Below are 41,581 nucleotides of genomic sequence, written 5' to 3' on the forward strand. Positions count from 1 at the left end.
AAAATTAAACTACCAGTCACCGGTCGAATACCGGCAACTGGCAGTTTAAATTAAAGGTGTTTTGACCCTGTCTCATTTCTGGGGGTCAGTCCCATCTGAGGCGGTTTTTTTGCATTCATCTTTCTTATTCACATGGTTTCAATGTACGGTTAATTTTTTTAGCACGGTAAAATAATCCGAGTACAAAATTTTATTCGTTACTTGGTTGATTAAGTGTTTAATAAAGGCTCCCTCATCAAAATTCTCTTCATCCACTACGAATCTTCCTAATTCAATATGAACTTCTTCGTTCATACCAGATTCAATTTCTACGAGTTCCGAGAATATAAAGCCCCATCTTTTTTCTTCAAATAATGTTCCTTCTATTTGACTAATAGAGGAGGTCACCATTGAAGAAGGCACCGAGTAATTGTTTTTGATTCGAATCAGGGTTTCATCGTGGTTTGCTGAAAATACAATTTCTTCATATCCAATATCAAAATTCTTTTTAAACTCTACTTTATTCAATACGATCTCTCCTCCATAAACTTGATTGATAGTTCAAGTATGTATAAAGAAACTTGTATTTATACCTATTTGTGATAATAATGTCGTCCAAAGTAGTCTGGAAACCATCATTCTCGATTTAGTTGTAAAAATCACGAGTTTAGTTGTAATAGTAAAATTATGGAACCCTCAGTGTGGAGTGGCACCAACAGAAAAAGGGTTTGGGTAGATTCCAAAAGCATTAATCCACGAAAAAAAGACAGGATGGCAGAATCTGCATCTTGTCTTTTTTGATGAAACTTATATTTTCTTAATTTGAGGTGCTTAAGATTCCTTCGAATTATTTGGAGCTCTTAAGTTGTTCAAATGACGCTCTTGTTCTGCTAGGATTTCATCGTCTTCCGCATTGTCGCGTGTCACTTTTTGTGTGAGGATAGCTCCGACTGCTACTAAAATCATCACTGCAATGTAATATCCCTTTTCGTTTAGTTGTAAATTATCCGCGTTGTAAAGACCGATTGAGAACATGACCACTCCCGCAAAGAACGTGAAATATGCGAGCACAGTAAATGCTACGGTATTGCGTCTTCTGTATTTCGTTGGAAACATAATGGAGTCCCCCTCTTTTCTCATTTTTTACTTCTTAATATATGATACGAATGAAACTTCTAGGTGCACTGTCATAAAATATGATAATTTTACGGTTTCTCTAATATCTTATTAAATCCAGCCATAAAAAAAGCAGATGACCGGCTTTAGGCCGATTCTTCTGCGGTATTAATTATTATTTGAGACGCCGTTTTTATGAATGATTCGTAGATTAAAAAGTAAGTCAATGACATCAGGAAAAATTAAAGAAATGCAACGAGTTGAATTTGTTAAACAACATGATCATATTGGTGTATTCCTTGATATTGATTGAGTAATACATCTAACTCTTGACTGCATGCAACAACCAAAGGATGGATCAAACCAAATTGTTTTGCTTTTTTGTACATTTCTCGTTTTTTGCTGTTTATTTTCTTCAATGTTACGTTTTCCTTGCCCACTGTTTGCACCTTCATTATTCCCTTCCCCCATACCCATATGATTTTAATTGCACATGTTTTAGACAGTGAAGCAACATGTTAAACACAGGGACCACCCTTACAGAGTTTTTCAATGAAAAGACTGTTTTTTGATTCAATATGAAACTACATTTTCTATAACTCAAAAATTTAGATGTTAAAATCTAAATGCATCGCAAAATTTTCCAATAATTTTTATCGCAATTTTAATTACCATATATATTACATTTTTATTGTATAACACCATCACCAATAAATCAATATATGGTATGAACTTTATCTTTCGACACAATATGTTGTAATGTTAATTATTTTAAAGTATTTAACTGGGAAATTTAGTAAATAATAAATATTTCTTAAATCAATAATAGTGTGCTCACTTTTTAGACCTTCAGAAGTTTGATTAACATTTCCACCATGATAGAAGTTATTCAATTTATGTTAAACATTCCTGATTATTCGTAAGTGGAAAAGATGCATTAACTTTTTCTTGATACGAGAAAGCTTATTCACACAAAAAAGACATTCCCGAATAAGGAATGCCTTTACTATTTTTATTAAACTAATCGTGCGCCTCCATCGATATCGACAACAGATCCAGTTGTGAATACGTTTTTTTGCTAAATAAACGTAAGATTGCGCAATGTCTTCAGGTTTTGCAATGCGTTTAACAGGGAGTTGCTCCGCGATTCCATTGAACATGCCTCGACGTTGGTCTTCTGGCATACCAGCGTAAATCGGTGTATTTACAATGCCAGGCGATACAACGTTTACGCGCATTGGAGATAGCTCAATAGCAAGCCAGCGAACTAAACCATCCACCGCTGAGTTAATTGCTGCTAATGTAGATGCTCCTTGTGGTGACAGGTTTATCCCAGTAATAAAAAGTGAGATACATTCATTGGAAAGCTATTCTGCCAAAGTAATACTAAAAGTAACCTGGGTGCAATTAAATAGGGTCCTTTGCATGGGTAAGCTCCGGAGCAAATGGGTAAGTAACATTACACAAACACTAGAAACAATAGTTATATGTATTCCAAACTGCCAATTCATTGTATAAATAAGCAGGAGGCTGAGTGTTATGCTCCCTCTCCCAATACGGATAGGAAAATACTCAGTAATCCCCATAAACACAACTAGCAACAAAAGCATAACAGGATTAGAAGGCAATTCACTTAATAATAGTGAATTAATAACAACAACCAAACCAAGAAAAGTAATAAAATAGATATAAAAACTAGCAACTTTTTCTCTCATAGAAATAGAGTCTATCTTTTTCAAATCGGCCTCTTCCTCCATCTCAAAGAATGTATTATGACCATTATATAAAAAAACCGGCACTGGCAAAATGGAAAAAATCCCACTAGCCAATCACCGGCTGTTCGCCTGCTTAAGAAGCAAGAACATAATATTAGTATAAAGTTAGCTTTCTTATTTGCCAATTCATCGAACGTTGTAATTGTATGTACCTTTATTCTTAGATTGTATAGAACAAAAGATGTATATAAAGATCCAGCCGCGTCAATCTCGAAATAAGATTTGTCCTTTTCCATAACTAACTTGCCTCTCTAATAAAGGTGTTCCAAGTTCCGATAAATCAATTCCCATGCATGATGATTGTAACAAATTAATCCATTCGTGTTTCTACTATTATATAATCGTAGGGCTTCTTCTATATTCCTTCTCGGTTGTGAAGGGCGACCCATGTGTTTACCTCTTGATTTTGCCCTTTCTCTACCTTCAGATGTTCGTTCAACGATTAGTCTATTAAAACCCTCATTTTCACGACTTCAATTTAGTCGCATAACCAACTGACATAATGTTAAATAAAAAAATCGTCCGATTGAACGGACGATTTTTTCTTTGATTCTGCTAAGCCAACTTTTTTAAGTACCTTATTTAATTCAACGTCAGCCTCTTCAAATTTTGCACGTGCCTCATCTAATACAACTTCACCTTCAGCAGCTACTTTAATTCCAGCTTTAACAATTGCTTGTAATGTTATTTTATTATTACCTTTACTTACTTTTGATAATTTTACTGAAAATGTTCCTTTACTTGATACTTTAACTTTTGTCACTACTTTATTATTGATTTTTACAATAATAGTAGAGTTAGCTTCTGCAGTACCTTTAATTTGAACTTCTTTATTTTGGTGCTTTACGATCTAAAACTTTGACTTTTGTAATAGCACTTTGAATTCCATTTTTATCTATAGCATATACAGATAACTCTGTACCTGCTTTTAGTTGTTTAATCTTGATACTAAATTTCCCATTAGAATCAGCTTTTCCTGTTGCAATAACAACACTACCGATTTTTACAGTGATCGTTGCATTTGCTACAGTCGTTCCTGAAAGCTTTGTATCATTGTCATCGATTGGGTTAATAACTGGTCTATTTAGTGACCATTTTGCGTAAAGCGTTACATTACCTGTCACTTTATCTGTTGTAAAATTCCATGCTACTTGACCTGCAATATCACTGTCTGAAAGGAAGTGACTTGATTAACGAATATGAAAAGAGCCTACCATCTCGGTAGACTCATTTTGATTCAATCCATTTAGATATCCTCATCATTCTTATTTGATTTGGTCAAATGTCAAGTTTGTGATTTGAATTTTGAAAACACATATGGAGAACTAGGGAAAGATTTTATTCATGTCCATCACCTTATTCCACTTCACAAAATACAACAGAGCTATATTGTAGATCCGATAGAAGAATCGATGAGAGCCTTGAAATGCATGTGGTAGTAAAATTTTGTGGACTATTAAGGGTTTTTTTAATAATGCTCCTTTATTTTTTGTCTACAATGAAAAGCCAAGGGATTAACCCTTGACTTTTTCATTAGATTTAATGTTTTACAACCTTGAACGTTGCCGCTTGACTACTATTCCCTGCCTTATCCTTTGCAGTTACAGTAATTGTAGTTCCTTTTTTCTGTACTTTTATCTTAACTGAGTAGTTCCCTTTTGAATCAGTAGTTGCTGCGCCAAGAGATTTACTTCCTACTTTCACATTAACAGTTGAGTTCGCTTCAGCTTTTCCTGTTACCTTTCTATCGTTATCATCTACTTTATTAACCGTTGGCTTGCTTGGTGCAACAACATCTGAAACAGTTACTGTCACACTCGTACTCACATTTCCAGCGCTATCTTTAGCTGTGATTACTAACTTTGTGCCTGCTTTTTGAACAGCTATTTTTGTTGAGAAAGCTCCTTTAGATGTTGCTTTTGCAGTTCCTAGTACTGTCTTACCACTTTTAACTGTAACCGTAGATCCAGATTCTGCCTTTCCAGTTACTACTTTGTCGTTATTATCAATTTTATTTACAACTGGCTTGCTTGGTGCAACAACATCTGAAACAGTTACTGTCACACTTGTACTCACATTTCCAGCGCTATCTTTAGCTGTGATTACTAACTTTGTGCCTGCTTTTTGAACAGCTATTTTTGTTGAGAAAGCTCCTTTAGATGTTGCTTTTGCAGTTCCTAGTACTGTCTTACCACTTTTAACTGTAACCATAGATCCAGATTCTGCCTTACCAGTTACAACTGTATCATTATTATCAACCTTGTTGACACTCGGATTATTTGGTGCTGTACGATCTAAAACTTTGACTTTTGTAGTAGCACTTTGAATTCCATTTTTATCTATAGCATATACAGATAACTCTGTATTTGCTTTTAGTTGTTTAATCTTGATACTAAATTTCCCATTAGAATCAGCTTTTCCTGTTGCAATAACAACACTACCGATTTTTACAGTGATCGTTGCATTTGCTACAGTCGTTCCTGAAAGCTTTGTATCATTGTCATCGATTGGATTAATAACTGGTCTATTTAGTAACCATTTTGCGTAAAGCGTCACATTACCTGTCACTTTATCTGTTGCAAAATTCCATGCTACTTGACCTGCAGCATCTTTATACCAACCAGCAAATGTATAACCTTTTCTTGTAGGTGCTGTTGTTGGTTGTGCAATTGTCGTGTTATATTTTGCCGTTTTAGAATCTACTGCACTTCCACCCTGGCTATTGAATGATACTTCATACGAGTTGATACTCCATTTCGCATAAAGAACTGTGTTTTCTGTTACTTTATCTGTCGCAAAATTCCAAGCAGTTTGCCCTGCAGCATCCTTGAACCAACCAACGAATGTATAACCAGGTCTTGTTGGTGCTGTAGGCGCTGTGATTGTTGTATTATATTCTGCTGTCTTAGTCTGTACTAAGCCACCATCTTGACCATCAAAAATAACAGTGAATTTAGTAGGTGACCATTTTCCATAAATTGTTTTTGCAGAATAAATCGAGCTTGTGAAATCCCAAGGAATTGTATATGCTTCATCTGCGAACCAAGCTAAATCATAACCATAAACAGTCGGTGCTGTTATTCTACGTGCTACAATTTGGTCTTTTACTTCAAATGGAGCATTATCTTTCACTTCGAAATGCACATTATATCCATTCACTACTTTTTGGGTTACGGTTACATCTGCATAATCAGTTGCGCTAATATTGATAGTGAATTCTCCAGTTTTTGTGAAGACACTCTTATCCAATGTAATCGTATGTGCAGCCATATCTACTTTGAATTTCGTTCCATCTACAGTAACTGCACCAACCTTAATTCTCGAAATAGAATTTGCCCACTCAGAATCAATGAATTCAAGTGTAATATCGTTTCCAAGAGCGTTATCTGTAGTATCTGTTAGTACAAGAGAACCTACTAAAGCATATTTAGCATAAAGCGTAATTGGTTTTGTCACAATGCTTGCAAAATCATATGGTATTGTTAAATTTTGATCTGTATACCAACCGTAGAACTTATAGCCGACTTTTGTTGGATCGATCGGCTTCGTTGCACTTCGATCTACGATTTGAGACGGTACAGGATCTCCGCTATTTGATTCAAATGTTACTTTATATCCTATAACCTGATCCGTAACGATTGCATCCGCATAACCTTCAGAAACAATCATCACATTGACCTTTTGTCCTGCTGTAAATAAGTCATGGTTTAGCGTAATGGAGCTATTTGTAATCGTATAATCCTTATCTAAAACTAATTCTTTTGAACCAATCTTCACTTGTTTGATATTATTTTTCCATGTTCCATCATCCGTAAATGTTAAAGTAATATCACTACCTACAATGTTTCCAACTGTATCTTTCAAAACGGTTGGAGGAGTTTTAATCCAACCTAAATAGTAAGTTGCATTATCTGTTAATCTACCATTTTTTGAAAAATCAACAACCTTATCATTTGAGTTTTCACGGTCCAAATAGAGTTTTTCGCTTAGCGATAAAAGTCCATTTGTTACATGAGAACCAGCTGTTTCCATAATAGGTGAAGTAGCTTTACCATTGATTAATACATCAGCCAAGTATAAATCATTTGCATTCTTTAACGTTCCGCCGTTTAAGTCAATATGACGTCTATAACCCAGTTTAATATCCGGAATCTCAATCGTTTCACCAGTTGTTGCTGTGACTTTTAGCTTGTAACCATTAATTTGGCCATTCGATATACTTGGTGCTTCACTAAAAGCAAACTTTTCATTTGGATGTCCAGTGGCATAGCTTTCAGTTGCTGTCGTAAATGAAAGCGCTCCAATTCTATCGTTAGTTGACATTTCATATGTGCTTGGATCTAACGTATAAGTTGTAGGCTTATCTTCCGTTGTTCCATCACTCTTGATTTTATAATAAGTTGCATCGATTTTAGCAATTTTATCCTTACTTGTTAACCAAGGAATGGTAGTTGCATAATCTGGAATGTTGATTTTAAGATCTCCTTCACCAAGCACCCAACCAGTTCCGATAGCTCCACTTATACTGTCGAACTTGATACCATTAGGTTTCGTTACATCAACAGGTGAATAGCTTTGTGTAAAGATCATTTGCCATTTAGCATAGACGGTTTGATCTGCATTTAGAGTATCTCCTGGGTCCCACTGACTTGTACCTGCTGGATCGTTAAACCAACCGATTAATTTATAACCAGGTCTTGTTGTACTAGGATTGATAATATTTCCAACTGAATTACTTATTAACTCATCTCCGATTCTTGTTCTATCTGCTCTGTACCCAACCGCTACTGGGTAAACTGGAGCACCACCTTGACTATCAAAAGTAATGCCAAATCCAAGGGCCTGTGCGGCACTGCCGTTTGAACCTACACCTACTGCTTTAAGCGGGTAGATCGTATTATCTGCACCTGTTGAGTTGATTTCAAACTTATACAACTGAGGCAACCAGTTCGTTCCACTAGGATTTATTGCCGAAGTAGCACCAACAGGTGATGCATTCGTCTTAAATAAATCTGCCTTAAATGTAATTTGTCCTGGTACACTTATATCGTAATATTTGTTACCACTTCCATCTGTCAAATCAATAATATTACTTGGATTTGTCTTATCAAGGATCGTTACACCCGCTGGGTAGTGTAACGTCTTAACTACGATTTTATTAATCCCATTTCGCCAATTAGCATCATCTTCGAAGGGTAAGGTTAAATCTTTACCTACATGCGCTTTTTGCGGGTCGGTAACCAAAGGAATCGTAGGCGTCGGAATTTGTTCCGCCGAAACCGTAAAGCTAGTAGTTACATCTTGATAGTCAGCAGCCTTAACTGTAACTGTGTAATTAGCTGCCGTCGTGAATAAAGAACCAGGTAACGTAATTTTAGAAGGCATAGTCTGTGTTGCACCATATTGATCACGATACGTATACGCTTCTGAGATCTTTACTAAACTTGTTACGTCTGTTGTTCCGAGCATAACATTCGTAATCGCTTTTCTCCATACCACATCATCTACGAACACATCGCTAAATGGGGAGATGGAAATTGTCGCACCATTTTGTAAGTCTTGTAACTTAGGAATGTTCGTTTCAAACATTTTTTGTTTTGGACCTGCAAAATTTAGCTTTTGCATGACTTGTTGTAGTGTGTCTCCCGCATTTAACGTGATGGATCCGCCATATTGAGTCGTAATGGTCATATCTTGATCCACCGTCTTTTGGGCGGTTGGAACCGTTAACCCTGCATCAATCGCATTTTGATTTTGTTTACCAAAGTTTTTGAAAATGAAATAGAAGTCATTGTAATCAATTCCATAACCGGTAGATCCTGGTTTTATCCAATAAATATCAGCATTTCTGTTGCTGTTAAGGAATGCTGTTTTGTTAGCTAACGTATTAGCTGGATTACTAGGTGTATTTAGATTCTTATATTGATAATAGACATTGATTTCATCCGTTAAATCCTTCATGTCCATGACGTTATCTCCATTGACATCTCCACCTAAAAGAATCGGGAAAAGACCTGGGAGATCTTTTACTGTTCCTGATTGATATCCAAATTTATTTTGACCAATCACTGGTGTTTGCTCATATCCCTTGAAGTGACCTGGTACATTCGCTTCGACAGAATATGGTGAATTACTTACATCCATCGTCACGGCATAATACGGGTTGATAAAAGCATACGCCATTGTATTATTTGGAGTTGTAGGGCTATCTGTTGTAAATGTTTTACCCTTATCATCTTTAACAGTTACCTTCGCACCTGAATCCACTGTGAATTGAGGATAGTTATTGTTTACTGTGTTTTTTGCGAAAGCTTCTGCCGCCACACGACCTCTAAGCAGGGATGTTGACTGTCGCACATAAGGTGTATTCGTCGGAAACCATGTCACTTTGGTACCTTCACCTGAAAAGGTTAAATTTGCTTGTAATAACGGAAATTCAAATGGCCCAACAATTGGATCGATGTTTGTATAAGTGACATCCGCTTCAAAAATATTCATATCATGGTCAAGAGCACCCTCTGGACCAATGCCAGATATTGTCACATCAATGTTTTTACCGATTCGATAGACTGGATGAGTATACGGCTCACCTACAGTTAGAACCTTAGTAGGGTCAATCCCTTTGCTGATTAGATAGTTTTTATACTCATCTGTCAATCTAATATTGCTAAAAGCGTAAACACCCGCATCATTTAGAGTAATTTTACCGCCTGACATTCCTAATCCATTTTTCGTTGCGATTGTCGTTTTGAAAGGTTTATTCGCATCGATTACAACCTTTTCTTCGTTGCCTTGACCTGCATCAACACCTCCAGAAGATGTAAGTGTTAAATATGGGGTACCTTTTTTGATAAAATAATATTCCTGTTTAGTTATATCTGAATCACCTGTCCCAGAATAATCACTTGGATAAATCCAAAATGCGCTTCCGAATTTTGAAGTTAAGTCCTCAGGAGTAATTCCAAAATGGAAACGACCTTTTTCATCTGTATCAAAGAATACAGTTGGGAACATACTATCTTGGTAGCCAATAACCGTGTTCAATGCTTGATCTACAGGAACAGGTGTCCTACCATCTTTAGGACTTAGCACCGAAGTTTCACCATTATTTTTCATAACATCGATGTTAGAATCGTAGACTGAACCATAAAATCCTTTAATCTCTTGTCCAGGTGAGTAGCCTGTAGGGTCGATTTCATAGATTCCTGGCTTTGAGTCGCTGTCCATGTTGATGGTTGGCGGCGTACTGTCTACATAGACTGTTTCTTCTGCTGTGTAACGTTTTCCAGCTTCATCAGTCATAATCATTTCAAGGGAATATGCGCCCTCTTTAATCACTTCCGGCTTTTCTGCTATTCCGGATTGATCCAATGAGCCCTCATATGGCTTTGTAAATGGAAGATAAAATCCATTAAAAAGCGTAATATATGGTCCGTATTGGACACCTGGGGAAAGCCAACTTGCATTAGCTAATGTGTTAGCTAAGCCTAAATAATTTCCATTCTTATCTTTTAATACAATATAGAAGTTTTCCATTGCACTATTAATTGAGAAGCGATAGCCAGCTGCTCCACCTGGCATTGTCATTGCCTTATAATCAACTTTAAAAGTATCAATTCCTTTTTCCGCAACGGTAATAGTGAACGGAATACGATATGACTCCGATGAGTTCGCCGCATTTACCAGGTAAATATAACCCTCATAAGTACCCTCAATTGAGTTTGACGGAACCGTTATTTTTGCTGTTGCTTTAACTGTACTTCCACCGTCAACATTAATGGATGAAACTTTTGTACCACCGGTAGAAAAATCAATTTTGACATCATTTCCTGTGCCAGGACCTACTTTATTTGATCCAGCAAATTTTGTTGAAATAAATTGTGTACTTACATTAAATGTTTTACTGCTAGTTCCTTGATTAGTTACATTAAAGTCTTTTGATGAAATCACATCATAAGTGCCGTTCGTTGCGCCTTCTCCTCTACCTTTAAAGCCAAAGAACATACTTCCTGTAAGGTTATCAATTTGACTTAGCGTAGATGAATCTGAATCAACGGTATATGCTTTATCTAAAACTTGGATTTTTACATCCTCTTTTATCGCACGTGCAGGATCAACACGTCCAGCACCGACTTGGTATACGCTATAAGTCTTTGAATCTGTGTTAATATCCTTTGCTGTATTCATTAATGCCGACTTAACATCTGCCGGAGTATATTCTGGATTTGCAGCTAAAATCAATGCTGAAATACCTGCAACGTGAGGCGTTGCCATTGAAGTCCCGGACATTAATTCATAAGCATACTTATAATCTCTATTTTCTACACTTACTCCGTCTTGTGGCTCCCAAACGTCATATGGAACGGTAGACGAAATGTCAACACCAGGCGCCACAACATCTGGCTTGATTGTCCAATCTTTTACCGGTCCCGTTGAGCTAAAGTTTGCCAACTCGTCGCCTTTCTTTGCGATCGGCTCATCAAGTGTATCTGGGAACGTAATCGTTGCTGATTTAGGATCCTTGTAAATGGCATCAGAAAGAGCTTGTCCCTGCGCTTGAGTCAATGAAACAGAATAAACATTATCCATGCTAACGCCTAAGAAGCTTGTTATATAACCTTGGTTATCTGCATCGGCATTATTGTTCCAAATGATCATACCTGCTACGCCGGCTTTTTTAGCATTTGCCATTTTAGTCTGTAAAAACTCTCCACCACGTTTCACAAGAGCAATTTTACCAGACATATCTAAACCATTGTAATCTGCCGCACTACCTAAACCAACATCAACAATCGGATATGTTTGTCCTTTAAAGGCATCATCTGCTTGTGCGAAGGTTTTACCAAACAAACGAGCTTGATAGGAAGTTGCGCCGTTCTTTAAGGTCATCACTGGAATATCTCCAGGAATCGAACTTGCACCAACCGTTATCGCCAGTGCAGAAGTTCCTGGTGAGCCTACAGTAGCTGCACCTGGACCACTATTACCTGCTGCAACATCACACACAACACCAGCTAAGGTAGCATTGTTAATAGCTATACTGGTTGGATAAAGTGGATCATTAATCGTTGCACCAAGCGAAAGATTGATGACATCCATATCATCCTTAACTGCTTGATCAATACCGTTCAATACGGAGTCTGTTGTGCCACGTCCACCTGGTCCTAGTACACGATAACCATAAAGGTCCACATCTGGCGCTACACCATTTGCTGAATAAACGTCGTTATTATTTGTCGTATTTGCAGCTATAGTCCCTGAAACGTGAGATCCATGAGATGTAATATACTGTTTATAATCTGCAGGAGGTGGTCCAACAACTGGATTAGGATTCGCCTTAGCAGCTACCCAATCTTCATAATTTGTTTCCATTGGATCATGGTCATCCACATAAATGACATTTCCATTTGCATCGAATCCTGCATTATTGACTAAGTCATGTCCACCTTTATATACAGCCTTTAAATCAGGGTGGTTGTAGTCAATACCAGTATCCAATACACCGACCTTAACTTTTTGGCCTGCACGAGGACCTGATTTAATAATACCTGTATGACCCTCAGCTTGAAGTTTATCTAATCCTAATAAAGAAAGCCCTGTTGTAGGCTTGCCTACAGACTCACTTGTCTCTAAAGCTTTTGGAGTAGATCCTTCAGCAACCGTATATTCTACTTGAGACCAAACAGAAGCAACTTCTGGATTTTTGGCAATATTTTCAACTAATTTTGCAGGTAGTGATAAAGCTACTCCATTAAATGCTTCTGAATATTCTCGTGTAATACTCATAGCCGTTTTAACAGATTTCCCGCCAATTATTTGCGTTTTAGGCTGCGTATTCACAAAGCTTTTAAATTTAGCATGAGAATCTTTAACCTTTTTTTGTGCGTCGGAATATTCGCTTGCAAAAGCTTTACTATTTACAGTTGCTCCACCTTTAGCCAACGATTTCTTAATGATTTCTATCTTAGCTGGGTCTTCTTTAAATTGAACAATCACGTTAATATTTTTTGAACTACGTAAATCTTTTTGGTCCACATGGATTTTTTGAGCGTTATCTGCTCCAGTGAGCTTATTAATGTTTGCTTTTTGCTCAGGAGTAAGCCCGTCAAGAATACGGTTTACTTCTTTTGCATTAAAGGTTTCACTAGATGGACTTTGCTTATTTTGCTTCGATTCAGCATGTACATGTGTTAAAGCCTGAGGTAATGCAATGTTTAATAGCATTAAGCTTAACGCAAAGCACGAAAATACTTTCTTTGCTAGTCTCTTACTAAACTTTTTTCTGTACTTCATATTTCTCCTCCTAAAATAATGAAATCATTTGATAACACTGAAACCTATAGCTTTTCCTGTTTTTTACTGTCCTTAACAAGCACATCGATGGTTTCATTGGGCTATTCATCTTCATGATTACATGGATAGTTCTATCTAAATATTGCCAGAAAGGCGTTGTATTTGTTGCGGATGGTCTAGTTGTTTTCGCATAGGCAATTCCCTTTTCTGTCACCATGACAGCGAATGGAATTTGATAGGTTTCTGCCGGATTGTACGCATTGGTCACATGGATATATCCTTCATATCTGCCTTCCTCGGCGCTGGAAGGAATCGTGATTTCGGTTGCAGTTCCTGCGAAGTAGGCAGGTATTTGCCCGTCAACATTGTTGTACACAATCACTGCTTTAGCACCAGCGTTTTTGGCATTTTTAATTTTTTCATCAAAGGTAATTTCCCTGCGCTGAATCAACGCAAGTTTTCCGTTGAAAACATTCCTAGTAAAATCAGCTGCTTTACCAAGTCCTGCAAAGACAATTGGTAAAGTTTGTCCTTGCAAAATCTTCTAATCTATCAGAAAAATCTTTGCCTAAGAGCTGCATATTTTCAAACCTTTAATGGAAACGCTTCCAATTTCCCACGCTGAATCAACGCAAGTTTTCCGTTGAAATCTTTCCCAGCAAAATCAGCTGCTTTACCAAGTCCTGCAAGATAATTGGTAAAGTTTGTCCTTGCAAATCTTCTAATCTATCAGAAAAATCATTGCCTAGGAGCTGCATATTTTCAAACCTTTCAATGGAAACGCTTCCATTGATGTAGGAATCGACATGGAAACATCACTTGCCCCTACTGAAATGCCGAGAGCCGCTGTTCCCGGAGAACCGAGCGTTTTTTCGTTCGGTCCGGAGTTGCGCTGGCGCCTGTTCGAATTCCACGATTACTTTGACTAATTCCGGACTATTCGTATTAATATCCGGAGAAATCGTAAAGTTTGAATTGGTATCCAATTGCTCGATTCAGCTCAAACGAGCTTTGCGCCAAAACGTTATATGGAGCACCTTGAGATAATAACATACCAACAGATAACGTTCCTTTAAGAATCTAACTGATTTTTTTCCTCTACATACCGTATCCCCTTGTCTAATATATAATTGTTTTTTTCTCTCCTACTATTGTTTTTTACAAACAAGTCATTTAAAAAAGAATTCCTACGATTCCATCCCTCATCATCCCACATTTCTACTTTATTGAAAATTAAACCTAAGAAGTAACTTTTGTAGCAATTGGTTCTACACCTACATAAAACAAAAGCACTATTCCGATCATTATTATTAAAGTGGAATAATAAGGTACAGGACAGTTTGTTTTAACATTTTTATATCGATGCAGCACTTGAAACAGCTGATATTGCTTTAATGGCCGATGACTTAGAGAAGCTACCCTATACAGTAATAGCGCCCCTACTATAATAATCGCTGTTCCAATTAAGAAAAGCATCTTGTTTTCTTTTTGATTTTCCGGTTTCTCTTTTGTCTGTGAAGTCACTAAATCCATATGTATTTCAGTACGTTATCGAATTTTTGTTGAAGAATTTGAACCGGAATAAGTTTTGAAATTAAGAAGCGCTTTTTATTTGCTACTTACTTGCTGCAACCTTTTAACTGTAGCAAAAGAAAATGTTAGAGGACCTCTTGTTACATACATTTTAGAGACGGTATATTTGTAAAGACTGCATACACTTGAAACACCTTTTTACCTGATTGCAAAAGAATTGTTGGAGGATCGAAATGAAAAAACTCATCATTTTATTTACACTTTCGCTACTACTTGGTAGTTGTTCTAATTTACCGGCGAACGAAATCTCCATTAAACCAGCGCCTGTTGTGAACGCAATGGAAACTGATAATCCCAAAGAAAAAACAATCCCAATTGACGTGTCTTTAGAAAAACCAATTGTAACTAGTGTACAACTGGTAGCCATAGGCGATATTCTTATTCACCAACCTGTCTATTGGGACGCTGCGACTCCTCAAGGTGGGTATAATTTCTCTTCTATGTTTACGAAAGTGAAGCCCTTTATAGAAGAAGCTGATATTGCTGTCGCAAACCAAGAAACGATGATTGGTGGCGCAGAACTTGGCCTCTCCGGGTATCCGTTGTTTAACAGTCCTTACGAAATTGGTGATGCTTTGAAAGAAGCTGGGATTGACCTTGTCACGCTTGCCAATAACCACACTTTAGATCAAGGTGAAAAAGGTATCAGAAACGCCCTTGCTTATTGGGACCGCATTGGGATGGCTTATACAGGCGCATTCAAATCAAATGCAGATCGGGAGAATATTCGAACGGTTAATAAAAATGGAATTGGCTTTTCATTTTTATCCTATAGTTATGGAACAAACGGGTTACCCGTGCCTGAGGATAAAGAGTATTTAATCAACTTGATTAACTTGTCATTGATTAAACAAGATGTTGAAAAAGCTAAAGCCCTCTCAGATGTTGTGGTGGTTTCCATGCATTGGGGAAATGAGTACGAAAAAGAACCAAACCAAATGCAACTTGATTTAGCAAAAGAACTTTCAAATATGGGTGTCGATATCATCATTGGACATCATCCACATGTCCTACAGCCGATGGATTGGATTGAACGTGTTGATGGTTCGAGAACATTCGTTATGTATAGTTTAGGGAATTTTTTATCTGCCCAAGATGGACTAGAAAAAATGACAGGGGGTATTGGCGGAATAGAAATCACTAAAACAACGTCCTCTGGAAAATCTGTGATTTCGTTAAGTAATCCAAGTTTTATTCCTACTTATGCGTACAATAAAAACAAAAGAAATTTCAGTATTATTCCGATGGTTCAATTAAATGATTCTTATTTGTCTAATTATCTAAGCTACTATGAGAGCACACAAAATCATATGATGACCTTAATAAAAGAATAAGTGATTGTTTAATTTCATTTTAAAGAACGAAATGTATCGATAAAATTCTGTGGATTGCTGTGAATATTAAAAGGAAATACACCTTGATTGGTGTGGAGATATAAAATCCCAGCATCTGATGATGAGAAGGGTTTGTAGGACACATCCATCACTTGATGAAGAGTGAACACTGCTCGTGCAGTTTTAACGACTTCATGTGTAATGGTCAATTCATGGTGCGTAGCAATTTTTTGCATTTGATAATAGAAATCGATGGTTCGCTCCACTTCGGTGTAAATGATTGTTACTCGTTGTGTTTCTTTGGTCATCACGCATTCCCTCCTCTTCCCTCTAATGGTACAGGAGTTATCCAGTAGATTCAAAAAATACAGTGAACCTCCTCGGAAAGTGAGGAGGTTTTTTGTTTGGGTAAGGATTCTTTTTTATGCACATTCTATTTAAGAAGTCTTTGCTTTTGCTGCGCGCTTTCGTGGTACTGCCTTTTTCTTTTTCGTTTTATCAAGTGAAGCTTGGAGAGCTGACATTAAATCTGTCACATTCGAAGGAGCAGTAGATTGTTTTTCGGTCGCAGTAACTGTCTGTTTGCCGGTCTTTTTCTCTTCAATTAATTCCATTAATGCTGTTCGATAGTCATCCGTATATTTCTCGGGTTCAAACGTAGTTGTTAATTGGTCAACGAGCATTAAAGCCGTCTCTAACTCTTTTTGAACAACGGCTGGTTCACTTGGGATATTCGGTACATCCTTAGCACTGCGAACCTCATCTGGAAAATGAATTGTTTCCATAACAAGCAATTCTTCAAAAACGCGAACAACTGCCAACTGTTCTTTCGAACGAATCATAATTTTAGCCACGCCAATTTTACCAGATTCCATCAATGCTTTTCGCAAAAGGGAATACGCTTTTCCTCCACCACTATCAGGTGCCATAAAATAACTGCGTTCAAAGTAGATGGGATCAATCTCCTCCAATTTCACAAAGTCGATGATCTCAACTGCCTTATCTTCATTTTCTTTTTTCAACTTTTCCAGTTCTTCGTCATCCAACACTACGAACTTATTTTTCGAGTATTCATATGCTTTTACGATATCTTCACTCTGAACTTCTTTTTTGCATCCTGAACAAACCTTTTGATAATTAATAGGCGTGTTACATTCTTTGTGTAATTGTCGTAACTTGATATCTTTATTTTCAGTCGCTGTATGAAGTTTTACAGGAATATTTACGAGTCCAAAGCTTATGCTTCCTTTCCATACTGTATGCATTTGCTTACACCTACTCTTTCTTTTACTTACTATGCAATGTTTTGATCATTTTTATGTATTAGGAATGGGAATTAATCAAAAGCTACAACAAAAAGCGAGAGTAGGTAAACAATTGAAACCGATGCTTTTAACAGTGGCAACAGATATCCCTTTAGGCAAAAACTGGCTGTATGAAGCAAAGTATGATGGTTTTCGTTGCCTATTGGAGTGGGATGATAATGGCGCAATGCTGAAGAGTAGGAATGGCAATGACCTTAGTGAGCAGTTTCCTGAAATTATTGGTTTTTGCCTGGAACTTCATGATCGAATTCGTTCATTTTTACCCATAATTCTTGATGGAGAACTTGTTTATTTAATCAATAATGTTCAAAGTAATTTTTCAATCGTTCAACTAAGAGGACGAATGAGAACGCCAAGCGTTATTAAGCACCATGTCAAAGAATTCCCATGCCATTTTGTTGCATTTGATTTATTGAAAGCCAAAGGAGAAAGTCACAGCGATCTTTCTTTAACAAAACGTAAGCAAAAACTAAAAAAGATATTTCAAACAATGACTCTTCCTATTTCAATTGACTATGAAGACAATCGTAAACTTCAAGCAATTGATGTTTATCACAATAGCGAAGAAATATGGAATAAGGTCACGGTAAATAACGGGGAAGGCCTCATTGCTAAACAAAAAACAAGTCTCTGGCAAAGTGATAAAAGAACCCCTCATTGGCTAAAAATTAAAAACTGGCGATATGTAACTGTTGTCCTCACGAAATATGATAAAAGTAATGGCTTTTTCCATGGTGCCATTTACGTCCATGATGATCTCGTTGAAGTGGTGACTTTTCGTCACGGTCTTAAAGAGGATGAACTACAAACACTCGTCACCGTATTCCAATCAAATGGTTTGAAGACTGGCGAAAACATATGGGCGTTAGAACCATCCATTTGTGTCGAGATTGCTTGTATTGATTTCGACGGAAAACACTTAAGAGAACCTCGGTTCCATGCCTTTAACTTTGAAAAGGAACCAACCGATTGTCACTGGCAACACATGCAAAGGCAACTCTTTCCTGTCCCAGAAGCCATACAGATTACACATCCTGATAAGCCCATCTGGCCGGCAAGCTCTATTCAAAAAGACGATTATTTGCTTTATTTGCAGCATATCTCTCCGTATATGCTCCCATTTTTACGAGACCGTCTTCTAACGGTTATTCGTTTTCCACACGGAATGCTCGGTGAAAGTTTTTATCAAAAAAACGCGCCTGACTCAGTTCCTAATTTTGTAACCACTCAACAAGACGATGATATACGGTACATTATGTGTAATGATGTTGAAACCTTATTATGGTTCGGAAACCAACTTGCGCTTGAGTTCCATATTCCTTTTCAAACCATTCATACTCCTATGCCTACTGAAATCGTTTTTGACCTTGACCCTCCTTCAGTTCATGAGTTTTCTTTAGCGATTGAAGCAGCTTTGCGCATGAAAGCTATTTTCGATCAGTTTGGTCTTCAATCTTTTGTGAAAACTTCAGGTGGTAAAGGCATACAAGTTTATATTCCTTTACCAGTGAACGAATTTTCTTACGTAGACACTCGTGTATTCACGAAGTTTGTCTGTGAATTTTTATGCGAGCAAGAGCCTCAATGGTTTACTACAGAGCGATTGAAAAAGAACCGTCATAATAAATTGTATTTGGATTATGTACAACATCATGAAGGCAAAACAATCGTGGCACCATATTCTCCGAGAGGAAATGAAAAAGGCCTCATTGCGACTCCCCTCAATTGGGTTGAGGTCAATGAATCACTTAAACCTGATTTATTTTCAATTCCCGCAGTTTTAGAACGAATGAAAAACCAAGGCAATCCATTTCGTGATTTCCGATTAAAGATAGAAGAACAGAAATTCCGTGATGTTCTAAATCAACTGCAAAATCTCGATTAATCAAATAGAGTTTCTCGCGTCAACTGTCGTGAATAGTGAAAAAACACAAGGACATACTAAACATGCTAAGGAAAGGATGAAAATTCCATGGAGAAAAAGGTTTTCACTGAAGAAGATCGTGAACTATCAACTGGGGCTTTTTGGAAAAATCCAGACGGAGTTAAAACAGACAAATTAAGCTTATTCGATATGCACGAGGATATGAAATTCGTCGATGTCCTTATGGTTGATGAGTTAAATAAACAAGTAATCAATGATCTCGCACGGAAAGTAACCAAAGACCCTTCTGCCAATGAAGAAATTCATCCAAACTAACATCTTTTATCTACGAATTAAAAAACACCCACTCAAGTGTGTAATTTCTTACACATGAGTGGGTGTTTTAATTATGAACACTTTGCCACGAGGTCGGGCATTTTTATACCATTGAAAACAGAAAATAAAGATGACCATAAGCTCGATCGCATCTCCGCCATAGTACATGATTAGTCCACCTATTTCAGACTGGGCTGATGAAATTCCACTTGGTGGATGTGCATAAATATACTTAGATAAAATACTGTGAGCAGCAAAAGCACCGACTAGTACCATTGAACGGTATGTAAAGCTTAATCGGTGTGGAGTCGGTTCCAAATAGATTATGGACATGGTGAAAAGATATCCAGCTACGAACACATGAATGTGAACGAGTATATGAATGATGATGTTCTGTTGCATCAAGACGTACAAGTCCGTGGTATAAAGTAGCCAAAGACCCCCTACGTTTAGGCTTGCTGCACAAAGTGGATTCGTAATTATTTGTACTGGCAAACTCTTCAATATACGTGTTAGACGTCTCGCAGAACGCACAGGGATTGTTCTCAAGATAAGCGTCATTGGTGTAGCTAGAACCATAAGAAGTGGTGCCAACATGCCAAGAAGCACATGACCTACCATATGCGCAGCGAAATCCTCATGAGCACGCTCCGCTAGTGGTCCGATGATGGCCATTGACGCACAGAGAATACCCACCATCCACAAAACACTTCGTACTTTTGACCATTGTTTTTTAAGTTGCCGATTAGATACAACAACAGCAGCTAAATAAAGAACTACGGCTAACAAAAAAGGTATAGCCATTATGAGTTGTAAGTTCACTTCACTTCCGGCGACATGACTGTGACTATTCCCCATTAAATTTGGCATCTCCTGGTTGGAATGAATGCAGTTTTACTCTACCAATCAGCAAAACGCCTGCTAAAATCATTGCCAACGCCGTAAGATTCCAAATCATGTCGTAAGGACGAATCTCCACACCGTAGCGAATTTGGTGCAATCCCATCCACTTATGCTGGATGGTCCCGTCGTACAACTGGAATGCCCCTCCCCCAAGAAACACACCTGCTAACCACCTTTTGAACCAATAAGCTTCCTTCCGGTGTAAGTCTGCTAATAAAAACGAAGAAGCAATGGTTGCAAACCAACTAAAAGCATGGAACAAACCATCTGAAACTAGCCCAATGTCTGTCGTTGATTTGTCGTAGAAATGGTGCCAATGTAACAGCTGATGAAACACAACTTCATCGATAAAACCGACTAGGCCTAGTCCGAATAGAATCCCAGTCCATAGATTACGGGTCGCATACGTATAGCGATTGGTGAATTTTGAAGGATTAGATGAATGATTTATCTCAGCAGTCATAATATTCTCCTTTGATTGCACATCTACTGGATTACAAATCGTATTTTCCCTATGTTCACCTTTTGCTAGAAATTATATACGTTTACATGACAGGATTAATGCGGAACTTTTCTATACCATCAACCTAGTAATAAAATTGTAAAAAGAACTTAATATTCCGAAAAAATAGTTTACCAAAAAAGAATATGCTTATTTTAGAAAATAGGAGGAGTGATAACTTGAGAAAAATTCATCTAGTCATAATTATCGGTGTTATGTTTCTACTTCAAGCATGTTCTACTGGAGAATCTTCACAAGTAGACAATGAATCCGGTAAAGAGAGCAAAGTATTAATAGTAGCGAGGAAATCAGATGTTACTAATCTAGATCCTCATTTTATTGTCGATGTATCGACGGCTAATGTATTATACGAAAAGGTCTATGAAACTCTAGTGATTCCAAATGATAATATGGAACCCCAACCTCATTTAGCTACAGAATGGGAACAACTAGATGAAACAACTTGGGCATTCACATTACGAGATGATGTTGAGTTTCATGATGGGACTAATTTTAATGCGGACGCAGTAAAGAAAACATTTGATCGCCTACTCAATCCAGAGACTGCTTCTCCTCAAGCTAGTAAGCTTGGAATGATTAAAGAAGTCGAAGTAGTAGATGACCGACATGTCATCTTCCATTTATCAACACCCTATGCACCTCTATTGTCTATACTAGCTAGTAATGAAGGTAGTATCTTAAACCCAGAAATTTTAGAGAAAGATCCAGAGTCATTAAAGAAATCTGCAAACGGGACAGGTCCTTTTGTCTTCGAGGAATGGAAATCTGGTCAAGTCGTGAAACTTTCAAAAAACAAAAAATACTGGGGAAAAGAACCTAAAGTTGATGGAGTTGAATTTAGAATAATTCCAGAAGATACAACGCGTCTAGGCATGGTTGAAAGAGGAGAAGTCCATATAATGGACCAAGTTCCCCTCAATGAAATAGAAAGAGTTGAAGCTTCAGATTCACTAAAGTTATATCGAAATGAAGGTTTAGGTGTTGAGTTTATAGGATTTAACGTACAGAAAACACCTGTTGATAACGTGGCGTTAAGAAAAGCAATTAGCTATGCCATTGATCAGGAAGCAATATTATCAGGAGTGTTTAACAACGTAGGTTTACTGAGTAATTCAACCATGAGTCCCAAAGTGTTTGGTTATTCTGATCAACTTACTGGACCATCGTACGATTTGAATAAGGCCAAACAATTCTTAAAAGAATCTGGTGTGTCAGAAGGTACACGATTAACCTTATTAACAGCAGATCGAGCTGAAAGAATTAGCTTATCTGAGGTTGTACAATCTCAGTTGAAAGCGATAGGTCTCGAGGTAGATATTAAAGTACTTGAATATGGAGCTTATATAGAGGCCAACTCAAATCAAGAAGGTCACCTCTTTATTGGTAGTTGGGGAAATGCTACTGGAGATGGAGATTATAACCAATACAATTTATTTCACTCGAGCTCACAAGGATCTTCAGGTAATTATCAATACTATTCAAATCCTATAGTGGATAAATTATTAGATCAAGCACGTCAAGAGAGTGACCCAGACAAACGCAATGAAATTTATGCAGAAACACAACAAATTGAATTAGATGATGCAGCATATGTTCCAATCAGAAGTTACGAAAACTTAGTTGTTTATCATCCCTCAGTAAAAGGAATTAAGTTAAACCCTATTGCTTACTTAATGTTAGGCGATGTAGAACTAACAGAATAAATAAGAGTCAAACTTAAAAGATTTCCTTTTAAGTTTGACTTAATTTTTTCGTTCGTATAATTCTATTCTTGCAAATAACATAAATACGATAGAGAAAAGCAATGAGATAATAAAACTTACCCATATTGATTGGAGAGATGTAAGATCAGGAAATATCGTTAAACTAAGTATCCATCCGAATAGAATCGAATATGGTAACATTCTAGAAATTGTACGCTTTGAAAAAATAAGAAATAACATTACAGGAATTACCGCTGCATATAGATGTCCATAGAAGAATAGGAAATCTAGTAAACTAAATTGTATAAAATGCGTAATAATTAATAAGATAAGAAGTAAAATTCCAGAGAATACGTATGATTCCTGTCTCATTTGTTTATCCGTCATTCGAGGTTTAAACGGAAGGCGAATGTGTTTGATAAAGTGAACAGTCGTTGCATGAAGCTCTGCATGTACTGTCGTGGATAAAGTACCAAAACAAAATAAAAAGAATATGATGGCCAGAAAAAGTGGTTCTATTTTTGTCATTAATTGGAATAAAAGCGAATAGGTTTCACTAAATGTCCCTTCAAAAATGACAATCAACAACATGGCAGAAAGTGCGATTGGAACGGTGCTCCATACAAATGCGGTTGACCAAAAAGTAAGTCGCAATTTTTTTTGTTCAATCATATAAAGTCTTTGCCAGGTAGATCGATCTGTGAGCACCTGACCGAAACCAACTAACATAAACGTTAGGATAAAATAGTAAGCTTCTTGATTTTTTATAAACAATAAATATGGATGGTATAAGCGGATTCCATCATAAACTGTAAACGCGCCTTCTTGAATAAAAAAATACATAGGAATAAAAATAATTGCAGCAAAGATAAAAAAAACAGAAATCCCTTCGAATCGTCGTATCCACTTCATACCACCTACTCCTGCAATTAAGAAGCAGTACAGGAAAAAGAAAAAAATAGAAATCGTAAAAGGAATATTAAATAATAAATCAAATAATACCGCTGCTCCTATGGCTTGCATAAATAAGGAGTCTAAACCCAGAAAAAGAATAATGATTGTCATAATCCAATAGCCATCTTTTTTAAGACGATGTTTAAATAAATCCCCTATCGTTTCAAAATTTGGAAATCTTATTCTTATTTTATTGGCCACAATACCAAACAAAAATATCGACAAAGCCCCGGCTAAGGAATAACCAATACCCCCTAATAGACCGTATTTCACAAGAGACTCGGGTGACGATAGAATAGCATTCCCAGTTATCCAACGGGCCAATAAACTCATCATTCCAGTTGAAACCCCAAATACAATTGATCCAGTAATATAATGCCTATATGTTTTCATATTACTGATTTTCCGTTCTTTTAGGATTTATACGAAATTCTGAAGGTGTCACTCCGAATTGCTTTTTAAACATGGCGCTAAAGTAATGTTGACTATTAAAACCAGCCTTTTCTGCAATAACGGCCATACTCATATCTCGTTGGTTTACTAGCAGTTTTTTTGCCATTTCTAACCGATATGCATTTAAATAATCCGCAAAACCAATCCCAATTTCTTCATAAAACTTTCGACTTAAATAGTTTGCATTTAAATGAATTCTATTTGCAACAAAACTAAGGCTTAACTTTTCGTGATATTCTTCTCGAATAATGCTTAGAACTTCTTGCATGGAATCATTTTTCGAACTCCACTTTTGATATTTTTCGAGGAGACCTAAAAGTTCGCTTTCTACGATGGGTTTTGTTAAATAATCATTTACACCTATTCTTAACGAAGCCTTTGCGTATTCAAACGATTGAAAGGCAGTTACCATGATAATATCTAGTTCATAGTTCTTTTTTAATTCTTTTGCTAGCTCTAATCCATTTTTACCTGGCATCTGAATATCTAAAAAAGCCAGCGAAATTTTAACCTTTCCAGCTAACTGAAGTGCTATTGAAGCATCTTGTGCTTTGTAGAATGTCCAGTTTGGAAACTGGGCTTTCATGAGATATTCTAATTGGTCTAATTCCAAAACTTCATCGTCTACAAGAAGAATGTTCATTTTTGCTCCCCCACTCTTCAATTACTTCGTAAATGGAAATTTCACTTCTACTAATGTTTCATTCTCAATATGTATCATTTTTAATGATGTTACTTGGTCAGCAAATATCAGTTCCAATCGTTTCTGTATGTTTCTCATACCATAGCCCTCATCTTGTAAAGCATATTCTTTTTTTTCATTTATAGGTTCAATGAGATGTGTATTCCAAACTTCAATGTACATAAACCCGTCCGTTTGGAAAACATTAATTTTCAACATCGATGGACCAATATTTTTCTCGATACCGTGCTTAAAAGCATTTTCCACAATCGTTTGTATGACAAACGGAGGTATCAAAGCTTGCTCACAGTTTTCTTCCACTTTTTTCATTACAGTAAGTCGATCTCTGAATCGTAAACGTTGAATTTCCAAATAATTTTCCACATAAGATAATTCATCTTCTATCTTAATAAGCATTGCATGTGAAATATATTTAAATTTAAAAAATTTAGCCATAACTTCCAAACCTTTAATCAGTTCTTCTTTGCGGTCTAAACGTGCCAAGCTTAGCATTGTATTAAGTGTATTGAAAAAGAAGTGTGGTTGAATTTGTTGATTCAACTGATCATAATTTGCATGTTGCAATTCTTTTTCTAAGACAAGTTTCGAAGCTTCTTTTTGGAGATTATCAATTTGCCTCTCAAAAATCATAACAAATGAAAGTGTAAAAGCTCCCACTAAAGGAGCTAATACACAAATTAAGACGTATAATGAAAAAGTTTCTAAAGGCATCATTATATATACGTCCTTTCTTATTTAAAATGTAATCTATCTCATTTTAATCATACCAATTAGTGAATAAAAATTCTATTGGGTATTAAGAGGATAATTCTTCAGCATAATGGCAAGCAACAGAATGATTACTCTCTAATTCTCTTAATTTCGGTTCTTCTTTTCTGCAAAGGTCGGTGGCAAAAGGACAACGTGTATTGAATCTGCAGCCTACAGGTGGATTCAGTGGTGATGGGACATCTCCTTTCAAAATAATACGGTCTTCCCTCTTTGTTTGATCAGTTACAGGAATAGCTGAAAGTAATGCTTTTGTATACGGATGCAATGGATTATTGAATAGTGAAGATTTATCAGCAATTTCAACAATCTTCCCTAAATACATAACCATAACTCGATCTGATATATGTCGAACTACACTTAAATCGTGAGAGATAAATAAAAACGTAAGATTTAAATCTTTTTGGAGCTTTTTTAGCAAGTTCAAGATTTGAGCGCGAATGGATACATCTAGTGCAGAAACAGCTTCATCACATATTATAATTTCAGGATTTACCGCTAGCGCTCTAGCTATTCCAATTCTTTGTCGTTGTCCACCTGAAAATTCATGGGGGTACCTTTCAAGATACTCAGGTCGTAAACCAACATGTTTCATCAACTCTAACATCCGTGCTTCTCTCTCATTAGGAGGTAGTACCTTTTGAATAGCCATTGCTTCATCTAACATTTGACGAATCGTTCTTCTTGGATTTAGTGAAGCATAAGGATCCTGGAATATTACTTGAATATCTCCTCTTACTCTCCGAAGTTCTTTTTTGCTCATCTTCGTAAGAGATTCATCTTTAAATAAAACGTCTCCCCCTGTGGGTTCATCTAAACGTAAAATTGATCTTCCGGTTGTAGACTTCCCACATCCTGATTCACCGACAATACTTAACGTCTCTCCAGGAAAAAGTTCAAAACTAATTCCATCTACAGCTTTGACCACTTGTTTTGCTTGAAAAACCACTTCTCTTTTTAGTGTGAAATGCTGCTTTAACTCTGTCACTTTTAGTAGGGGTTTTTTATCTATCATAAGGCTATTCATGTTGTCACCAACTCTTTTGTTAAACTAACTTGCCATTCATTCGTATACTTCCAACATCTTACTTTACTTTCTTCATCATACTGGATTAAGTCTGGTTGTTTTTCACTACAAATACTTCTCGCAAATGGACATCTTTCAGCAAAACGACACCCTTCCGGATAATCATATGGACTTGGTACGGTCCCTTCAATAATTTGAAGTTCATCTTGGTCTTCATACAATTTCGGAAGAGACCCTATTAACCCTTGGGTATAAGGATGAAGAGGATTTTTAAATAACTCAGCAGTGTTTTGGTGCTCGACAATTTGCCCAGCATACATGACCGCAACTTGATCGCACATTTCTGCTACTACACCTAAATCATGTGTAATAAAAATAATTCCCATTCCAATTTTCCGTTGGAGGTCCTTCATTATTTCTAGTATTTGCGCTTGAATTGTAACATCTAGTGCCGTTGTGGGTTCATCCGCTATTAGAACTTCCGGTGTGCATGCTAATGCCATGGCAATCATGACTCGCTGCCTCATACCACCACTTAGTTGAAATGGTTCTTGTTTCGCTCTTTTCTCTGGCGAAGGGATTCCTACTAATCCAATCATTTCTACTGATTTAGCCCAAGCAGCCTTTTTAGATAAACCTTGATGTAATCGCAATGCCTCTGCAATTTGTTCTCCTACGGGAATAACTGGATTCAAACTGGTCATCGGTTCCTGAAATATCATTGAAATTCGATTTCCCCTAATTTTTCGCAATTCCGCATTAGGCATGGTAACTAAATTCTTGCCATTCAATAAAACTTCACCGTCTACAATTTTTCCTGGTGGAGATGGGATTAGTCTTAATATAGATAAAGATGTCATTGATTTACCACATCCTGATTCCCCGACAATCCCAAGAGTTTCTCCTTTTCTTAATACAAAATCGACTCCGTCAACAGCTTTTGCTATTCCTTTACTCGAAATAAAGTGTGTTTTTAAGTTCTTCACCTCTAAGACAACATCATTACTCATGGCTTATACCTCCTAGTTTAAATCGATTCGTTTATTGAAAACTCTGTACAAAGTATCAACTAGTAGATTCACGAAGACAAAAACTAGAGAGGCTACCAAAACGCCACCTTGTACCATTGGAATATCTCTCGTTCGAATTGAATCGACAATCATTCTCCCTAATCCATTAATAGCAAATACGGATTCTACTAATACAGTTCCTCCAAGTAAGCCCCCAAACTGTAAACCTACAACCGTAATGACGGGGATTAATGCATTTCTTAGAGCATGTTTGTAAATAATTACGTGTTCTTTAAGTCCCTTTGCCCGTGCTGTACGAATATAGTCTTGCCCAACAACTTCTAACATACTTGATCGAGTCATACGTGCAACAATAGCTGCTCCTCCTGCCCCAAGTGTGATAGCCGGTAAAACGATATGAGCCATGCTATCCCACCCTGCGACAGGTAGCCACTGCAACTTAATAGAGAATATATACATAAGTAATAAACCTAACCAGAAACTTGGAAGAGATATACCTAACAGCGCTACGAGCATAACTCCGATATCAGAGAATGAATACGGTTTTACTGCTGAGATAATACCAGCTATCAACCCTAGAACTACCGTAATGAGAATACTGAAAAAAGCCAGTTCCATGGTTATGGGTAAACGAATCATAATCTCTTCCAATACAGGCTGATTATTTTTTAATGAATGACCTAAATCACCTTGAAAAATATTTCCAATATACGAAAAATACTGTTCATGGAGTGGTTTATTTAATCCTAAGTCTTCTCTCAATTCCTCAACTGTTTCTTTAGATGCCCCTTCTCCAGCTAAAATAACAGCTGAATCTCCTGGAACCATTTGCATAATGAGAAATACCACTAAGGTAACACCCAAGATGACCGGAACAATTTGCATTAATCGCTTTAATATAAAAAAGATCATGAGTATTCCTCCTTTTATTTTTTCATTCTTGGATCTAAAGCATCACGCAAACCGTCCCCAAACAAGTTAAAACCTAATACTAATATCGAAATCATGATACCAGGGAAAATCGCCATATAAGGTGCGCTAAATATAAAGTCACGTCCACTAGATAACATTGCTCCCCATTCAGGCGATGGGGGCTGTGCACCTAAACCTAAAAAGGATAATCCTGCTGCTGATAGAATGGCTGTCGCCAGTCTCATAGAACCTTGTACAATAATGGGCGACAATATATTAGGGAAAATATGACGAAATATAATAATGAAATCATTAGCTCCTAATGTTCTAATTGCATCAATATATTCTAATTGCTTAACTTCCATCGTTGACCCTCGTACAATTCTTGCAAATAAAGGAATAGAGAATACCCCTACAGCAATTGTTACATTTATTAAACTAGGACCCAGTGCACTAATAATTGCTAATGCTAATAGAATTCCTGGGAATGCTAGCATGACATCTAAACTTCTACTGATGATTGTGTCCACCCATTTACCGTAATATCCCGCGATTAAACCAAGAAGAATTCCAAAAAATGCTCCGAAAAATACAGAAGAAAAACCAACGCCCAACGATAAGCGTGAGCCGTAAAGGATTCGACTAAGAATGTCGCGTCCTTTGTCGTCTGTACCCATCCAATGTGCAAACGATGGAGATTGTAATTTCTCTTGCAAATTAATGGTATAAGGATCATAAGGAGCTAGTACAGGTGCTAATAACGTCATTGATATGTATAGAAGTATGATGATACCGCCTACAACAGCTGCCTTGTTTTGACCGATACTTGAATAGAAAGATTTTCGTTTCTCTCTACGAACTTGCCTTCTTGCTAGCATCAAATCTGCTGTTTCTACTATAGATGTGTTAACAGTCATTTATTAAACCTCCTCGTTTTATCCTTTTCGTTTATAAGGTAATTTCAAGATAGATAAAAAGAGAAGGAATGTAAATACAAATAGAGAGAGTAGTCAAAAAATTTAAAAAACAAGTCAATATCGTGTAAATATGTTCTTTTTCTTTTCTTTATAATTCAATTTAGAAGTACAAATAAATTGTTGGAGGGGAAAGTTAATGAAGAAGGTTCGATGGATTCAATTTATTTCATTACTATCAATATTGATGCTTCTGATGCAAGCGTGTTCTACTGGTTCATCAGAAGAAAAAGACAACAAGGACGACAATAACTCAGCTAGTAATTCTGAAAATGGCGGGATTCTAAAAATTGTTCGTCTATCAGATGCAACTGGTCTTGATCCTCATTTCATAACGGATATTCCTTCAGCTAATATCGTTCATGGCAAAGTGTATGAAACGCTCGTTGCTTTTGACAAAGATATGAAGATTACACCACGTCTAGCAAAGGAATGGGAACAAACAGACGAGTTAACATGGGAATTTACTTTACAAGAGGGCATTATATTCCATGATGGAACATCTTTTAATGCAGAAGCTGTAAAAATAACGCTCGAAAGATTGTTAGATCCTGCAACCGGGTCACCACAAAAAGATAAACTAGGTATGATTTCAGAAGTAATCGCTAAAGACGATACACATTTGACGATTAAATTGTCCGAGCCTTATGCTCCATTGCTTTCCATACTAGCTAGTAATGAAGGTAGTATTATTAGTCCAAAATCAATTAAAGAAACACCTGATGAATTAGCTACGCATCCAGTAGGAACAGGACCTTTCATTTTTGATTCTTGGAAATCCGGACAACAAATTACTTTAAATAAAAACGAAGAATATTGGGGCGAAAAAGTTAAGATTGATAGCGTTGAATTTAAAGTTATTCCTGAAGATGCTACGCGTCTTGCAATGATTGAAAGCGGTGAAGCACACATTTCTGATCAGGTTCCTGTAACAGAAATTGATAGAATCGAAAATTCGGATACTCTAAACCTTTTCAGAACGGACGGATTGGCTGTTGAATATGTAGGCTTCAACACCACAAAAGCACCTTTTGACAATGTTCTAGTGCGTCAAGCAGTTAGTTATGCAATCGAAAGAGAAGCTATTATTGAAGGTGTTTACAACGACATTGGAACACTGGCAAATGTAGCGATGAGCCCAAAAGTTTTTGGTTACAGCAAAGATGTGAAAGCCTATCCATATGACTTCAATAAAGCTAAAGCATTACTGAAAGAAGCTGGATTAGAAAACGGAATTAAAATCAAACTGTTAACGAGCGACCGAAAAGAACGCATTAATATGGCTGAAGTTATTCAATCCCAGCTAAAAGGTGTGGGTGTTGATGTAGAAATTCAAGTTATGGAATATGGTTCATATATCGAACAAGTAGATAGTGGAGAGCATCAAATGTTTATAGGTGGTTGGGGTAATGCTACAGGTGATGGCGACTACAATCAGTATAATTTGTTCCACTCTAATTCTATTGGTTCTCCCGGAAACCATTTCTATTACCAAAACCCTGCTGTCGACAAACTAATTGAACAAGGCCGAGTTGAAACTGATGCCAATAAACGACTAGAAATTTACGAACAATCGATGCAAATCGAAATGGATGATGCCGTTTATGTTCCAATAAGAAACTATGAACATTTAGCAGTTTACAATAATAATGTTGAAAACTTTTGGTTAGACGCTTCAAATTACCTGATTTTGAATGAAGTAACAGTAAAATAATTAGGATAAGAGACTGTTTTTTACAGTCTCTATCATCCAATTGGGAGGTCAAATTAAATGAAGTCTCTTCTTATTAAAAATGCATTACTTGAAACTGGTTTTACTTATGAAAATTCACGTGCAGTCCATACTGAAACAGAATTATTTGATGTATTAATACAAGATGGGAAAATTACTGAAGTTGGAAAAGATATTCAGTTTTTAGACTGTGAAGTGTTAGAGGCTAATGGGAAACTGTTAATGCCTGCTTTTAGAGAGATGCACATTCATGTCGATAAAACTTATTTTGGTGGCCCTTGGAAAGCCTGTAAACCTATCACAAATGGCATCCTTACAAGGATTGAAGAAGAACAAATATTATTACCCGCCCAACTTCCTTTTGCTCAAGAACGAGCTGAAACTATGATTAAATGGTTAATTTCTCAAGGTCACACTCATATTCGTTCTCACTGCAATGTAGATCCTCAAATTGGAACGAAACATATAGAAATCACTCAAGAAGCTTTCAATCAGTTTGAAGATCAAGTTACATACGAGATTGTTGCTTTTCCACAACACGGCTTATTACGCTCAAACGTTGAACCTTTAATTCGTGAAGCCATGCGAATGGGCGCAACATTAGTTGGTGGACTTGATCCCTCTGTAATTGACCGTGATATCGATCGTTCCTTAAACCTAACGATGGATATTGCAGTGGAATCTGGAAAAGGCATAGACATGCATATCCATGATCCAAACTCTTTAGGCGCTTTTGAATTTTATAAATTAGCAGAGCTAACAAAACAAGCTAACAAAGTAGGACAAGTTACCATTAGTCATGCTATAGCTTTAGGAGATTTACAAGGTAAGGAACTAGAAGAGCTCGTAGCTGTACTTAACGAAGCTAAGATTGATGTTACCTCAACTGTACCAATTAATCGGCCAACTATTCCAATCCCATATTTACATGAAAATGGAGTACCTGTTTCACTTGGTCACGACAGCTTGACTGATCACTGGTCCCCCTTTGGCACTGGGGATACAGTTGAAAAATTAAGTATGTTAGCTCAAAGATTCAAATTTATAGATGAGTATTCATTAAATCGTTGTTGGAAATATGCATCGGGAGGAATTATGCCTCTTAGTGATACTGGTGAAAGAGTATGGCCTCAGAAAGGGGATCTCGCAAATGTTCTTCTTCTTGATGCGGTCTGCTCTGCTCAAGCAATTGCAAGACAACGCCCTATTACGCATGTTATTTCTAAAGGGAGCCTTGTCTATAAAAATGAGGATGTTCTAATGAAGGAGGGAACAAAATGAGTAAGGTAAAATGGCTTTCTAATGTGAAGTTAGAGACTGGTGAGAGAATGTTAGACAATGGAACAGTAGAAACTGAAACTGCACTTTTTCACCTTAAAATCGAAAATGGTAAGATTGTTGAACAATTAAGAGGGAATGAAAAAATTCCTGTTGGACAAGAAGTTATTGATATGAAACAAAAATTGGCGGTACCTACGTTTAAAGAAATGCATAATCATTTAGATAAAACCTATATGACACTGGATTGGAAAGCTTGTATACCTGTTTCAAATTTAAAAGAAAGATTAGCCTTTGAGGCCGCTGAGTTAACTTCTCTTTCTGACACTGCTCAACAAAGAGCAACGAAAATGATAGAGGCTCTTCTCGAAAAAGGTTCAACTCATATTCGAACACATGTGAACATCGACCCTTATATTGGGCTGAAAAATTTAGAAGGCGTAACGGCAGCGCTTGAGACGTTTAAAGGCAAAGTGACTGCTGATATAATTGCTTTTCCACAACATGGACTTTTACGTGAATCCGTTCCCTCACTCATGCGGGAAGCTATGAGAAGCGGAGCGACCATGGTCGGAGGACTGGATCCAGCAGGAATTGATAACGCAATTGAAAAATCATTATTTGAAACGATGGATATTGCAACAGAATTTAATGCAGATGTGGATATTCACCTCCATGATGGTGGTTTCGTAGGATATTATACAGCAGACAAATGGATCGACATCGTCGAAGATGCCAACTATAAAGGGCGAACTGCTTTAAGTCATTCCTTCTGCTTAGGTGATATTCCAGTTCCTCAGCAAGAGTTAGTGGCAACCCGCCTTGCTGAACAAGATGTTGCCATTATGTCTACTATTCCTATTAATCTCGGTAGAATTATTCCGCCTATCGATCTTTTAGATGCCCATGGTGTAAAAGTTCATTTCGGTTGCGATGGTTTTTATGATTCTTGGAGCCCATACGGAACTGGAGATGTACTGGAAAAAGCTACTCGTTTTTGTGAACTGACACGCAAGATTGATGAAAAATCACTTAGAAATTCACTTAAATGGGTTACTGGTGGAATTGTTGCTTTAAATGATGACGGGCAAAAGGTCTGGCCAAATATTCAAGACGATGCAAGTTTCGTATTTTTTGATGCTGTATCTTCAGCAGAAGTTGTTGCCAGAAAACCAAATAACCGCTTAATTATGGTAATGGGTGAATTATTATCATGACACCCGAATTACTTTAAAATGAAAAAGGGAAAGAGTCCCCCTCTCTTTCTCTTTTTCATTTTTCATCCCACTGAAGGGTAGGAATTATATACGTTATGAATAAACAATGGGTCACTTATATAATCCTTTTATTTTGTGTCGTTGCTTGGGGTAGCAATTTTGTCTTTGGTTCTATTTTGGTTAAAGTTTTTGACCCTAGTTTAATTGCATTTTTCCGATTAATGTTTATATTGATATTCTTATTTTTCATGACATTTAGAATCAATAAAACTAAGAAATTAACTTTACACAACTACTTTTGGTTAGCGGTTGCAGGCTTAATTGGCGTTTCCTTGAACCAATGGAGTTTTTACGCAAGTCTCCAATTTACCGAACCTGTTACTGCTTCATTGATCCTTGCCCTATCCCCAATCGTCACTTCTTTGATTTCTTCTTATTGGTTTAAAGAAAGAAAAACATTCCGATTTTGGGGAGGATCTCTCGTGGCTCTGTTAGGTGTTTGGTTAGTAATCACAAAGGGTTCATTTCTTGTACCTAGTATTGGAAAAGGTGAATTATTAATTGGAGTGACGATGCTATCATTTTCTGTTTTTTTGATTTTTGTTCAACATTTATCTAAAACTATTCATCCCGTAACCATCACTTGGTATAGCAATGTATTCGGATTGATAGGATTACTTCCATTTGTCCCTTGGGAAGATACTCATCGTGTATGGTCCGTTCCTTTTTCTTATTGGATATTACTTATTGTTACTGCCATTGTTATGCATGGACTTTGCACGTATATGTGGAATAACTCCATTCATAAAGTCGGTGCTTCAAAAGCAGCACTTTTATTGAATCTTGAACCGTTTGTAGCTATGGTTTTTGGTTTCTTCATACTCGCACATACCATCCAAACTCTTCAACTTGTCGGTGCATTCATCATTGTCATGGGCGTTTTCATATCACTTCGAACAAAAAGAGAGACGATTTAACCCTAGTGATGAACTGAGCCCTTATTAACGGACAGTTTAATAAAAAGGCACCTTAAAATTCATGTTGCGATTAGATGACTTCGGTATTGTTCCGGAGTCATCTTTTTTAAGTTCCATGCTTATTGAACAAAATAACTACCCTCAAAAAGTCCTATTCCTCCTTTTAATATGTACTAGAATATACTCCCTATTTGATGTAGAATAATCATTATAATTTTCTATTTTTTACCATGAACTTAAGTAGTTATTCACATTGATGAAAGCAGGAACAAACCACTTGATGAAAGATTTAGCATTACATATATCACTACTAATTTCGTATCTTTTTATTATAGGGCAGTTGGTTAGATTCTTTTTAAGAAAAAATGCCTCTAGCAATTTCTCAAACAGTAAAATACAAATCATTGCTGGGCTTTTACTTGGTTTTTTAGGAATTATTCTTATCTACTTTGGTATTGATCTTAATGAACAAGTCATCATAGACTTCAGATATATTCCGATCATCATTGCTGGAACTTTTTTTGGTTTCCCTGCAGCTATTTTGTCGTCCATTCTAATTGCAATCATGCGCTTATTTGTTGGTGGGATTAACGAATTTTCATTGTCCTCGTCTTTCTTTATATTATTAATTGGAATTGTTACGGGTTTTTTCTCGAGATTATCTTTTAGAAAAGAAAGTAAGATGTTATTACTCACTTTGATGAGCACAATCCTTATTTACGTCACTTATTATGTAAATCTGACGATTCTTTCAGATAGCGGGAAGCAATTTGCTGAAATTTCCCAGATCTATTGGGCTTTCTCTTTATTTGGGAGTGTTTTTGCTTTTTATGTAGCCAAATATATTTTTTGGAGCATCAAGGTATTTGTAGAACTTGAAAATACAAAAATTAGACTCTCCACTTTCATTTCACATTTAAATTCTGGGGTAATTGTTGAAACGCCAGATCGTCGTATAGAAATTGTTAATGAAAAATTTTATGACCTATTTCATATTCCAAAAAAAGAAAATCTAGTAGGTTTACATGCCGAGAAATTATTAATCGACCGGTATTATGAACTAGTAAACACCAAAGAAACTGTTTTAAATGAAGAAGTTCTGCTTGGAGACGGTCGGGTTATTGAACGTGATTTTATCCCAATCACGTCACCAAATCAAAGGAGTTTAGGGCATTTATGGAACTTTCGAGATATAACAGATCGTAAAGATGATGAAAAAAGAACTTTTGGTTCGAAAGAGAACTATAAACGACTGCTTGAACAGTATCAGTCAGTTATTGAAAATGTGAAAGAAGTTATTTTCCAAACGGATGTAATGGGAAATTGGACTTTTTTAAACAAGTCTTGGACAGAAATAACTGGTTATTGTGCAGAAGAATCTTTGGGTCAATCATTTTTAAAATTTGTCCACTCTGATGAGCAAAACCGCCTTAATGAATGGTTTGACTCTCTCATCCATGAACGCAACGATGAATACAAATGCGAAGTCCGTTACGTGACGGAAAGTGGGACAACCAAATGGATTGAGATGTTTGCGAGACTTACATTTGATACACAAGGAGAAATCATTGGTACTTCGGGGACGCTATTTGATATTACAAATCGCAAACAGATGGAAATTAAAATACTCGAAAATGAACAGCTGTATAAATCATTATTTCAACATAACCAAAGCCCTTCATATTTGTTGGATACTAGAGGGGTTTTCACACAAGTTAACGATGCTACGGAATTGGTTACTGGATACACAAGAGCAAAACTCGTAGGAACATCCTTTGCTCCCTTAATTTCCAAAAACTTTGTCGAGGATACAATTTCGTATTTTAAGAGGACTCTTAACGGTGAATCTTTGACATTTGAGACTGAAATTAAGACAAGAGATGGCAATAAAGTTAGATTAAATATAAATATTTCGCCTATTATTATAAATGAGAAGATTATAGGTGTGATCGGTATGGCTTATGATATTACAAAAGAAAAAGTAGCCGAAAGAAAGTTGATTGAAAGTGAACATAGGTATCGCAGTCTAATTGATCTTTCGCCAGAAGTGATTTTTGTTCACAGTCGGCATCAAATTGAATTTATTAACCATAAGGTAGTTGAATTTATTGGTGCGAAGAGTATTGACGATTTAATAGGAAAAACAGTTTTTGATTTCCTACACCCAGACGATCGACGAACTGCCGTATTTAACATGGCATTAGGATTTAAAAATGAAAGTCTGTTAATCAAAAATAGTGAGCTCCGTTTGATTCGGTTTGATGGGAAAGTGGTCATTGCGAATGTGGGTGCTACCCTTATTGAATACAATGGGAAACCTGCAATTATGGGGGTTATTCATGATATTACCGAGAAAAAAGAGATTGAAAGGCAACTGGTTGAAGCGAATGAAATGTTACACGAAATCTCTAAATTAGATGGATTGACTGGCATCCCTAATCGCCGCTCTTATGATGAAAAGTTACAACAAGAATGGGAACTTGCGTTAAGCAATAACCAATCTATTTCACTACTGATGATAGACATTGATTATTTTAAATTGTACAACGATGCTTATGGACATCAACAAGGTGATAATTGTTTACAAGAAGTAGCGAAGTCATTACAACAAGAAATAGAGCAATCTGGTCAGTTTGTTGCAAGATATGGTGGCGAAGAGTTTTCAGTGATTCTACGTGATCGAGATGAAAAGAGCACATTCCAAGTAGCTGAAACACTTCGGTCGAACATTGAAGCACTCAACATTCCACATGTTCATTCATCCATAGGGCCCTTCCTTACCATTAGCATTGGGATGGCCAGTTTCCGGCCAACTTCTGACGTATCCATACATGATTTAATGAAATATGCTGATCTAGCTCTCTATGAAACAAAGAGAAATGGACGAAATACTATCCACACAAATTGATAATGTATAAGATATATTACCGGTTTGCAATAGCTGTAATAGATAACAAGACTGACTCATTCGTTTGTTGAACCGACCGAATGGGTCAGTTTTTATTTACATGCTTTATATGTTTCTCCTGCCATTATGTTGGTTCTAAGATTTTATATTTTCTAGGAAGGTAGCCATTATCATTTATTAAGGGTAACCAAATTTCTGGTTACCCTCAAAAATTAAGCTTTTACTGCAAATGTTTTACAATCCGTTTCTTCACTATTGGATGCTTTTCTTCCCTTATGACTGACTACATAAATGGCATCAGCACGGCATTTGTTTCCATCGCCCCAATAATTACAGTTATTTACTTCACATCGAACATCTTGAGCCATAATATCACACCTCCTTCTTAGTTATGGTTTACAACTTTAAGGAGTCTGATACTTGTTTCGAGTGGAATGTGATTTTGCATATGTTAATCAAGAAAATGCCAGTGTTATATCATCTTAATTTTCCCTTTATTTCTTTCTCAATTACGAATGAGAGTAGACTTTTATAGTTTTAAATTTATATATCTTACCTAAATCATAATCAGCTTATTCAAAAACGACATTATCAAACAAAAAAAGGCGATACTCTCTAGTTACAGAGAAGTAATCACCTTTATATAAAACTTTTTATTATACTTCCACTTCTATTCCTACACCCGCTTCTTTCGCTTTCGCATAGACGCCTTTTGATACTGCCAGATCAAAATAGGCGGCTCCAACTGATTTGAAGAAAGTGATTTCTTCTTGAGCTTGTCTTCCTGATTTCTTTCCGACAACTAGTTCTCCGATTTGTGCATGGAGACCATCAAACGACCACTTGCCACTATTGGCAGCATGCATAAGCTCACCCGCTTCATCTTTAACTCCGGCTAAGTCATCTACGACAATTTTGTCTGACCTCAAAACAGTAGTTTCATCCACTTCTCGCATATGGGGTAAATAAGAACCGACCCCATTAATATGAGTGCCTGGTCGTACGTCAGAGCCATTGAAAACTGGTTCATTTGAACGTGTAGCACAACAAATTATATCTGCTTGTTGCACTGCTTTTGAGACATCCGTTTCTACTTCAAAAGGTATTTCTACACCGTGGACACGTAATTTCTCTCCGAACGCTTCGGCTTTCTCTACTGTACGGTTCACCAGAATAATTTTTTCGATGTCACGAACCGCTAGCACACCGAGTACTTGTTCAAAGGCCATAGCACCTGTACCAATTACACTTAGTATGCGACTATTTTCCTTCGCTAAATAGCCTGTCGCTATGCCGCTAAGTGCACCTGTACGCAATCTAGTTAAATACGATGCGTTGATCATCGCGAGGTGCTCCCCATTCGTGGCATCAGACAATAACACCACGCCTTGTGTGGTTGGTTTTCCATTCGCAGGATTATCCGGGAAAATCGTTACAACTTTTACCGCAGATACTTCGGAAACTAAATCCGCACTCGGCATATACAAAGCCGAAGCTTCGTATGCAGGGAAATCGAAAACGGTACGATGTGGATTATTTATTTTCCCTGCCTCTTTTGCCTTCAACATCGCAGTGATGTCTTGAATAGCATCGGTCATTTTATATAATTGCTGAATTTGTTTTTCATTTATAACGAGCATGGCCATTCCTCCTATAAGAAAATACGAAAGCGTTTAAAGATGGACATAGTATGAGAAAAAGAGCCGCTTACGCACGGCTCTCTTTTACTATAACGCTTTTTTCTACTTGTTTTTGACTGCGATCTTTTACTGCCCAAATGGACACTAGGGAAATAACTGCTGTAAAGATAATGTATATAGCTACTGGTATATACGAGTTATCAAAACGAACTAGTAATGCAGTGGCGACAAGTGGTGCTGTTCCACCCGCTACTGCGGCACCGATTTGATATCCTAGTGAAATGCCTGTGTAACGAATTTTTGCATCAAAGATTTCAGAGAACATAGTTCCAAGAACTGCCGTGATTGGCGCCCAAATAATTCCTAAACCAATCACTGTTGCAATAATGAGCAAAGCAACTGAACCTTGTTGCAATAACCAAAAGTATGGGAATGCAAAAAGTGCCATAGCTACAGTACCTGCAACAAATAATCTTTTACGTCCTACTTTATCCGATAAGTTCCCCATTACAGGAATTAAAATCGTCGTCACAACTGTAGCTATCATAACAGCTGTCAATGTAGAGGTTCTAGTAAACTCTAAATTGGTCGTAGCATACGAAACAACGAATGTACTGAAAATATAAAAGGGTGCTGTTTCAACCACTTTTGCCCCAATGGCAATTAACACTTCGCGCCAATGGTATTTAAGTGTATCAACAATTGGTAGCTTCGGAACTTCTCCAGATTCTTGCACTTTTTTGAATTCAGGAGTTTCGTCGATCCCTTTACGAATCCATAAACCAAAAATAACCAATAGCGCGCTTAAAATAAATGGCACACGCCATCCCCACGTCATAAATGATTCTTCTGGTAGCATGGTCATCAACCATAAAGCGATTGTTCCCATGAACATCCCAATCGTGACTCCCATTTGAGGAATACTACCATATAGTCCTCGTTTTTCTGGAGGTGCGTATTCAACGGCTAGTAGTAGTGCCCCTCCCCACTCACCGCCAATTCCTAATCCTTGAACTAAGCGAAGTGTAATCAACAAGATCGGTGCCCATATCCCAATTGCTTGATATGTTGGTAACAAACCCATTCCAAACGTAGCCACACCCATTAAACTTAATGTTACGACGAGTGTTTTTTTGCGGCCAATACGGTCACCGATATGACTGAAAATGATTCCTCCAAATGGTCGGATGAAAAAGGCTAAAGCAAATGATGCATATGCTAATAATAGTCCGACAGTCGGATCCTCAGTGACAAAGAATAGTTGGTTAAAGACGAGTGCAGCAACTGTTCCGTACAAGAAATAGTCAAACCACTCAATTGAACTACCTACTAAACTTGCAATTAAGACTCGACGAGTTTGTTTTTTATTCATCAAAAATCCCCCTTGTGTTTCGAACAAAATTGAAGTGTCACTTTAATTACTTATGGATTCATTTTAGACAGTTAAAAATTTTCTGTCAATACATTGTCGTAAATATCATTGAAGTTCGTAATTTGATTGTTGTAAGATATAAGGTAAATGTCATGATGAAGCGAGGAATTTTTTATGTCGCAAGGTTTAGTGGGTATTACATTAAAAAGTCTTCGCAAAGAGCGGAAATTAACATTAAAAGATTTGGCAGCGGAAACTGGGGTGTCTATCAGTTTTTTATCACAAGTTGAGAGAGGTAAATCGAGCGTCACATTAGAGTCGCTAAAAAAAATAGCGGATGCTTTAAGTGTAAATCCAAGTGTTTTTTTTGCAAAAGATGATGTCCAAGACGATTTGAGCATTCGCCAAGAACGCTTTTTTTATAAAGATCTATCTCACGGAGTTCAAGATGCTAGCTTCTCTCCGATTTTGGTAACGCTCCAACCCGGAGAAAATGAAGGAAATGCTTTTTCTCATGGTGGACACGAATTTTTATTTGTTGTGGAAGGTTTATTAACCGTAGAAATCGATGGAAAGCCAGTGCAATTAAATGAACAGCAATCCATTTTATTCGATGCTCGCAAAACACATTATTGGTATAACCATACAGAACACATCGTTAGGTTTTTAGTCGTTTCATCTAAAAACTAACCAATAAAATCAAATGGACCTCCTCGGAATTAAGAGGCCACTGAAAAACTTACGTTTTTAATTTTGTAAGTGTGATTTAACTTTAAAAGGCTCATTTCGTTCGAACTCGAACGAAATGACGCCTTTTTCTTTGTATTACTTATTCTGATTCCTTCATTAAGGTCATAATTCGTTTGAGGTTTACCGCAAATATAGCCATGG

The 41,581-nt window shown here is 36.9% G+C and carries 33 protein-coding genes and 1 pseudogene; 10 read left to right on the forward strand and 24 right to left on the reverse strand.

Annotation, left to right across the window (positions count from 1 at the left end; all coding sequences use genetic code 11):
- Nucleotides 1–138: 138 nt before the first annotated feature.
- From C8K15_RS17355 to C8K15_RS20435, 10 genes and pseudogenes are all read right to left on the reverse strand, one after another.
- Nucleotides 139–507, reverse strand: a complete 369-nt coding sequence (locus C8K15_RS17355; protein WP_108587688.1) for a hypothetical protein — start codon at nucleotides 505–507, stop codon at nucleotides 139–141.
- Between the two features lie 303 nt (nucleotides 508–810).
- Nucleotides 811–1,095, reverse strand: a complete 285-nt coding sequence (locus C8K15_RS17360; RefSeq protein ID WP_108587689.1) for a YiaA/YiaB family inner membrane protein — start codon at nucleotides 1,093–1,095, stop codon at nucleotides 811–813.
- Between the two features lie 269 nt (nucleotides 1,096–1,364).
- Nucleotides 1,365–1,550, reverse strand: a complete 186-nt coding sequence (locus C8K15_RS17365) for an aspartyl-phosphate phosphatase Spo0E family protein (RefSeq protein ID WP_108587690.1) — start codon at nucleotides 1,548–1,550, stop codon at nucleotides 1,365–1,367.
- A 444-nt stretch (nucleotides 1,551–1,994) separates the two neighbouring features.
- Entirely contained in the window at nucleotides 1,995–2,375 is a 381-nt protein-coding gene (locus tag C8K15_RS17370; RefSeq protein WP_233260551.1) for an SDR family oxidoreductase, read from the reverse strand.
- Nucleotides 2,376–2,462: 87 nt separating this feature from the next.
- Nucleotides 2,463–2,924 (reverse strand): hypothetical protein, encoded by a 462-nt coding sequence (locus tag C8K15_RS17375; protein ID WP_233260552.1) that lies wholly within the window; start codon nucleotides 2,922–2,924, stop codon nucleotides 2,463–2,465.
- 451 nt (nucleotides 2,925–3,375) lie between these two features.
- Nucleotides 3,376–3,720 carry an Ig-like domain-containing protein gene (locus tag C8K15_RS17385; protein ID WP_158268352.1) on the reverse strand — a complete coding sequence of 115 codons (345 nt, stop codon included), beginning with the start codon at nucleotides 3,718–3,720 and terminating at the stop codon, nucleotides 3,376–3,378.
- On the reverse strand, nucleotides 3,701–4,033 hold the full coding sequence (locus tag C8K15_RS17390) for an Ig-like domain-containing protein (RefSeq protein WP_108587692.1): 333 nt from the start codon (nucleotides 4,031–4,033) through the stop codon (nucleotides 3,701–3,703). The genes C8K15_RS17385 and C8K15_RS17390 overlap by 20 nt, the downstream gene beginning before the upstream one ends.
- A 376-nt stretch (nucleotides 4,034–4,409) precedes the next feature.
- Nucleotides 4,410–13,163 (reverse strand): Ig-like domain-containing protein, encoded by an 8,754-nt coding sequence (locus C8K15_RS17400; protein WP_108587693.1) that lies wholly within the window; start codon nucleotides 13,161–13,163, stop codon nucleotides 4,410–4,412.
- A 39-nt stretch (nucleotides 13,164–13,202) separates the two neighbouring features.
- A pseudogene (locus tag C8K15_RS21460) lies at nucleotides 13,203–14,052 on the reverse strand (PA domain-containing protein); the annotation flags it as partial.
- 350 nt (nucleotides 14,053–14,402) lie between these two features.
- Nucleotides 14,403–14,687, reverse strand: coding sequence for a hypothetical protein (locus C8K15_RS20435; RefSeq protein WP_158268350.1), 285 nt, complete (start codon nucleotides 14,685–14,687; stop codon nucleotides 14,403–14,405).
- A 242-nt stretch (nucleotides 14,688–14,929) separates the two neighbouring features.
- Here C8K15_RS20435 and C8K15_RS17420 point away from each other — a divergent pair, with 242 nt between their 5' ends.
- Nucleotides 14,930–16,090, forward strand: a complete 1,161-nt coding sequence (locus tag C8K15_RS17420) for a CapA family protein (protein WP_108587695.1) — start codon at nucleotides 14,930–14,932, stop codon at nucleotides 16,088–16,090.
- Nucleotides 16,091–16,104: 14 nt separating this feature from the next.
- Here C8K15_RS17420 and C8K15_RS17425 read toward each other — a convergent pair whose 3' ends face one another.
- Both C8K15_RS17425 and ku read right to left on the reverse strand, forming a co-directional pair.
- Nucleotides 16,105–16,398: a hypothetical protein gene (locus C8K15_RS17425; RefSeq protein WP_108587696.1), complete on the reverse strand. Its 294-nt coding sequence runs from the start codon at nucleotides 16,396–16,398 to the stop codon at nucleotides 16,105–16,107.
- 129 nt (nucleotides 16,399–16,527) lie between these two features.
- Nucleotides 16,528–17,355, reverse strand: a complete 828-nt coding sequence (gene ku / locus C8K15_RS17430; protein ID WP_108587697.1) for a non-homologous end joining protein Ku — start codon at nucleotides 17,353–17,355, stop codon at nucleotides 16,528–16,530.
- 112 nt (nucleotides 17,356–17,467) lie between these two features.
- Here ku and C8K15_RS17435 point away from each other — a divergent pair, with 112 nt between their 5' ends.
- Nucleotides 17,468–19,300, forward strand: coding sequence for a DNA ligase D (locus C8K15_RS17435; protein ID WP_108587717.1), 1,833 nt, complete (start codon nucleotides 17,468–17,470; stop codon nucleotides 19,298–19,300).
- Between the two features lie 87 nt (nucleotides 19,301–19,387).
- On the forward strand, nucleotides 19,388–19,615 hold the full coding sequence (locus C8K15_RS17440) for a hypothetical protein (protein WP_108587698.1): 228 nt from the start codon (nucleotides 19,388–19,390) through the stop codon (nucleotides 19,613–19,615).
- Between the two features lie 48 nt (nucleotides 19,616–19,663).
- Here C8K15_RS17440 and C8K15_RS17445 read toward each other — a convergent pair whose 3' ends face one another.
- Nucleotides 19,664–20,473 carry a cytochrome c oxidase assembly protein gene (locus C8K15_RS17445; protein WP_108587699.1) on the reverse strand — a complete coding sequence of 270 codons (810 nt, stop codon included), beginning with the start codon at nucleotides 20,471–20,473 and terminating at the stop codon, nucleotides 19,664–19,666.
- Nucleotides 20,463–20,981, reverse strand: a complete 519-nt coding sequence (locus C8K15_RS17450) for a DUF2243 domain-containing protein (protein WP_108587700.1) — start codon at nucleotides 20,979–20,981, stop codon at nucleotides 20,463–20,465. The genes C8K15_RS17445 and C8K15_RS17450 overlap by 11 nt, the downstream gene beginning before the upstream one ends.
- Before the next feature lie 185 nt (nucleotides 20,982–21,166).
- On the opposite strand from C8K15_RS17450, the gene C8K15_RS17455 reads away from it, so the two are divergent.
- Nucleotides 21,167–22,744, forward strand: a complete 1,578-nt coding sequence (locus C8K15_RS17455; protein WP_108587701.1) for a glutathione ABC transporter substrate-binding protein — start codon at nucleotides 21,167–21,169, stop codon at nucleotides 22,742–22,744.
- Between the two features lie 39 nt (nucleotides 22,745–22,783).
- On the opposite strand, the gene C8K15_RS17460 is transcribed toward C8K15_RS17455, so the two are convergent.
- From C8K15_RS17460 to C8K15_RS17490, 7 genes are all read right to left on the reverse strand, one after another.
- Nucleotides 22,784–24,091 (reverse strand): sodium:solute symporter family transporter, encoded by a 1,308-nt coding sequence (locus C8K15_RS17460; protein WP_108587702.1) that lies wholly within the window; start codon nucleotides 24,089–24,091, stop codon nucleotides 22,784–22,786.
- A gap of 1 nt (nucleotide 24,092) precedes the next feature.
- Nucleotides 24,093–24,794: a response regulator transcription factor gene (locus C8K15_RS17465; RefSeq protein ID WP_108587703.1), complete on the reverse strand. Its 702-nt coding sequence runs from the start codon at nucleotides 24,792–24,794 to the stop codon at nucleotides 24,093–24,095.
- Nucleotides 24,795–24,815: 21 nt separating this feature from the next.
- Complete coding sequence (locus C8K15_RS17470) at nucleotides 24,816–25,568, reverse strand: sensor histidine kinase (RefSeq protein ID WP_108587704.1); 753 nt, start codon at nucleotides 25,566–25,568, stop codon at nucleotides 24,816–24,818.
- An 82-nt stretch (nucleotides 25,569–25,650) separates the two neighbouring features.
- Nucleotides 25,651–26,637 carry an ABC transporter ATP-binding protein gene (locus tag C8K15_RS17475; RefSeq protein ID WP_108587718.1) on the reverse strand — a complete coding sequence of 329 codons (987 nt, stop codon included), beginning with the start codon at nucleotides 26,635–26,637 and terminating at the stop codon, nucleotides 25,651–25,653.
- Nucleotides 26,638–26,645: 8 nt separating this feature from the next.
- Nucleotides 26,646–27,659: an ABC transporter ATP-binding protein gene (locus C8K15_RS17480; RefSeq protein ID WP_108587705.1), complete on the reverse strand. Its 1,014-nt coding sequence runs from the start codon at nucleotides 27,657–27,659 to the stop codon at nucleotides 26,646–26,648.
- Between the two features lie 12 nt (nucleotides 27,660–27,671).
- The gene (gene nikB, locus C8K15_RS17485; protein WP_108587706.1) at nucleotides 27,672–28,592 is read right to left on the reverse strand and encodes a nickel ABC transporter permease; all 921 of its coding nucleotides are present in this window, start codon (nucleotides 28,590–28,592) and stop codon (nucleotides 27,672–27,674) included.
- Nucleotides 28,593–28,606: 14 nt separating this feature from the next.
- The gene (locus C8K15_RS17490) at nucleotides 28,607–29,470 is read right to left on the reverse strand and encodes an ABC transporter permease (RefSeq protein ID WP_233260554.1); all 864 of its coding nucleotides are present in this window, start codon (nucleotides 29,468–29,470) and stop codon (nucleotides 28,607–28,609) included.
- A 235-nt stretch (nucleotides 29,471–29,705) separates the two neighbouring features.
- Here C8K15_RS17490 and C8K15_RS17495 point away from each other — a divergent pair, with 235 nt between their 5' ends.
- From C8K15_RS17495 to C8K15_RS17515, 5 genes are all read left to right on the forward strand, one after another.
- Entirely contained in the window at nucleotides 29,706–31,280 is a 1,575-nt protein-coding gene (locus C8K15_RS17495; RefSeq protein ID WP_108587708.1) for a glutathione ABC transporter substrate-binding protein, read from the forward strand.
- A 57-nt stretch (nucleotides 31,281–31,337) separates the two neighbouring features.
- Nucleotides 31,338–32,579, forward strand: a complete 1,242-nt coding sequence (locus tag C8K15_RS17500; protein WP_108587709.1) for an amidohydrolase family protein — start codon at nucleotides 31,338–31,340, stop codon at nucleotides 32,577–32,579.
- Entirely contained in the window at nucleotides 32,576–33,793 is a 1,218-nt protein-coding gene (locus tag C8K15_RS17505) for an amidohydrolase (RefSeq protein WP_108587710.1), read from the forward strand. Before C8K15_RS17500 ends, C8K15_RS17505 begins: the two co-directional genes overlap by 4 nt.
- Before the next feature lie 95 nt (nucleotides 33,794–33,888).
- Nucleotides 33,889–34,770: a DMT family transporter gene (locus C8K15_RS17510; protein ID WP_108587711.1), complete on the forward strand. Its 882-nt coding sequence runs from the start codon at nucleotides 33,889–33,891 to the stop codon at nucleotides 34,768–34,770.
- Between the two features lie 256 nt (nucleotides 34,771–35,026).
- Nucleotides 35,027–37,678 carry a PAS domain S-box protein gene (locus C8K15_RS17515; protein WP_158268351.1) on the forward strand — a complete coding sequence of 884 codons (2,652 nt, stop codon included), beginning with the start codon at nucleotides 35,027–35,029 and terminating at the stop codon, nucleotides 37,676–37,678.
- A 212-nt stretch (nucleotides 37,679–37,890) separates the two neighbouring features.
- Here C8K15_RS17515 and C8K15_RS17520 read toward each other — a convergent pair whose 3' ends face one another.
- From C8K15_RS17520 to C8K15_RS17530, 3 genes are all read right to left on the reverse strand, one after another.
- Nucleotides 37,891–38,046, reverse strand: a complete 156-nt coding sequence (locus C8K15_RS17520) for a DUF1540 domain-containing protein (RefSeq protein ID WP_108587713.1) — start codon at nucleotides 38,044–38,046, stop codon at nucleotides 37,891–37,893.
- Between the two features lie 288 nt (nucleotides 38,047–38,334).
- Nucleotides 38,335–39,318, reverse strand: coding sequence for an ornithine cyclodeaminase family protein (locus tag C8K15_RS17525; RefSeq protein ID WP_108587714.1), 984 nt, complete (start codon nucleotides 39,316–39,318; stop codon nucleotides 38,335–38,337).
- A gap of 67 nt (nucleotides 39,319–39,385) precedes the next feature.
- Nucleotides 39,386–40,690, reverse strand: coding sequence for an MFS transporter (locus C8K15_RS17530; protein ID WP_108587715.1), 1,305 nt, complete (start codon nucleotides 40,688–40,690; stop codon nucleotides 39,386–39,388).
- A gap of 174 nt (nucleotides 40,691–40,864) precedes the next feature.
- On the opposite strand from C8K15_RS17530, the gene C8K15_RS17535 reads away from it, so the two are divergent.
- On the forward strand, nucleotides 40,865–41,380 hold the full coding sequence (locus C8K15_RS17535) for a helix-turn-helix domain-containing protein (RefSeq protein ID WP_108587716.1): 516 nt from the start codon (nucleotides 40,865–40,867) through the stop codon (nucleotides 41,378–41,380).
- The last annotated feature ends 201 nt before the right edge of the window (nucleotides 41,381–41,581 follow it).

The sequence above is a fragment of the Paenisporosarcina sp. OV554 genome, from assembly GCF_003058165.1.
GTDB lineage: Bacteria > Bacillota > Bacilli > Bacillales_A > Planococcaceae > Paenisporosarcina.

Coding starts and splice junctions, on each gene's coding strand:
- C8K15_RS17465 (WP_108587703.1), bottom strand. CDS start 24,794: ATGAACATTCTTCTTGTAGACGATGAAGTTTTGGAATTAGACCAATTA.
- C8K15_RS17425 (WP_108587696.1), bottom strand. CDS start 16,398: ATGACCAAAGAAACACAACGAGTAACAATCATTTACACCGAAGTGGAG.
- C8K15_RS17365 (WP_108587690.1), bottom strand. CDS start 1,550: ATGAAGGTGCAAACAGTGGGCAAGGAAAACGTAACATTGAAGAAAATA.
- C8K15_RS17455 (WP_108587701.1), top strand. CDS start 21,167: ATGCTTATTTTAGAAAATAGGAGGAGTGATAACTTGAGAAAAATTCAT.
- C8K15_RS17505 (WP_108587710.1), top strand. CDS start 32,576: ATGAGTAAGGTAAAATGGCTTTCTAATGTGAAGTTAGAGACTGGTGAG.
- C8K15_RS17480 (WP_108587705.1), bottom strand. CDS start 27,659: ATGAGTAATGATGTTGTCTTAGAGGTGAAGAACTTAAAAACACACTTT.
- C8K15_RS17510 (WP_108587711.1), top strand. CDS start 33,889: ATGAATAAACAATGGGTCACTTATATAATCCTTTTATTTTGTGTCGTT.
- C8K15_RS17495 (WP_108587708.1), top strand. CDS start 29,706: ATGAAGAAGGTTCGATGGATTCAATTTATTTCATTACTATCAATATTG.
- C8K15_RS17470 (WP_108587704.1), bottom strand. CDS start 25,568: ATGATGCCTTTAGAAACTTTTTCATTATACGTCTTAATTTGTGTATTA.
- C8K15_RS17360 (WP_108587689.1), bottom strand. CDS start 1,095: ATGTTTCCAACGAAATACAGAAGACGCAATACCGTAGCATTTACTGTG.
- C8K15_RS17515 (WP_158268351.1), top strand. CDS start 35,027: ATGAAAGCAGGAACAAACCACTTGATGAAAGATTTAGCATTACATATA.
- C8K15_RS17445 (WP_108587699.1), bottom strand. CDS start 20,473: ATGGGGAATAGTCACAGTCATGTCGCCGGAAGTGAAGTGAACTTACAA.
- C8K15_RS17500 (WP_108587709.1), top strand. CDS start 31,338: ATGAAGTCTCTTCTTATTAAAAATGCATTACTTGAAACTGGTTTTACT.
- C8K15_RS17520 (WP_108587713.1), bottom strand. CDS start 38,046: ATGGCTCAAGATGTTCGATGTGAAGTAAATAACTGTAATTATTGGGGC.
- C8K15_RS17460 (WP_108587702.1), bottom strand. CDS start 24,091: ATGAAAACATATAGGCATTATATTACTGGATCAATTGTATTTGGGGTT.
- C8K15_RS17530 (WP_108587715.1), bottom strand. CDS start 40,690: ATGAATAAAAAACAAACTCGTCGAGTCTTAATTGCAAGTTTAGTAGGT.
- C8K15_RS17490 (WP_233260554.1), bottom strand. CDS start 29,470: ATGCTAGCAAGAAGGCAAGTTCGTAGAGAGAAACGAAAATCTTTCTAT.
- C8K15_RS17420 (WP_108587695.1), top strand. CDS start 14,930: ATGAAAAAACTCATCATTTTATTTACACTTTCGCTACTACTTGGTAGT.
- C8K15_RS17525 (WP_108587714.1), bottom strand. CDS start 39,318: ATGCTCGTTATAAATGAAAAACAAATTCAGCAATTATATAAAATGACC.
- ku (WP_108587697.1), bottom strand. CDS start 17,355: ATGCATACAGTATGGAAAGGAAGCATAAGCTTTGGACTCGTAAATATT.
- C8K15_RS17475 (WP_108587718.1), bottom strand. CDS start 26,637: ATGATAGATAAAAAACCCCTACTAAAAGTGACAGAGTTAAAGCAGCAT.
- C8K15_RS17440 (WP_108587698.1), top strand. CDS start 19,388: ATGGAGAAAAAGGTTTTCACTGAAGAAGATCGTGAACTATCAACTGGG.
- nikB (WP_108587706.1), bottom strand. CDS start 28,592: ATGATCTTTTTTATATTAAAGCGATTAATGCAAATTGTTCCGGTCATC.
- C8K15_RS17535 (WP_108587716.1), top strand. CDS start 40,865: ATGTCGCAAGGTTTAGTGGGTATTACATTAAAAAGTCTTCGCAAAGAG.
- C8K15_RS17400 (WP_108587693.1), bottom strand. CDS start 13,163: ATGAAGTACAGAAAAAAGTTTAGTAAGAGACTAGCAAAGAAAGTATTT.
- C8K15_RS17450 (WP_108587700.1), bottom strand. CDS start 20,981: ATGACTGCTGAGATAAATCATTCATCTAATCCTTCAAAATTCACCAAT.